53 protein-coding genes and 2 tRNA genes (1 of these 55 only partly in view) are annotated in these 56173 nt (G+C 63.1%); 35 read left to right on the top strand and 20 right to left on the bottom strand.

The features are described from left to right. Window positions 1-15: 15 nt before the first annotated feature. The 3 genes from ACU5AZ_RS07565 to ACU5AZ_RS07555 form a co-directional block, all read right to left on the bottom strand. Window positions 16-729: a thermonuclease family protein gene (locus ACU5AZ_RS07565; protein WP_446825398.1), complete on the bottom strand. Its 714-nt coding sequence runs from the start codon at window positions 727-729 to the stop codon at window positions 16-18. A gap of 2 nt (window positions 730-731) precedes the next feature. Further along, complete coding sequence (locus ACU5AZ_RS07560; protein WP_446825397.1) at window positions 732-1397, bottom strand: S24 family peptidase; 666 nt, start codon at window positions 1395-1397, stop codon at window positions 732-734. A gap of 176 nt (window positions 1398-1573) precedes the next feature. Then, window positions 1574-1984, bottom strand: coding sequence for a hypothetical protein (locus ACU5AZ_RS07555; RefSeq protein ID WP_446825396.1), 411 nt, complete (start codon window positions 1982-1984; stop codon window positions 1574-1576). A 97-nt stretch (window positions 1985-2081) separates the two neighbouring features. Between ACU5AZ_RS07555 and ACU5AZ_RS07550 the strand changes: the two genes are divergently transcribed. Both ACU5AZ_RS07550 and ACU5AZ_RS07545 read left to right on the top strand, forming a co-directional pair. Then, the gene (locus tag ACU5AZ_RS07550) at window positions 2082-2426 is read left to right on the top strand and encodes a DUF952 domain-containing protein (RefSeq protein WP_446825395.1); all 345 of its coding nucleotides are present in this window, start codon (window positions 2082-2084) and stop codon (window positions 2424-2426) included. Then, on the top strand, window positions 2423-3511 hold the full coding sequence (locus ACU5AZ_RS07545; RefSeq protein ID WP_446825394.1) for a quinone-dependent dihydroorotate dehydrogenase: 1089 nt from the start codon (window positions 2423-2425) through the stop codon (window positions 3509-3511). The genes ACU5AZ_RS07550 and ACU5AZ_RS07545 overlap by 4 nt, the downstream gene beginning before the upstream one ends. Here ACU5AZ_RS07545 and ACU5AZ_RS07540 read toward each other — a convergent pair. From ACU5AZ_RS07540 to ACU5AZ_RS07530, 3 genes are read right to left on the bottom strand one after another with little or no spacing between them, the layout of a single operon-like run. Then, window positions 3487-4842, bottom strand: coding sequence for an MATE family efflux transporter (locus ACU5AZ_RS07540; RefSeq protein ID WP_446825393.1), 1356 nt, complete (start codon window positions 4840-4842; stop codon window positions 3487-3489). The genes ACU5AZ_RS07545 and ACU5AZ_RS07540 overlap by 25 nt on opposite strands. 45 nt (window positions 4843-4887) lie before the next feature. Continuing rightward, entirely contained in the window at window positions 4888-5397 is a 510-nt protein-coding gene (locus ACU5AZ_RS07535; protein WP_446825392.1) for a CAP domain-containing protein, read from the bottom strand. Between the two features lies 1 nt (window position 5398). After that, a complete protein-coding gene (locus ACU5AZ_RS07530; protein ID WP_446825391.1) occupies window positions 5399-5665 on the bottom strand; it encodes a DUF6460 domain-containing protein in 267 nt (88 codons plus the stop codon). Window positions 5666-5818: 153 nt separating this feature from the next. Here ACU5AZ_RS07530 and ACU5AZ_RS07525 point away from each other — a divergent pair, with 153 nt between their 5' ends. The 5 genes from ACU5AZ_RS07525 (at window position 5819) to pdeM (ending at window position 11504) form a co-directional block, all read left to right on the top strand. Continuing rightward, window positions 5819-6763 (top strand): methyltransferase domain-containing protein, encoded by a 945-nt coding sequence (locus tag ACU5AZ_RS07525; protein WP_446825390.1) that lies wholly within the window; start codon window positions 5819-5821, stop codon window positions 6761-6763. Between the two features lie 109 nt (window positions 6764-6872). Continuing rightward, window positions 6873-7511 (top strand): YitT family protein, encoded by a 639-nt coding sequence (locus tag ACU5AZ_RS07520; RefSeq protein ID WP_446825389.1) that lies wholly within the window; start codon window positions 6873-6875, stop codon window positions 7509-7511. A gap of 50 nt (window positions 7512-7561) precedes the next feature. Continuing rightward, window positions 7562-8197, top strand: a complete 636-nt coding sequence (locus ACU5AZ_RS07515) for a YitT family protein (RefSeq protein WP_446825388.1) — start codon at window positions 7562-7564, stop codon at window positions 8195-8197. Window positions 8198-8239: 42 nt separating this feature from the next. Then, the gene (locus ACU5AZ_RS07510) at window positions 8240-10759 is read left to right on the top strand and encodes a ligase-associated DNA damage response DEXH box helicase (protein ID WP_446825387.1); all 2520 of its coding nucleotides are present in this window, start codon (window positions 8240-8242) and stop codon (window positions 10757-10759) included. Window positions 10760-10778: 19 nt separating this feature from the next. Then, complete coding sequence (gene pdeM / locus ACU5AZ_RS07505) at window positions 10779-11504, top strand: ligase-associated DNA damage response endonuclease PdeM (RefSeq protein ID WP_446825386.1); 726 nt, start codon at window positions 10779-10781, stop codon at window positions 11502-11504. A gap of 6 nt (window positions 11505-11510) precedes the next feature. Here the strand turns inward: pdeM and ACU5AZ_RS07500 are convergent, their stop codons facing one another. The 3 genes from ACU5AZ_RS07500 to ACU5AZ_RS07490 form a co-directional block, all read right to left on the bottom strand. Next, a complete protein-coding gene (locus ACU5AZ_RS07500; RefSeq protein WP_446825948.1) occupies window positions 11511-12281 on the bottom strand; it encodes a TIGR02186 family protein in 771 nt (256 codons plus the stop codon). A gap of 29 nt (window positions 12282-12310) precedes the next feature. Continuing rightward, complete coding sequence (locus ACU5AZ_RS07495) at window positions 12311-13231, bottom strand: sulfite exporter TauE/SafE family protein (RefSeq protein WP_446825385.1); 921 nt, start codon at window positions 13229-13231, stop codon at window positions 12311-12313. A 237-nt stretch (window positions 13232-13468) separates the two neighbouring features. After that, window positions 13469-17203 (bottom strand): peptidoglycan-binding protein, encoded by a 3735-nt coding sequence (locus tag ACU5AZ_RS07490; RefSeq protein WP_446825384.1) that lies wholly within the window; start codon window positions 17201-17203, stop codon window positions 13469-13471. A gap of 405 nt (window positions 17204-17608) precedes the next feature. Between ACU5AZ_RS07490 and ACU5AZ_RS07485 the strand changes: the two genes are divergently transcribed. The 4 genes from ACU5AZ_RS07485 (at window position 17609) to coaBC (ending at window position 24283) form a co-directional block, all read left to right on the top strand. Beyond that, entirely contained in the window at window positions 17609-19405 is a 1797-nt protein-coding gene (locus ACU5AZ_RS07485) for an acyl-CoA dehydrogenase C-terminal domain-containing protein (RefSeq protein ID WP_446825383.1), read from the top strand. Window positions 19406-19504: 99 nt separating this feature from the next. Then, on the top strand, window positions 19505-20713 hold the full coding sequence (locus tag ACU5AZ_RS07480) for an acetyl-CoA C-acetyltransferase (protein WP_446825382.1): 1209 nt from the start codon (window positions 19505-19507) through the stop codon (window positions 20711-20713). A gap of 16 nt (window positions 20714-20729) precedes the next feature. Beyond that, window positions 20730-22943, top strand: coding sequence for an FAD-dependent oxidoreductase (locus ACU5AZ_RS07475; RefSeq protein WP_446825381.1), 2214 nt, complete (start codon window positions 20730-20732; stop codon window positions 22941-22943). A gap of 134 nt (window positions 22944-23077) precedes the next feature. Beyond that, window positions 23078-24283 carry a bifunctional phosphopantothenoylcysteine decarboxylase/phosphopantothenate--cysteine ligase CoaBC gene (gene coaBC, locus ACU5AZ_RS07470; RefSeq protein ID WP_446825380.1) on the top strand — a complete coding sequence of 402 codons (1206 nt, stop codon included), beginning with the start codon at window positions 23078-23080 and terminating at the stop codon, window positions 24281-24283. Window positions 24284-24286: 3 nt separating this feature from the next. On the opposite strand, the gene ACU5AZ_RS07465 is transcribed toward coaBC, so the two are convergent. Then, on the bottom strand, window positions 24287-25105 hold the full coding sequence (locus ACU5AZ_RS07465) for a class II glutamine amidotransferase (RefSeq protein ID WP_446825379.1): 819 nt from the start codon (window positions 25103-25105) through the stop codon (window positions 24287-24289). Between the two features lie 245 nt (window positions 25106-25350). Between ACU5AZ_RS07465 and ACU5AZ_RS07460 the strand changes: the two genes are divergently transcribed. Next, on the top strand, window positions 25351-26262 hold the full coding sequence (locus ACU5AZ_RS07460; protein ID WP_446825378.1) for a pirin family protein: 912 nt from the start codon (window positions 25351-25353) through the stop codon (window positions 26260-26262). Between the two features lie 62 nt (window positions 26263-26324). Here the strand turns inward: ACU5AZ_RS07460 and ACU5AZ_RS07455 are convergent, their stop codons facing one another. Further along, the gene (locus ACU5AZ_RS07455) at window positions 26325-27302 is read right to left on the bottom strand and encodes a zinc-binding dehydrogenase (protein WP_446825377.1); all 978 of its coding nucleotides are present in this window, start codon (window positions 27300-27302) and stop codon (window positions 26325-26327) included. Window positions 27303-27560: 258 nt separating this feature from the next. Here ACU5AZ_RS07455 and mscL point away from each other — a divergent pair, with 258 nt between their 5' ends. The 6 genes from mscL to ACU5AZ_RS07425 all read left to right on the top strand — a co-directional run bounded on the left by mscL (window position 27561) and on the right by ACU5AZ_RS07425 (window position 33360). Continuing rightward, a complete protein-coding gene (gene mscL, locus ACU5AZ_RS07450; protein ID WP_446825947.1) occupies window positions 27561-27977 on the top strand; it encodes a large conductance mechanosensitive channel protein MscL in 417 nt (138 codons plus the stop codon). 132 nt (window positions 27978-28109) lie between these two features. Beyond that, window positions 28110-29276 (top strand): pyridoxal phosphate-dependent aminotransferase, encoded by a 1167-nt coding sequence (locus ACU5AZ_RS07445; RefSeq protein WP_446825376.1) that lies wholly within the window; start codon window positions 28110-28112, stop codon window positions 29274-29276. A 161-nt stretch (window positions 29277-29437) separates the two neighbouring features. Next, window positions 29438-30208 carry a glucose-1-phosphate cytidylyltransferase gene (gene rfbF / locus ACU5AZ_RS07440; RefSeq protein WP_446825375.1) on the top strand — a complete coding sequence of 257 codons (771 nt, stop codon included), beginning with the start codon at window positions 29438-29440 and terminating at the stop codon, window positions 30206-30208. A gap of 3 nt (window positions 30209-30211) precedes the next feature. Then, window positions 30212-30775: a dTDP-4-dehydrorhamnose 3,5-epimerase family protein gene (locus ACU5AZ_RS07435; RefSeq protein ID WP_446825374.1), complete on the top strand. Its 564-nt coding sequence runs from the start codon at window positions 30212-30214 to the stop codon at window positions 30773-30775. Further along, complete coding sequence (locus tag ACU5AZ_RS07430) at window positions 30772-32001, top strand: methyltransferase domain-containing protein (RefSeq protein WP_446825373.1); 1230 nt, start codon at window positions 30772-30774, stop codon at window positions 31999-32001. Before ACU5AZ_RS07435 ends, ACU5AZ_RS07430 begins: the two co-directional genes overlap by 4 nt. Before the next feature lie 108 nt (window positions 32002-32109). Beyond that, complete coding sequence (locus ACU5AZ_RS07425; RefSeq protein ID WP_446825372.1) at window positions 32110-33360, top strand: glycosyltransferase family A protein; 1251 nt, start codon at window positions 32110-32112, stop codon at window positions 33358-33360. A gap of 27 nt (window positions 33361-33387) precedes the next feature. Here the strand turns inward: ACU5AZ_RS07425 and ACU5AZ_RS07420 are convergent, their stop codons facing one another. After that, a complete protein-coding gene (locus ACU5AZ_RS07420) occupies window positions 33388-34200 on the bottom strand; it encodes a cephalosporin hydroxylase family protein (protein WP_446825371.1) in 813 nt (270 codons plus the stop codon). 107 nt (window positions 34201-34307) lie between these two features. Here ACU5AZ_RS07420 and ACU5AZ_RS07415 point away from each other — a divergent pair, with 107 nt between their 5' ends. Beyond that, complete coding sequence (locus ACU5AZ_RS07415; RefSeq protein ID WP_446825370.1) at window positions 34308-35144, top strand: NAD-dependent epimerase/dehydratase family protein; 837 nt, start codon at window positions 34308-34310, stop codon at window positions 35142-35144. A gap of 9 nt (window positions 35145-35153) precedes the next feature. On the opposite strand, the gene ACU5AZ_RS07410 is transcribed toward ACU5AZ_RS07415, so the two are convergent. From ACU5AZ_RS07410 to ACU5AZ_RS07390, 5 genes are all read right to left on the bottom strand, one after another. Beyond that, window positions 35154-36302, bottom strand: coding sequence for a hypothetical protein (locus ACU5AZ_RS07410; protein WP_446825369.1), 1149 nt, complete (start codon window positions 36300-36302; stop codon window positions 35154-35156). Between the two features lie 98 nt (window positions 36303-36400). Beyond that, complete coding sequence (locus ACU5AZ_RS07405) at window positions 36401-36739, bottom strand: TIGR01244 family sulfur transferase (RefSeq protein ID WP_446825368.1); 339 nt, start codon at window positions 36737-36739, stop codon at window positions 36401-36403. Between the two features lie 135 nt (window positions 36740-36874). Next, on the bottom strand, window positions 36875-38308 hold the full coding sequence (locus ACU5AZ_RS07400; RefSeq protein ID WP_446825367.1) for an NAD(P)(+) transhydrogenase (Re/Si-specific) subunit beta: 1434 nt from the start codon (window positions 38306-38308) through the stop codon (window positions 36875-36877). Window positions 38309-38325: 17 nt separating this feature from the next. Further along, on the bottom strand, window positions 38326-39900 hold the full coding sequence (locus ACU5AZ_RS07395) for a Re/Si-specific NAD(P)(+) transhydrogenase subunit alpha (RefSeq protein WP_446825366.1): 1575 nt from the start codon (window positions 39898-39900) through the stop codon (window positions 38326-38328). 617 nt (window positions 39901-40517) lie between these two features. Continuing rightward, window positions 40518-40889 (bottom strand): hypothetical protein, encoded by a 372-nt coding sequence (locus tag ACU5AZ_RS07390; protein ID WP_446825365.1) that lies wholly within the window; start codon window positions 40887-40889, stop codon window positions 40518-40520. Between the two features lie 67 nt (window positions 40890-40956). Here ACU5AZ_RS07390 and ACU5AZ_RS07385 point away from each other — a divergent pair, with 67 nt between their 5' ends. Beyond that, window positions 40957-42261 carry a Mur ligase family protein gene (locus tag ACU5AZ_RS07385; RefSeq protein WP_446825364.1) on the top strand — a complete coding sequence of 435 codons (1305 nt, stop codon included), beginning with the start codon at window positions 40957-40959 and terminating at the stop codon, window positions 42259-42261. A 31-nt stretch (window positions 42262-42292) separates the two neighbouring features. Next, a complete protein-coding gene (locus tag ACU5AZ_RS07380; protein WP_446825363.1) occupies window positions 42293-43009 on the top strand; it encodes a glycosyltransferase family 32 protein in 717 nt (238 codons plus the stop codon). A gap of 223 nt (window positions 43010-43232) precedes the next feature. On the opposite strand, the gene ACU5AZ_RS07375 is transcribed toward ACU5AZ_RS07380, so the two are convergent. Then, window positions 43233-43307: transfer RNA gene (locus tag ACU5AZ_RS07375), tRNA-Thr, on the bottom strand. Between the two features lie 273 nt (window positions 43308-43580). Here ACU5AZ_RS07375 and ACU5AZ_RS07370 point away from each other — a divergent pair. The 14 genes from ACU5AZ_RS07370 to ACU5AZ_RS07305 all read left to right on the top strand — a co-directional run bounded on the left by ACU5AZ_RS07370 (window position 43581) and on the right by ACU5AZ_RS07305 (window position 54063). Then, entirely contained in the window at window positions 43581-43742 is a 162-nt protein-coding gene (locus ACU5AZ_RS07370) for a hypothetical protein (protein ID WP_446825362.1), read from the top strand. A gap of 109 nt (window positions 43743-43851) precedes the next feature. Further along, window positions 43852-45144: a UDP-N-acetylglucosamine 1-carboxyvinyltransferase gene (gene murA, locus ACU5AZ_RS07365; protein WP_446825361.1), complete on the top strand. Its 1293-nt coding sequence runs from the start codon at window positions 43852-43854 to the stop codon at window positions 45142-45144. Window positions 45145-45248: 104 nt separating this feature from the next. Next, window positions 45249-45689 carry a DUF2948 family protein gene (locus tag ACU5AZ_RS07360; protein ID WP_446825360.1) on the top strand — a complete coding sequence of 147 codons (441 nt, stop codon included), beginning with the start codon at window positions 45249-45251 and terminating at the stop codon, window positions 45687-45689. 71 nt (window positions 45690-45760) lie between these two features. Continuing rightward, window positions 45761-47059 carry a histidinol dehydrogenase gene (gene hisD / locus ACU5AZ_RS07355; RefSeq protein ID WP_446825359.1) on the top strand — a complete coding sequence of 433 codons (1299 nt, stop codon included), beginning with the start codon at window positions 45761-45763 and terminating at the stop codon, window positions 47057-47059. A 3-nt stretch (window positions 47060-47062) separates the two neighbouring features. Then, a complete protein-coding gene (locus ACU5AZ_RS07350) occupies window positions 47063-47533 on the top strand; it encodes a UPF0262 family protein (protein WP_446825358.1) in 471 nt (156 codons plus the stop codon). 5 nt (window positions 47534-47538) lie between these two features. Further along, a complete protein-coding gene (locus tag ACU5AZ_RS07345) occupies window positions 47539-48012 on the top strand; it encodes an arsenate-mycothiol transferase ArsC (RefSeq protein WP_446825357.1) in 474 nt (157 codons plus the stop codon). A gap of 268 nt (window positions 48013-48280) precedes the next feature. After that, entirely contained in the window at window positions 48281-49819 is a 1539-nt protein-coding gene (locus ACU5AZ_RS07340) for a DUF4153 domain-containing protein (protein ID WP_446825356.1), read from the top strand. 4 nt (window positions 49820-49823) lie between these two features. Continuing rightward, window positions 49824-50522 carry a response regulator gene (locus tag ACU5AZ_RS07335; RefSeq protein ID WP_446825355.1) on the top strand — a complete coding sequence of 233 codons (699 nt, stop codon included), beginning with the start codon at window positions 49824-49826 and terminating at the stop codon, window positions 50520-50522. Continuing rightward, entirely contained in the window at window positions 50522-51526 is a 1005-nt protein-coding gene (locus ACU5AZ_RS07330) for a sensor histidine kinase (protein WP_446825354.1), read from the top strand. The genes ACU5AZ_RS07335 and ACU5AZ_RS07330 overlap by 1 nt, the downstream gene beginning before the upstream one ends. Before the next feature lie 151 nt (window positions 51527-51677). Next, entirely contained in the window at window positions 51678-51896 is a 219-nt protein-coding gene (infA, locus tag ACU5AZ_RS07325) for a translation initiation factor IF-1 (RefSeq protein ID WP_014327290.1), read from the top strand. A gap of 39 nt (window positions 51897-51935) precedes the next feature. Beyond that, entirely contained in the window at window positions 51936-52556 is a 621-nt protein-coding gene (locus tag ACU5AZ_RS07320; RefSeq protein ID WP_446825353.1) for a Maf-like protein, read from the top strand. Window positions 52557-52565: 9 nt separating this feature from the next. Further along, window positions 52566-52778 (top strand): DNA gyrase inhibitor YacG, encoded by a 213-nt coding sequence (gene yacG, locus ACU5AZ_RS07315; RefSeq protein WP_446825352.1) that lies wholly within the window; start codon window positions 52566-52568, stop codon window positions 52776-52778. Between the two features lie 161 nt (window positions 52779-52939). Then, window positions 52940-53015: transfer RNA gene (locus tag ACU5AZ_RS07310), tRNA-Phe, on the top strand. 151 nt (window positions 53016-53166) lie between these two features. Continuing rightward, a complete protein-coding gene (locus ACU5AZ_RS07305) occupies window positions 53167-54063 on the top strand; it encodes a LysR family transcriptional regulator (protein ID WP_446825351.1) in 897 nt (298 codons plus the stop codon). Here ACU5AZ_RS07305 and ACU5AZ_RS07300 read toward each other — a convergent pair. Together ACU5AZ_RS07300 and ACU5AZ_RS07295 are read right to left on the bottom strand one after the other, a co-directional pair. Then, window positions 54005-55240, bottom strand: a complete 1236-nt coding sequence (locus ACU5AZ_RS07300) for an aspartate aminotransferase family protein (protein ID WP_446825350.1) — start codon at window positions 55238-55240, stop codon at window positions 54005-54007. The two genes, ACU5AZ_RS07305 and ACU5AZ_RS07300, sit on opposite strands and share 59 nt — an antisense overlap. Further along, window positions 55240-56173 carry the 3' portion of a TRAP transporter large permease gene (locus tag ACU5AZ_RS07295; RefSeq protein ID WP_446825349.1) on the bottom strand. The gene runs 356 nt beyond the window's last position, so the window shows 934 of its 1290 coding nt (coding positions 357-1290); the start codon falls outside the window, past its right edge; it ends in the stop codon at window positions 55240-55242. Before ACU5AZ_RS07295 ends, ACU5AZ_RS07300 begins: the two co-directional genes overlap by 1 nt.

Here is a 56173-nt window from a genome sequence, read left to right as displayed (position 1 = left end):
AGGCAGACCCTGGCGTTACTGGCGGGCGTCGTCGCCGTAGATCCCGAGACCGGCGTCGCGGGCCGCGTCGGCGGCCGTCTTGTATGGCGAGCCGTCACTTGCTTCCGCCCAGCCGTGCTGGGCAAGCCAGGCGGCAATATCCTGCCCGGCGAGCTTGCAGCGCCTGATAGGCATGCCGTCGGCCGCGGTTTCAATCGGATCGCCGCAATCGACGGTGCGGTTGCGCATGAACATCCGCATCGCGGTTCGCGCCATCATGCCGCAAGGCCAGTCGTCCGGACCGGACCGGCAGCGGCGATCGGGGTCGGTGGGGATGATCCCCCAGAGGCGGACAGGCCCCTCAGGCGTGCCGATGATGCCGGCGGCAATGGCGTTCGGGCGGGGAATTCCATCCCCTGCCGCCGCTGTCGCCTTTTCCGGAGGAGGGGTGAGGGGAACGCGAGCCCCGATCCGCTCCAGCGTGTCGCCGGGCTTGACGGCGGCGTATCCGAACTGGTCGGGAGCGATCCGTCGGGCGGTGAGGGTTTCCGTGCCGATCACGGTCTCGTCTTGCGCAGCCGCGTCGGACATCGCCGGGGCCGCGTCGGTTTGTACGGCCCGTTCCCCTGACGGATGTGAGACAACGCCCGCCTCGATCCGCGCCGCGCCAGCGCCGAGCATCAGCACCCAGATCTCGACAGCGGCGATGGCGGCCAGCGGCAAAGTCAGCTTGCGGAGAAGAGAAAACATTCCTACTGACTGGCCCAGATGATGCGGGCGATCCATTCCACCTCTTCGGTAGCAAAGGACCGGTTGGGATGATCGGGGTTGAGCGACATCAGGTCGACGGCTTTCGATGTCTGGCGCACCAGGATCTTCGCCATGACCTCGCCTTCACGCGTCTTGACGACGACGCGGTCGCCGCGCCGGACCTGCGCGCCGGGCTCGACGATCAGCACGTCGCCGTCGCGATAAAGCGGCAGCATGCTGTCGCCTTGGACTTCGAGCGCATAGACGCCGGGCTTTTGCGCAGGCGAGGCGGGAAAGTCCACCTCGTCCCAGCCCTGACCGGCCGGAAATCCGCCGTCGTCGAAGAAGCCGCCGGCGCCGGCCTGCGCAAAACCTAGCAGTGGAATGGAGGATTGCTGCGGCGGAAAGGCTCCGCCCGGCATCGCGGTCCGCCCGTTTTCCGGTTCGATACGACTGATGAATTCGTCAAAGCGACTGCCGGTCGCATCAAGGATCTTGGCGATCGATTCCGTTGACGGCCATCGCATCCGCCCGTCCGGCGACAGGCGCTTCGACTTGTTGAAGGCGGTCGGGTCGAGGCCGGCGCGGCGGGCAAGACCCGACGGCGTCAGCTTGTTGGCTTCTGCCAATGCGTCGATCGCGCCCCAAATGGTCTGGTGAGAAAGCATTGCCCTGGCCCTGGTCCGCACATATGTTGCCGGTTTCGTTTCAAAGGCAGGAACGCCGAAATGAACTCTGCCTTTTGGGGGCATTTTGCCGGCCCCCGAGACGGCTACACCATAGAGAAGCGGCCCCGTGGAGTAAAGTGAAAAGGAATAAAATCCTCACATTCCGCTTCTATCCGTCAGGTCTTGGGAACCGGTTGCGCCTCATCTTCCGCCCGGAATTCGTCGGTCAGATCCTTGAAGCGGCGGAAGAAGCGCTCCATGAACGAAAGGGTCCGGTCGAGCTCCTCGTCGCTTGGCAGCCCGTCCTGCGCCTTGACGCCGGATTTCACCGCATGCTCAAGCGCAAGAACACGGCGCGACAGATCGTCGATTTCCTCCTGGTAGGCAGCCCGCTCATTGGCGGACGGACGGCAGGTCAGGTCGCCGCCCGCTTCGCTGCAATAGGTCATTTCGCCGGTCGCCGTGTCGAGCCGAACGAAACCCGTTTCCGAATGTTGCAGTTGATAGCGTCCGCTGGGCTCTTCTTGCGCGAACACCGACAGCGGGAAAAGTCCCGCCGTCAGCCCGATGATTAGCCATTTCCACATTGTGCCCTCCATTTTTCGTCTCCGCCCCGGTTTGTGATGTGGACATCGTCCGCCGTTTCCGGCAAATCCGGGCGGAAGATGCTATGAGAGACTAGTGATGATACGCGTCATTTATAAGATTGTTCCGAAAAGCCTTTGGGATCAGGCGAAAACCACGGGTGTTTTCGAGGGCGCGGCGATCGATCTGACCGACGGTTACATCCATTTCTCGACGGCAGGCCAGGCGAAGGAAACGGCGGCCCGGCACTTTGCCGGCCAGGACGACCTGCTTCTGGTCGCCGTCGATGCCGGGCGTCTTGGTGCGGCTCTCAAATTCGAACCGTCGCGCGGCGGCGACCTTTTCCCGCATCTCTATGCCAACCTCCACTTGGGCGCGGTGCTTTGGGAAAAGCCCCTGCCGCTCACGTCGGATGGCCACCAGTTCCCGGAGCTAGACGCATGATCGACCCGTTCAAGATGTTCGGCCGCAAGGCGCTTTTCCTGATGGATCCCGAGCAGGCGCATGGCGTTTCGATCTCCGCCTTGAAGTCCGGTCTTGTGCCCGCCTGCGGGATGAAGGCGGATCCGAAGCTCGGGCAGAAGGTGGCGGGCCTCGCTTTCGCCAACCCGCTCGGCATGGCCGCCGGCTACGACAAGAATGCCGAGGTGCCGGAAGCGCTGCTGCGCTTGGGCTTCGGCTTTACCGAAGTCGGCACGCTGACGCCGAAGGCGCAGGCCGGTAATCCGAAGCCGCGCATCTTCCGGCTGGTGAAGGACGAGGCGGTCATCAATCGCCTGGGCTTCAACAACGAAGGGCATGACGCGGCCTTCGGACGGCTGTCGGGCCGCAAGTTCAGCGGCATTCTCGGCGTCAATATCGGCGCCAACAAGGACAGCGCCGACCGGATTGCCGACTATGTGGCCGGCATCCGCCGCTTCCACGCGGTCGCCGATTATTTCACCGCCAACATCTCTTCGCCGAACACGCCGGGCCTGCGCGATCTGCAGGCGCGCGAAAGCCTCGCGGCTCTGCTGTCGGCGGTGCTTTCCACCCGTGACGATCTGTCGGCAGGTACGGGCTCGCGCGTGCCGGTGTTCCTGAAGATCGCCCCGGACCTCACCGAGGAGGGCATGGACGATATCGCGGCCGAAGTCCTCGCCCATGATCTCGACGGCCTGATCGTCTCGAACACGACGCTTCGCCGCGACGGCCTGAAGGACCAGACGCAGGCAGGTGAAGCGGGCGGGCTCTCCGGAAAGCCGCTCTTCGATCTGTCGACGACGGTGCTTGCGAAGATGCGCCGGCGCGTCGGGCCGAACCTGCCGATCATCGGCGTCGGCGGCATTCATTCCGCCGAAACGGCGCTGGAAAAGATCAAGGCCGGCGCCAACCTGGTCCAGCTCTATTCGTCCATGGTCTACGAGGGCCCCGGCCTTGCCGGCCGCATCGTCCGCGGCCTGTCGCAACTGGTCGCGGCCGAGGGCGTCGGCAACATCGCCGAGCTCGTCGGCAGCCGCGTCGACTACTGGGCCGACCGGAAGCTCTGACGGATCTGCCGCGGCGTTGCTGCCGCAAGCGTCACCCCGCGCAGGAACAGGAAGAGGTTGAGCGACAGCCAGACGCCGTGATTTCCGAGAAGCGGCGTCAGCACTTCGAGCGCGATGACGTATCCGACGAAGGACAGGATCATCATGTTGCGCATTTCCTTCGACCATGTCGCGCCGAGATAGATGCCGTCCATCTGGAAGGCCAGCGCGCCGGTGATGCCGGTCAGCGCCATCCATGGCAGGTATTCCACCGCCGCTTCGCGCACCGTCTCGGCCGTCGTCAGGAATGCGATGACGGAAGAGCCGGAAAGCAGGATTACGGCTGCCAGCATTCCAGACAGCGCGAAGGACCAGAGCGCCGTCAGGCGAATGGACTTGCGGAAAGCCATCAGGTTCTGCGCACCGATGGAGCGGCCGGCCAGCTGCTCGGCAGCGGCGGCCATGCCGTCGAGGAAGAAGGCTGCGACCATGAAGAAGTTCATCAGCACGGCATTGGCAGCCAGCACGACCGTCGAGATTTCGGCACCGGCCCGGGTGAGGAGCACGAAGGAGCCTACCAGCAGCAGCGAGCGGATGGTGATGTCGCGGTTGAGCGCGAAGAGCGCGATGAGCTTGTCGCGTTCAAGGAGACGCTTTCGCGACGGATGCTGCTGCCCCCTGAAGGCGGGCAGGACGAAGATGAAACCGGCGACGGCCGCAACGATCTCGGAGATCACCGTCGCCCAGGCGACGCCGCTGACGCCGTAGCCGAGCATCAGGCCGAGAAAGATGGATAGCCCGATATTGGTGCCGTTCAGCACGGTCTGCAGCACAAGGCCGAGCGTACCCCGACCCTTGCCGAGCGCATAGCCGAGCAGCGCGTCGTTGATGAGCCGCACCGGGCTCGACAGGATGCGGATGTAGAAATAGGTGGTGGCCACGGCCGCCGCCGCCGGTTCCGGTCCGATGACGGAGAGCCCGGCATAGAGGATGAGAGGCGACAGGATCACCAGCGCCAGCCCGCCGCCGATACCGGAGATGACGGCGCGCCAGAAGACCGCTTCCTCTTCGGTGCGGTCGTCGCGCCCGAAGGCCTGGGCCACCAGTCCGGTGGTCGAGGTTCGGATGAAGCCGATCAGCGAAAAGACGAGATCGAAGATGACGGCGGCGACGCCGAGGCCGGCGAGATCCGCCGCCCGCCCGAACTGGCCGAGCACGGCCGTGTCCGTCAGCCCCAGGAGCGGCGTCGACACATAGGCGAAGGTCATCGGCACGGCGATTGCCAGCACGATGCGATGCGTGACGTCGAACGGCTGCTGCCGGCCCTCTGATGTGACGGTGCTCGTATCCAAGCAGGTCGTCCCCGGATGAATGATCAAGGCGAGGCGGGAATCGCCTCAGCCGGACAGCACCATGGACCAATAGGGCCGGTTTCCGGAAGCGCTATTTCTGGCCACGGCGACGCCGAGCCCCTTGTAGCTGCCGAGCATGTTCTTCAGGTGCTTGGGAGAGTTGATCCAGGCGGTGACGGCATCTTCGGTGCTTCTCTGCCCTGAGGCGATGTTTTCCGCTGCCGGCAGTTGTACGTCCTGCCCCTTCATGCGCTTGCCGAAGTCGGCGCCGAAGCCGATATTGTGCTGCATCTCGCCGGCCCGCGCCATGCGCCTGGCCTGATCGAGCGCCGCGGCCTGGGCATGGCGGTCGATTGCAAGCGGCGGTAGGCCGCTTTTCGCCCGCAGCTCATTGACCAGCGGCAGGGCCTCGGCCGTCATGTCCGCCGAATTGCCGTCGTCCGTGTTCAGCACGTTCGATGTCGTGCAGGCGGACAGAAGGGACGCTGCGGCGGCCGCCGAGACGGCGAAGAACATCCGCCGTGTGGGTGCTATGGCTGTTGCTTCGTCCTGCATGTCAGCGGCGGTAGTTGAGCAGCCGCAGGATGATGAAGGCCGGGATAACGATCGTCGCGCCGAGCAACAGGTAGCGGCCGACCGATCCGAGCGCGGCAAAGCCGGTGCGCCACAGTTCGCGGAAGAAATCCTGGATCGCGTAGAAGACGTCGATCGGATACCAGTGGAAGGCGCTCATGACGAAGCCGACGATGAGCGACACCACGAGCAGCTTGACGATGGTGCGGCCGATCGTATCGCCCAAGAATCTGTTTGCCTGATCCGACATCGGATGGTCTCCTGTTTGGCGCTTCAAATAAGGCCTCTTGCGCGCGGCTGCAAGGTTTTCGCCGTCCGCAACCGCCGTCGGATAAAATTCCACTTGTATTTTTTTATGACTTCGGTCATTGCCGCGCATCCCTTACTCCTCGGAACCCATTGCATGCAGGCGCATCAGCTTTCCTCGGGCGATATCATTGCCGACCGCCGGGCGGACTACGCTCGCATGCTGGACGAGGGTGGCGAGCCCGCGAGCGCGGCCGAGCTGATGGAGCAGGCGCTGGAGATCGCGCCGGTCTGGGCGGCCGGCTGGTTTCGCCTGGCCGAATACCGGGAAAAGGCCGGCAATGGCGAAGGCGCCATCGCCGCGCTCGACCGGGTGCGCGGGCTCGACCCCGACGACATGTTCGGCGCGGCGCTGAAACTGGCGCTGCTCGGCGGCATCGCCGTTCCCGAACAGCCCCCGACCGCCTACGTCGAACGCCTGTTCGACGACTATGCCGGTCATTTCGACGAGGCGCTGGTCGAGCGGCTGGACTACAGCGTGCCGAAGAAGCTGAGCGACGTCATCCGCCGCACGCTCGGCAAGAACTGCCGCTTCGCGCTCGCTGTCGATCTCGGCTGCGGAACCGGCCTGTTCGGCGAGGAAATCCGCGACTGCGTCGAGCGCCTCGAAGGGTTTGATCTCTCCACCAACATGCTGGCCAAGGCGGAGGAAAAGCGGGTCTATGACCTGCTGGAACAGGCGGATCTGTCGGTCGGCCCGGATGATTGCGGCCTGTTCTCCGAAGATTTGTCGCGCCATCGCGCCGGTCTCGTCAGTGCTGCAGACGTGCTGATGTATCTCGGCAATCTGGAAAACTTCTTCTCGCTCGCCGCCGAGATTTCTGCGCCCGGCGCAATCGTCGCCTTCTCGGTCGAGGATGCCGGGGCGGGCGAGGGGTTCCGGCTGCTGGAATCCCTGCGATACGCCCACAGCGAGGCCTACCTGAAGTCGCTCTGCGCAGCCAACGGCCTGCAGATTCTGGCGTTGGAAAAGACCGTGATCCGCATGGATGCCGGTCAGCCGGTGCACGGAATTCTGATTGTTTCGGAAAAGCCGGTCTGACAAATTGTGTGCAATGCACAATAGGTCAACATTACTTACATATTTCGCTTGATTCAGGTCTTCTTTAGGGAGACAATCGCGACAACTTCACTCCATGGGAACTGATGTCGTGGCGCAGATCAAACGCGTGCTTGATATTTTCAATACGGAACCGTCGAAGCACTCGGTCGCCGAAGACGCCCAGGGCATCTTCTTCGGCTGCATGATGGCAGCCCTTGGCCTGTATTTCCTGAACAAGGTCGGCATTCTGATCGGCGGCACCGCCGGCGTCGCCTTTCTCATTCACTACGCCACCGGCATGAACTTCGGACTGCTGTTCTTCCTGGTGAACCTGCCGTTCTATTATCTCTCCTTCCGCCGCATCGGGCTTGCCTTCTCCGTGAAGACCTTCATCGCCATCGCGGTCACCTCGGGGCTGACCGAAATCGAATCCCGCTTCCTCGATATCAACTATCTCGATCCCATCTGGGGCGCGGTGCTGGGCGGCCTTCTCGTCGGCTTCGGACTGCTGGCGCTCTATCGCCACCGCGCCAGCCTCGGCGGCATCGGCATTCTCGCCGTCTACCTGCAGGATCACTTCGGCTGGCGCGCCGGCCTCGTGCAGATGGCGTTCGACGCGATTATCCTCGTCCTGTCCTTTCTCGTCCTCACCCCCTTCATCGTCTTCTGCTCGGTGGTCAGCGCGGTGGTGCTGAACTTCTTCGTCGCCATCAATCACCGCTCGGACCGCTACGTCGTGTTGCGATAGGCGGTAAGGGCGGATAAGCCTTCGAGAAACGTGAGCGAAGGATCAACGGCATGGGCGTGAAGCCGAATTTCAAGAGCTACATGCAGTCGACGTCCGACCGGCATTCGCTGCTGGAAGAGGCACAGGGCATTCTCGCCGGCAGCATGCTGGCGACCCTCGGCGTGATCCTGCTCGGCAAGGCAGGGCTGCTGACCGGCGGTGCCGCCGGCCTCGCATTCCTGGCCCATTACCTGACGGGCGTCAGCTTTGGCGTCGCCTTCTTTGTCATCAACCTGCCCTTCTACTATCTCGCGTTCCGGCGGCTGGGGCTTTCCTTCACGGTCAAGACCTTTACCGCGATCGCGCTGACCTCCGCTCTGACGGAAGTGGTGCCGCGCTTCATCGTCTTCTCGGACGTCAATCCGCTTGTTGGCGCTTTGTTCGGCGGGCTGGTGATCGGCTCCGGCATGCTCGCACTCTTCCGGCACCGCGCCAGCCTCGGCGGCGTCGGCATCCTGGCGCTCTACCTGCAGGACCGTTTCGGCTGGCGGGCCGGCTTCGTGCAGCTGGGGATCGACCTCTGCATCCTCAGCGCCTCGTTCTTCGTCGCCTCGCCCTTCATCATCGCCTGCTCGGTTGCCGGTGCGGTCACCCTCAACATGGTGCTGGCCATCAACCATCGCTCCGACCGCTACATTGCGATGTAGACGCCGCTTCCCGAAAGCCACCGGGCGTCCTAGTTTCGCTTTGTGAGCGTCGCTGATTCCGATACCGGCCCGAAGGCCACCGTCCTGCCGCAGCGTTTCCGCGACTGGTTCGCCGGACGCGGCTGGTCGCCGCGCGCCCATCAGTTGGAACTCCTCTCGCGGGCAGAGGCGGGGGAGAGCACGCTGCTGATCGCACCGACCGGTGCCGGCAAGACGCTTGCCGGCTTCCTGCCGTCGCTCGTCGAACTGGATGCGCGCGGGAAAGCAAAGCCCGGCGAAGCCTTTCGCGGCATCCACACGCTCTACATTTCTCCCCTGAAGGCGCTGGCCGTCGATATCGAGCGTAATCTGGCCCGTCCCGTGGCCGAGATGGGGCTGCCGGTGACGATCGAAAATCGCACCGGCGACACGCCGCAGGGCAAGCGTCAGCGCCAGAAGCTCAATCCGCCCGATATTCTGCTGACGACGCCCGAACAATTGGCGCTGCTGATCGCCGCCAAGGATGCGGCGCGCTTCTTCAAGGACCTGAAGTTCATCGTGCTCGACGAGCTGCACTCGCTGGTCACCTCCAAGCGCGGCCATCTGCTCTCGCTCGGCCTTGCGCGCGTCCGGTCTCTGGCGCCCGGCGTCCGGTCGATCGGCCTGTCGGCGACGGTCGCCGATCCGATGGATCTGCAGACATGGCTGGTCGGGCAGGAGGGGAATGATCATCATCACGCCGGCCTGGTGACCGTCGCCGGCGGCGCCAAGCCGATCATCAGCATCCTGAAGACCGAAGAGCGCATCCCCTGGTCCGGACATTCCGCCCGCTACGCCATTCCCGATGTCTACGAGGCGATCAAGCAACACGGTACGACGCTGCTTTTCGTCAACACCCGGTCGCAGGCGGAAATGCTGTTCCAGGAGCTCTGGACGATCAACGAGGACAATCTGCCGATCGCGTTGCATCACGGCTCGCTCGATGTCGGTCAGCGCCGCAAGGTCGAAGCGGCCATGGCCGAGAACCGGCTCCGCGCCGTGGTCGCCACGTCGACGCTGGATCTCGGCATCGACTGGGGCGACGTCGATCTCGTCGTCCATGTCGGCGCGCCGAAGGGCGCCAGCCGTCTGGCCCAGCGCATCGGTCGCGCCAATCACCGCATGGACGAGCCGAGCCGCGCCATCCTGGTTCCGGCCAACCGCTTCGAGGTGATGGAATGCCAGGCCGCCCTCGATGCAAACTATCTCGGAGCACAGGATACGCCGCCGGTCGGCGAGGGCGCGCTCGACGTGCTCGCCCAGCATGTCCTCGGCATGGCCTGCGCCGATCCCTTCGACGCCGACGCACTGTTTGCGGAGGTCAGGAGCGCGTCGCCCTACCGCAATCTCGACCGGGAGACCTTCGACCGCATCGTCGAGTTCGTGGCGACCGGCGGCTATGCGCTGAAGACCTACGAGCGCTACGCCCGTATCCGCAAGACCGCCGACGGGCTCTGGCGCGTCTCCAATCCGCAGGTGGCCCAGCAATACCGGCTGAACCTCGGCACGATCGTCGAGATGCCGATGCTGAACGTCCGCCTGGTCAAGCGCAACGCGCTCGGCAGTCTCGGGCGCGGCGGCATGACGCTCGGCAAGGTCGAGGAGTATTTCCTGGAATCGATGACGCAGGGCGACACATTCCTGTTCTCCGGCAAGGTGCTGCGCTTCGAAGGCATCCGCGAGAACGAGTGCCTCGTGTCGAATGCCTTCTCGCTGGACCCGAAGATCCCGGCCTATGCCGGCGGCAAGTTCCCACTTTCGACCTATCTCGCCGAGCAGGTGCGCGCCATGCTCGCCGATCCGGATCGCTGGAAGGACTTGCCCGATCAGGTGCGCGACTGGCTGTCGATCCAGAAGGACAAGTCGATCCTGCCGAAGCGCGACGAACTGCTGATCGAGACCTTTCCGCGCTCAAGCCGCTTCTACATGGTGGTCTACGCCTTCGAAGGCCGGCTGGCGCACCAGACCCTCGGCATGCTTTTGACGCGGCGCCTCGAGCGCGCCGACGCCAAGCCGCTCGGCTTCGTCGCCACGGACTATGCGCTGGCGGTCTGGGGGCTTGAGGACATGGGCATCATGATCCGCAGCGGTCGCCTCAGCCTTGCCGCACTCTTCGACGAGGACATGCTCGGCGACGATCTGGAGGCGTGGCTCTCCGAATCCTGGATGCTGAAGCGCACCTTCCGCACCTGCGCCGTCATCGCCGGCCTGATCGAGAAACGCCATCCCGGCAAGGAAAAGACCGGGCGGCAGGTGACTGTCTCGGCGGATCTGATCTATGACGTGCTACGCAGCCACGAGCCCGACCATATATTGCTCGAGGCGACCCGGCGCGATGCCGCGACGGGCCTTTTGGATATCGGCCGGCTTGGCGATATGCTGAAGCGAATCAAGGGTCACATCACCCACCGGGCGCTCGAGCACATCTCGCCGCTCGCCGTGCCGGTGATGCTGGAGATCGGCAAGGAGCCGGTCGCCGGCGAAGCGCAGGACGCCGTGCTGGCGGAAGCGGCCGACGACCTGATCCGCGAAGCCATGGAATAGACGAGGGTTGGAAACCGGAATGAACCGCCTCGCTTTGGCACAACAGACGCAAACGCTGCCGGCTCCGCTCTGCGCGGAAATCTCCGTGAACGGCGTTGCCGCGGTGTGCGATCCGCTCGGCGCGCTGTTTCTGCCCGATCTGTCGCTGCTGGTGGTCTCCGACCTGCATCTGGAAAAGGGTGCGGCCTACGCCCGTCGCGGCTCGCTTCTGCCGCCCTACGACACGCTGGCGACGCTGAAGATCCTGTCGGCCGTCATCGCCCGCTATGACCCGTCGATCGTCGTCAGTCTCGGCGACAATTTCCATGACCGCGTCGGCTCTGCCGAAATGCCGGCGATGTTCCGCGAGCTGATCGGCGCGATGGCGCGCGGGCGCGAATGGATCTGGATCAACGGCAACCACGATCCGGACGGCACGGTCGACCTGCCGGGGCGCTCGGCTGACGAAATCCTCTATGGCGGGCTGGTCTTCCGCCACGAGCCGTTGGGCTCGGAAGCGGCGGGCGAGATCGCCGGCCACCTTCATCCGGCGGCGACGGTGCGGCGTCGTGAGAAATCCGTCCGGCGCCCTTGCTTTGCCAGCGACGGCAAGCGCCTGCTGATGCCGGCCTTCGGTGTCATGTCCGGCGGACTCGATCTGAGGCACATGGCGTTTCGCGGCATTTTCGACAAGCCGGCCCTGACCGCTCACCTGCTCGGCCGCGACCGCATCTATTCGGTGCGCTACGACAAGCTGTCGGGCTGACGTCCATCAATCCTTGCGGAAGATCAGGCTGGCGAGCCATCCGGTGATCGCCGCGATCAGCACGGCAAACAGGCCGTAGAGATAGGGGCGCTGGTGCGCCGCATCCGTCAGCATCTGCTCGAGGCCGGTCTTCACCACCCGCAGCGGCACGGTCTTGTCGGCGATCAGCTCGCCGCTCTTGTAGAGATAGGCATGGACCGTATGAACGCCGTTCGGGACGTTCGCCGGTATCCGGAGCGTGGCCTTGAAGAGGCTGGAGCTAATGAAGCTGACGCCGCTCGCATCGCGCTGGTAGAGGCCATGCTGCTCCTTCAGCCGCCGCAACGCCTGGCGAAATTCGTTCAGCCGCGCGCCGTCGCCGATATAGCCGACCGGGACGAGAGGGATATGGTTGATGCCGACCGGATTGTCCGGCTGCAGGGGCGTGATCGTTTCCGCGTCGAGCGCCCGCGAGCTGGACAGCGAATAGGATTCCGGCACCTTCTCGAACGTCATCGAATAACGGTTCACCCAGATGCCGAACATCCGTTCCTTTTCGCGAACGGTCGCCTCGGTCTTCGGTCCCTCCAGCGCGACGATGATGTCGTACTGGCCGATGGCGAGCAGGAGGTTGTCGGCATTGGCGATCGCGCCGAAGATCGTCAGGTCGGCTCCGTTGAAGTCCGACGTGATGGCGATCTCGTTCGTCGAGGTGCCGATGTCGAGCGATTCCTTGACGTCCAGCGTCTGGCCGGGCAGCACCTGCGCGGTCGCTGACGTCGCGAGCGCGAAAAGCATGCACAGCGAGGCGAGGGGAGCGAGACGGGTCAACCGAAGCCTCCCTGGACAACCGAGAACAGGTCTTCCGGCTTCACCACCAGTGAAATTGCCAGGCGCAGGCCGACGGCAAGCACGAGGAGCGCCAGGAGGGCGCGCAGCTGTTCGCCGCGCAGCTTCTGCCCGACGCGCACGCCGTACTGCGCGCCGATGACGCTCGCCACCATCAGGATGGCGGCCAGCACGATGTCGACGGAATAATTGGTCGCGGCCTGGATGAAGGTCGTATAGGCCGAGACAAAGATGATCTGGAACAGCGAGGTGCCGACGACCACGTTCGTCGGAATGCGCAGGAGGTAGATCATCGCCGGCACCAGGATGAAGCCGCCGCCGATACCCATAGGCGTCAGCAGGCCGATCATGAAGCCGAGCGTGATCACCGGAATGACGCTGAGATAGATCTTCGACTTCTTGAACCGCATCTTCAGCGGCAGGCCGTGGATCCAGTTATGGTGGCCGGGACGGCGCAGCGGCACTTTCTCGCTGTTGCGAGCGCGTCTCAGAGCCCGCACGCTCTCCCACATCATCAGCGATCCGATGGTGCTGAGCAGGACGACGTAGAGCAGGGCGATGATCAGGTCGATCTGGCCGAGCTTGCGCAGGATGACAAAGATCCACACGCCGACGCTCGCTCCGGCGAGACCGCCGACCAGCAACAGACTGCCGAGCTTGAGATCGAGTGTCCCTCGCCGGAAATGCGTCATGGCCCCGGAAATGGAGGATGCGACGACCTGGTTTGCGCCCGTGGCGACCGCGACGACCGGCGGAATGTTGTAGAAGATCAGCAGAGGCGTGATCAGGAACCCGCCGCCGACGCCGAACATCCCGGACAGGAAGCCGACAGCGGCTCCCATGCCGAGGATCACGAAAATATTGACCGACAATTCCGCGATAGGCAGGTAAACTGTCACGGTCGGATCCCTAGGAACGAATGATGCCTGCAGATACAGGCTTTGGAGGCTGGTGGCGTGCCCGGCACCGGCAACTTTACTTCTCATTACGGCACAAATGTTGCCATGACGTTGACGATACCGGATTTTGTCATGCGCCCGGTGCCGGTCCGTGTCAATTGCCGACGAAAGATGTTCTGTCTTTAGGAAGAGACTGGAAAAGAAAAAGCCGGACTTTGGAGCCCGGCTTTTGAGAAGTTACTTGTTGAGCGCGAGAATTTCCCGAACGAATTCGTCAGTAATCTTGCCGGTGGGTTCCTGCCCGTGCTTGGTCTGGAAGGCCTTGATGGCGGCGACGGTCTTGCCGCCCATCTGCCCGTCGACCGGACCGGCGTCGAAGCCGTTCTTGTTGAGCAGCGCCTGGATGTTGCGGATCGCCTTGCCCATGTCGACGGTGGCGGTCTTCAGGCCCTTGCCGGCCCATTCGTCCGGAACCTCGATGGAGTTGGCGTTGTCGTCCAGCGGTTCCGGCTTCCAGAGTTCGACTTCTGCCTTGGCGGCGTCGATCTGGTCGGGGCGCATGGCATTGGCCACTTCGTCGCGCTTCTGGGCGGCGTCCTTGTCGCCGTCCTTCGCCGCGATCGTGAACCACTTGTAGGACTCCTCGAGGCTCTGCTTCACGCCGCTGCCGCGGGCATAAAGGATGGCGAGGTTGAACTGGCTGTCGGCGACGCCCATGTTGGCGGCCTTCTCGAACCAGGCCGCGGCGGCACCGAAGTCCGGCGCGCCGAAGGCGCCGGAGGCGAGCAGGACGGCGAGATTGTGCATCGAGCTGGCATTGCCGGCCTCGGCGGCCTTTTCATAATACTCGCGTGCCTTGTTCATGTCGGTGGCGACACCGCTGCCCTTCTCGTAGAGATTGGCAAGCCGGTATTCCGCCGGAGCGAAGCCGCGGTCGGCGGACAGCTTGTACCAGACGGCTGCCTGTTCCATGCTGGTCTTCACGCCGCGGCCTTCCGAATAGCGCGCACCGATTTCGAAGAGCGCCAGCGGGTCGCCGCTCTTGGCGGCTTCCACCAGCGACGGCGGCGAAATTTCGCTCGGCACGACGATTTCCGGCTGCGCGGCTGCGGCCGGAGCGGCGGAAGCCGGCTCAGCCGCGGCATCCTGCTTCATCTCAGCCATGGCCGGCTGCGCGGCGTCGTCCACAGGTCCTGCGGCAGCGTCAGACTGGTTGCCATCCTGCGGCAGCGGTGCAAGTTCCGACTTGTCGCCGGTCGGCGCCGCATCGGCCGGAGCCGTTTCCTGCATCTGGTCGGCCTGCGGCGCAGTCGCCTCGGGGGCTGCCGGTGCGTCGGCCTGCGGAGCGTCCATGGTTGCGGTCGCAGGTGCCCCTGCCGGAGCGATGGCCTGTTCCTCGATCTGCGGCGCCTTGGCCCCGTTCAGAAGCGTGTTGACCAGCGGCATGGCCATGACGACCAGCAGCACGGCGCCTGCGGCAAGCAGGACCGGGCGGCGGTATTTCGCCATGAGCGACGTGCCGTCGGAAGACTTCGCAGCCTTGACGGTCTTCTCGGCCTTCACCTTTTCCGGCGCGGCCGCCTTCGTCTTGCCCTTCTTCACCTTCGGCGAGCGGGGCTTTTCCTGTTCATCCCGTGCGGCCTCAACCTCCATGGCGGCAGCCTGGGCGGCGCGGCGGGCGGCGGCGATATAGTCCGGCGTGCCGGGTTCGATGTCGTGACCGGCCGGCCGGTCCTTCTTCTGGCTGGCGCGCACGCGGGCCATGATCTTCTTGACGTCGGGCGCGCCGGAGCCGGGCTCCAAAAGCAGGTTGCCTTCGTCCGAATCGATCAGCTCGTCGCCGGGATCGATCGATGGCGACGGGTCGATCGGGGTACGTTCTTCCTTCCGCGACGGCATGAGGCGCTTGCCGATGCCGGAAAGCAGGCTCGCCTTCTGCGCCGGCTCCTCGAGCGTCGCGACATCGGCGGCCATGCTGCGGTCGGCGACGACGTCCTCGTCGTGGCGGCGGCCGAAATGCCGCGGCTCCTCCGGCACATCGTCGAAGGCGGCCTCGGGCTCGGCGGCAAACTGCGGCGCGGCTTCCGTCTGGTAGTCGCGGGCGGCCGGAGCACGGACCTGCCCGCCCTGGCGGATGCCGGCGTCGAGGTGATCCAGCCGCTCGGCGATCTGAATCAGCGTCTCGTGAAGGGCGCCGAAGGTCTGCTGCGTGCGCTCTTCCGAATTGCGGCTGAGGGATTCGAGGTTCTTCAGGTCCTGCGTCAGGCCGACCAGCGCCGACATGTCGGCGCCGCCCGGCTGTCCGCCGCTGCGGGCATAGGCTTCGAGAACGGATTCGGCGGCCTGGCGCGCGGCTTCGATGATATATTCGTCGTTGGTGGTGATGTAGTCCTCGATCGCGGCCATGCGCTGGTCGAAGTCGCTCGGCAGGCCACTGCCGCCAGCCGGCTGCAGGTCCTGCATGAGGGCCGAAAGATTGGCGATCTGCTCTTCGAGCGTTTCCAGTCCGGCGGCGGCCGCGGTCGGCCGTGCGGACTGCTCGTCGAGACGCTTGGCAATGCCGGCAAGCCGGTCTTCGAGCCGCTGGATGGCGGCGCCGTCGAAGCCGGCGTCGGATACGGCCGGCATCTGCAGTTCGTCGATCTGGCGGGCAAGGGCGTCGAGCCGTGCGGTGATCGCATCGCTCAGCTCACCGCCTCCAATGGCGTCGATCTTGGTGGAGATCTCGGTCAGATAATCACCGATACCGTCGGCAATCCCGAATGCCTGGGACTGCTCGATGAGCTGCGCCAGATGGTCGAGGCGCTCCTCGAGCCGTGCAGCGGCTTCGATGTTGGCGAGATCCTCGATGCGCTCGGCCATCGCCTCGATGCGGGCGGCGAGGACGTCGGTTTCGCCGGGACGGCTGTCGAGCGAGCGGCTGATGCCGTCGATCTGCGAGGCGAGACCGGCAATCCGGTCGTCCAGCCGCTCGATCATCCTGCTGTCTTCCGGGTGGCGTGCCGTCTGCGGCCCGTCAATGAGTGCCGCCGCGATGTCTTCCATGCGGCTGTTGAGCGCGGCGAACTGCTCATCGATCGAATGATCGGGGCGCATGTGGTTGCCGAGCTGCTCGACCGCGCTGGCGATCACCATGAGCTTGTCTTCGAGCGCATGGACCGCCGGCGAGGAATTCAGGCTGGAGATCTGCATCTTGATGTCGTCGATGCGGTAGGCGAGCGCCATGATGTCGTCTTTGACATTGATGCCGTCGAGGGCCTGCATCCGGTTCTCGAACAAAGCGAGATGGTCCTGCATGCGATTGACGTCGTCCTGGCGTGCCATACTGTCGAGAGCGGTGCGCAGCCCCTGGAACTCGGCCCGCAGTTCTTCGGCCTGGCGCGGCGCGGCCTGGGCGGAGAGGCGGTCGACTCGGTCGGCGAGATGGGCGAGCTCGCTGCGGATTTCGGATGCATAGCGCGGATCGGAGGCGTCGGCCTTCAGTGCCCTCAGGTCGTTGCGCATGGCCGTCATTTCGCGGGCGACGCCATCGGCGATGTCGCGCTTCAACTCGTGACGCAGCGCCTGAAGCGTGTCGGTGATGTCCGGCTGGGCCGCATGGGCGGCAGCCGGCATTGGCGCGGACGCCCGGGTCGGTTCGACGGCGGGACGCCGGTTGCCAAGCGGCGGCCGCGGCGAGGGTGCGGCAACCGGGCCGCGTCCGGCCTCCAGCGAACGCTGGCGCTCGATAATTTCGTCGACCGGATTGAAGCGTCGGGCGGAGGGAAAAGCCTGGCGGACGTCGGCTGCGTCGCGCGGCCAGTCGGCGGCCTCGGTCCTTGTGGCGCGGGAAGCCCCCTTGGCCGGATCCTTACGGCCGGCTGCTCCCATGAGCCCCTCGATGCGCGCTTCCAGCCCTTCAATCGTCTTGCTGAGCGCGTCGAGCGGCGATTGCTCGCCGTGGCGTGTGGAAGTCAATCGCGATCCGGTCATATGTCTGCTCGCTTCGAGTTCTGGCGGTTGCCCCGGCCGCCCTGCCGCATCTTGGCATGGAGGCTTGTTGGTGATGCAGCTGATCCTCGCCGGAACAATCATGCTCCTTCGCGGCTTCCCGAAAAACGCAAGACAGGGAAAGGGCGCGGTACGCCACATCGTTTCGCGTAGCATTCGCCAAACGTGGTAAATAAGCCGTTAACCCAGGTCGAAATTTTTTAACCTTTAACAGCCCATGCGTGCGGCATCGGGATATGCGACACTGCTGTCCTGGCTACCTGCGTCATGCTCCTCGAACAAATTTTTGACGCAGGCGATTATTTGACGTTTACGCAAACGTCAAAATTTTGTAATAGCCAGTGTGAGGAAACGAGTCCGGGTCAGCCCGGTGGAGGACTATAGGCGATGCCGATCTACAAAGCTCCCGTCGAGGATACGCTTTTCATTCTTAACAACGTGCTCGGTCTGGAGCGTTACAACAACCTGCCGGGCTTCGCCGATGCGACGCCCGATATGCTGGAAGCCATCACCGGCGAGGCAGCGAGGCTCGCGGAAGAAGAGCTTTTCCCTCTGAACCTGTCCGGCGACCAGGAAGGCTGCACGCGCCACGATGACGCGACCGTCTCGACGCCGAAGGGTTTCAAGCAGGCCTACGACCTCTACTGTCAGGGCGGCTGGATGGGGCTCGCATCCCCCGAAGAATTCGGCGGTCAGGGGCTTCCCTACACGCTGCACGTCGCAGTCGGCGAATATCTCTCCTCTGCTAACCTGTCGCTGATGATGTATCCGGGCCTCACCCAGGGTGCCGTCGCGGCCATCCTCGTGCATGGCTCGGACGAGCAGAAGCAGACCTATGTGCCGAAGATGCTGGAAGGCACCTGGACCGGCACGATGAACCTGACGGAGCCGCATTGCGGCACCGATCTCGGCCTGCTGCGCACCAAGGCGGTGCCGCAGGGCGATGGCAGCTACAAGATTTCCGGTCAGAAGATCTTCATCTCGGCCGGCGAACACGACATGGCGGACAATATCGTCCATCTGGTGCTGGCCCGCATCGAGGGCGCGCCGGAAGGCACCAAGGGCATCTCGCTCTTTATCGTGCCGAAATTCATGGTCAAGGAAGACGGTTCGCTCGGCGAGCGCAACGGCGTCACCTGCGGCGCGATCGAGCACAAGATGGGCATCCACGGCAACGCCACCTGCGTCATGAACTATGACGAGGCGACCGGCTACCTGATCGGCGCGGAGAACAAGGGCCTTGCGGCCATGTTCGTGATGATGAACGAGGCGCGCCTCGGCGTTGCCCTGCAGGGCCTCTGCGTCTCCGAAATCGCCTACCAGAATGCCGCGAACTATGCCCGCGAACGCATTCAGGGTCGGGCGCTGACGGGTCCGAAGGATCCGGACAAGAAGGCCGATCCGATCATCGTCCATCCCGACATCCGTCGCACGCTTCTGACCATCCGCGCCTTCAACGAAGGCGAGCGCGCCTTCGTGCTGTGGAGCGCGCTGAAGTCCGACATCGCCCATCGCTCGGGCGATGCCGCCGAACGCCAGGCAGCGGAAGACGTCCTCGGGCTGATGACGCCGATCCTCAAGGGCATGATGACGGACAAAGGCTTCGATCATGCGGTCCAGGCCCAGCAGGTCTTCGGCGGTCACGGCTACATCGAGGAACACGGCATGAGCCAGTATGTCCGCGATGCCCGCATCACCATGATCTACGAAGGCGCCAACGGCATCCAGGCGCTCGACCTCGTCGGCCGCAAGCTCGGCCTGAACGGCGGTCGCGCCGTCATGGCGATGTTCAAGGAGATTGGCGATTTTTGCGAGGAAAATCGCGACGACGAGGCGCTGGGCTTCTACACCAAGCACCTGAAGAAGGGCCTGAACGACCTGCAGGCGGCCACCATGTGGTTCATGCAGAACGCCATGGCCAAGCCCGACAATGCCGGTGCCGGCTCGACCGACTACATGCATCTCTTCGGTCTGGTCATGCTCGGCTACATGTGGGCGCAGATGGCCAAGGCCGCCAAGGAAGGGCTTGCCTCGGGCGACGCCGACAAGGCGGACTTCTACAACAACAAGCTTCTGACCGCCCGCTTCTACATGGAGCGCATCATGCCGGAAACCGTGCTGCGCAAGACCCGCATCGAAACCGGTGCCGACACCATGATGGCGATGGCGGCCGACGCATTTTGAGGGTTAGGGGTTGCCGCAGGTGCGCGGCGACCCCACCCTTCTATCCAAGAATTCGAGGCCGCGGTGATGACCGCCGCTGAACGGCCAGGGAGATGAAACATGACCGACGTATTTATCTACGACCACGTGCGCACGCCGCGCGGACGCGGCAAGAAGGACGGCTCGCTGCACGAAGTGCCGACGCCGCGCCTGGCCGGCAAGACGCTGGAAGCGCTGCGTGACCGCAACGGCCTCGACACCGAAACCGTCGACGACATCATTTTCGGCTGCGTCGATCCGGTCTTCGAAGCCGGCGCCGTCATCCCTAAGGCAGCCGCCTTCGAGGCCGGTTATTCCAACAAGGCGCCCGGCATGCAGATCTCGCGCTTCTGCGCTTCCGGTCTCGATGCCATCAACTTCGGCGCCGGCAAGATCGCGCAAGGCGCGGACGACATCGTCATTGCCGGTGGCGTGGAAAGCATGTCGCGCATCGGTCTCGGCATGTCCGGCGGCGCCTGGTACATGGACCCGTCGGTCAACTTCCCGGCCTACTTCATGCCGCAGGGCGTTTCCGCCGACCTGATCGCCACCAAATACGGCTTCTCCCGCGATGACGTCGACGCCTATGCGGTCGAGAGCCAGAAGCGCGCCGCCCATGCGTGGGAAAAGGGCTACTTCAAGAACTCGGTCATTCCGGTCAACGATCAGAACGGCCTCACCATCTTGGCGCATGACGAACACATGCGTCCGGGCACCGACATGCAGGGACTGGCGAGCCTCAACCCCTCCTTCCAGATGCCGGGTGAAATGGGCGGCTTCGAAGCCGTCGCCATCCAGGCCCATCCGGAAATCGAGAAGATCAACTACGTTCACCACGCCGGCAATTCATCGGGCATCGTCGATGGCGCCGCCGCCGTGCTGATCGGCTCGAAGGCGGGCGGCGAGAGCATGGGGATCAAGCCCCGCGCCCGCATCCGCGCGTTTGCCAATATCGGCTCCGATCCGGCCCTCATGCTGACCGGCCCGGTCGACGTCACCGAAAAGCTCCTGAAGCGTTCGGGCATGACGATGGCCGATATCGACCTGTTCGAGCTCAACGAGGCATTCGCCGCCGTCGTGCTGCGCTTCATGCAGCACTTCGATGTCTCGCACGACAAGATGAACGTCAACGGCGGCGCGATCGCCATGGGCCATCCGCTCGGCGCGACCGGTGCGATGATCCTCGGCACGGTGCTCGACGAACTCGAGCGCCGCGACCTGAACACCGCGCTCGTCACCCTTTGCATCGGCGCCGGCATGGGCACCGCGACCGTCATCGAACGCGTCTGATTTCGGGAGGAAACCGATGACCTATACGAATTTCAAAGTCGAAACCGACGCCGACGGCATTGCTCTCGTCACCTGGGACATGCCGGATAAGTCCATGAACGTCTTCACCGTCGAGGTGATGGACGAGATCGAGGCGATCATCGATCAGGTGGTTGCCGACAGCGCCGTCAAGGGCGTGGTCTTCACCTCCGGCAAGTCGACCTTCTCCGGCGGCGCCGACCTGACCATGCTCAAGGGCATGTTCTCGATGATCGAGGAGGAGCGCGCCAAGGATCCGGCCAACGCTACGCAGAAGCTGTTTGAGGCGGCCGGCCGGATGACCTGGCTGTGGCGCAAGCTCGAGACCTGCGGCAAGCCGTGGGTATCGGCGATCAACGGCACCTGCATGGGCGGCGCGCTCGAACTGTCGCTCGCCTGCCATGGTCGCGTTGCCGCCAATTCCAACGCCGTCAAGATCGCGCTTCCCGAAGTCAAGGTCGGCATTTTCCCCGGCGCTGGCGGTACGCAGCGCGTGTCCCGCCTGACGGACGCCCAGTCGGCGCTGCAGATGATGACCACCGGCCAGACGCTGACCGCCTCGCGCGCCAAGGCGATGGGCCTTGTCCATCAGGTCGTCGAACCGGGCGAACTGATCAACGCCGCCAAGCAGATGATCAAGGACGGTCTGAAGCCCGTCGCTCCGTGGGACGAGAAGGGCTTCAAGGTTCCGGGCGGCGGTATCTGGACTCCGGCCGCTGCCCAGCTTTGGCCGGCCGCCACCGCCATCCTGCGCCGCGAGACGCAGGGCAATTATCCGGGCGCGCTCGCCATCCTGAAATGCGTCTATGAGGGCCTGCAGGTTCCCTTCGATACGGCATTGAAGATCGAGCAGCGCTACTTCACGCAGATCCTGCAGACGACAGAAGCCTTCTCGATGATCCGCTCGCTGTTCGTCTCCATGCAGGAGCTCGGCAAGGGCGCACGTCGCCCGGCCGGCGTGCCGAAGACCGAGTTCAAGAAGGTCGGCGTCGTCGGTGCCGGTTTCATGGGCGCGGGCATCGCCTATGTCACCGCCAAGGCCGGCATTCCCGTGGTCCTCATCGACCGCGACCAGGAAGCCGCCGACAAGGGCAAGGCGCATTCGGAAGGTCTGGTGAAGGCCGCCATCTCCAAGGGCCGGATGACCAAGGAAGACGCCGAGGCGCTTCTCGCTCTCATCACCGCGACGCCGGACTATAACCAGCTTGCCGACGCCGATCTCGTCGTCGAGGCTGTGTTCGAGGACCGCAACGTCAAGAAGGCCGTCACCGAAGCGGTCGAGGCCGTGCTGCCGGAAGGCTCCGTCTTCGCGTCCAACACCTCGACGCTGCCGATCACCGGTCTTGCCGAGAACTCGAAGCGTCCCGAACAGTTCATCGGCGTGCATTTCTTCTCGCCGGTCGACAAGATGATGCTGACGGAAGTCATCCTCGGCGAAAAGACCGGCGACAAGGCGATTGCCGTGGCGCTCGACTATGTCGCCGCCATCAAGAAGACGCCGATCGTCGTCAACGATACGCGCGGGTTCTACGTCAACCGCTGCGTCTTCCGCTACATCAACGAAGCCTATGACATGCTGATCGAAGGCGTGCCGGCGACGATGATCGAAAATGCCGCCAAGATGGCCGGCATGCCGGTCGGTCCGCTGTCCTTGAATGACGAGGTCGCCGTCGATCTTTCCTACAAGATCATGAAGGCCTCGATCGCCGACCTCGGTCCGGCCTCCGTCAAGCCGGAGCACATGGCGCTCGTTGAAAAGATGGTCGACGTGCTCGGCCGTCTCGGCCGCAAGAGCAAGGCGGGCTTCTACGAGTATCCGGAAAAGCCGGCCAAGAAGTTCCTCTGGCCGGGTCTTAAGGAGCTTTATCCGCAGAAGGCTGCAAGTGACGTTGATGTCAACGTATTGAAGCAGCGCCTGCTGGCGACCATCGCTCTGGAAGCCGCCCGTACCATGGAAGAGGGCATCGTCACCGACCCGCGCGAAGCCGATGTCGGCTCGATCCTCGGTTTCGGTTTCGCGCCCTACACCGGCGGCACGCTGTCCTACATCGACGGCATGGGCGTGAAGAATTTCGTCGCGCTCTGCGAGAAGCTCGCCGCCGAATATGGCGACCACTTCCGTCCGACACCGTTGCTTCTCGAAATGGCGGAAAAGGGCGAGACCTTCTACGGCCGCTTCAATCCCTATGGGGACGAGGCAAAGGCGGCCTGAGGGGGGCCAATCCGGACACAGCTTCGAAAGGGCCGCCACGTGCGGCCCTTTCTGCGTTGGGGGACCAATTGCATCTTTGGCGTCAAACCCTTAGTTTGCGCGGGATGAGTAACGGCGAGTATCAAGGGCCGGGCATGACATTGAAAGACAAGCGCATTCTCCTGATCATCTCCGGCGGCATCGCGGCCTACAAGAGCCTCGACCTGATCCGCCGGCTGCGCGAGCGCGGCGCGTCCGTCCGTCCGGTGATGACCAAGGGGGCGGAGGAATTCGTGACGCCGCTTGCGGTCGGGGCGCTTTCCGGTGGCAAGGTCTTCACCGAACTCTTTTCGCGCGAGGAAGAGCAGGACGTCGGCCATATCCGGCTGGCGCGCGAATGCGACCTGATCCTCGTCGCCCCCGCCACCGCCGACCTGATGGCGAAGATGGCGAACGGGCTTGCAAATGATCTTGCCTCCGCCGTGCTGCTGGCCGCCGATCGCCCGGTTCTCGTGGCGCCCGCCATGAATCCGAAGATGTGGGCGAACAAGGCGACCGCGCGCAATGTCGAGACGCTGAAAGGCGACGGCATCCGCTTCATCGGTCCGATGAAGGGCGAGATGGCCGAAAGCGGCGAGGCGGGACTTGGCCGCATGGCCGAACCGCTGGAGATCGTCGCCGCGGTCGAGGCGCTGCTCGACGGTGCACCGAAGCCGCTGGCCGGCAAGACGGCCATCGTCACCTCCGGGCCGACCCATGAACCGATCGATCCGGTGCGCTACATCGCCAACCGCTCCTCAGGACGTCAGGGCCATGCAATCGCCGCTGCTCTTGCGGCGCTGGGAGCTGAGGTGACGCTCGTGTCGGGACCGGTGACCATACCCGATCCGGCCGGCGTCAAGACGCAGCATGTGGAAACGGCACGCGAGATGCTTGAGGTCGTCGAGGCGTCGCTTCCCGCCGACATCGCCGTGATGGTCGCTGCCGTCGCCGACTGGCGGGTTGCCGCCTCGGCGGACGAGAAGATCAAGAAGAAGCCGGGTGACGCTCCGCCGGCCCTGCAGCTCACCGAAAATCCGGATATCCTGAAGACCGTTGGCCATCACGCCAGAAGGCCGGCGGTCGTCATCGGCTTTGCCGCGGAAACGCAGGACGTCGAGACGAATGGCCGGGCGAAGCTGGAGCGCAAGGGCGCGGATTTCATCGTCGCCAACGACGTCTCGCCTGAAACCGGCATCATGGGCGGCACGCGCAACAGCGTGAAGATCATATCGGCGGGCGGCGTGGATGCCTGGCCGGATCTTTCCAAGGAAGAGGTGGCGGCACGTCTTGCCGCCATGATTGCCGATCGGCTTAGCTAAAGCCTATTGCTTCATCGCCACTGCCGGCATGACGGCCTGCGGGATGCCGGCCGGCTCGAACACCGCGACGTCGATGCCGTGCTCATTGACGATGACCGCACTGCCGCCGGGAATTTCCATCCAGGTGTCGGCTTCGTCGTTCAGCGGTTCCGACACGAGGCAATAGCCCTTGCCGCCGGCCATCGGCGCGGCATAGAGCGTCGGCGCCTTCTGGTCGGTCGCATAGCGCACTGCATAGAGGCTCTTGCCATCCGAAAACGCTGCGGTGAACCGCACGAGCGCCTCGCCGATCAGTGCCATCGACTGCTGCTCGACAAGCGTGATAGCATCGCTTATGGCCGCCAGCGGATCGTTCTGCAGGCCGAACTGCATCGCCAGCAGGAACAGGAGTTCCGAATCGGTGGAGCCGGCGCGGGCACAGTAGAGTTCGTCGTCCAGTGCGGTCTCGAGCTTGCGGCGCAGGCGATCGAACCCGCCGATCTGGCCGTTGTGCATGAACGACCAGCGTCCGTTGACGAATGGATGGCAATTGACGCGCTGCGTGCCGCCGGTCGTAGAGGCCCGGACATGGGCGAGAAAAAGCGGCGAGCGGATCTGCCGGGCAATGCTTTTCAGGTTGCAGTCGGACCAGGCCGGAAGGATGTCGCGGAAGCGGCCGGGCTCGGGATGGTCGCCGTACCAGGCAACGCCGAAGCCGTCGCCATTGGTCGCCGTCTTCGCCTGTGTCGCGTGGTGGGACTGTTCGATCAGCGAATGCGCGGGCGAGGAAACGATTTCTTCCAGATAGAGGGGTTCCCCCCGATAGGCTGCCCAGCGACACATGAATTGATGTCTCCAAATAAGATGGCGAATATGGCCTGTTCTGAAACGATAGCGCGAAAATGATTAAGGGCGATTCAATGCCCCAAGCTTGCGTAGGCGCGCATTGTGGCGCGATTGCGGGTGAAAATGGCCCGCAATCCTTTCCCGCATGAATTGTGAACAGTCCGTCCTTGGTGACCCTCCTGCGCTGGAGACCAATCGTCGCTATATTGGCGTCAACTTGGAAAACAGCGAGGAGATGAGATATGTCTATCCGCCCCGTAAAGCATGAAAGCGTCGCCGTGCCCGCCATGGAAGGCGCCGGCGTCAAACTGCACCGCGTCTTCGGCTTCGGCGATCCGTCGATGACCGACCCTTTCCTGATGATGGACGACTTCCGCAACGACCGTCCGGAGGATTTCATCCGCGGTTTCCCGTGGCATCCGCATCGCGGCATCGAGACGATCACCTATGTGCTGGCCGGCACCGTCGAGCATGGCGACAGCCTCGGCAACACCGGCACGCTCGGCGCCGGCGATGTCCAGTGGATGACGGCGGGTTCCGGCATCATGCACCAGGAAATGCCGAAGGGCGATTTTGCCGGCAAGATGCACGGCTTCCAGCTGTGGGCCAACCTGCCGTCGTCCCTGAAGATGACCGCGCCGCGCTATCAGGACATCAAGGGCGCCGAGATCCCCGTCGTTATCGATGATGATGGCACGGCCGTCCGGGTGATCACCGGCGATTTCTGGGGCAAGAAGGGACCTGTCGACGGCATCGCCGCCGAACCCGTCTACCTCGACATCTCCGTGCCGCCGGGCAAGCGCAAGACCTTCCCGATCGATACCTATCGCTCGGCCTTCGCCTACATCTTTGCCGGTTCAGGCACCTTCCGCGATGCCTCGAAGCCGTTCGGCGTCAAGGTGGAGAAGGAGTTCCAGGGCGAGGAGCTGAATATCCGCGACATGTCCGGAAACCGCACCCTGGTCGTGTTCGACACCGGTGACGAAGTCACGGTCCAGGCCGGCGAAAAGGGCATCCGCTTCCTGCTGGTGTCCGGCAAGCCGATCCAGGAACCGGTCGCCTGGCACGGGCCCATCGTCATGAACACGCGCGAGGAACTGATGCAGGCCATGCGCGAACTGCAGAACGGTACGTTCATCAAGCCCGCGCACTGAGATAGCTCACGGATCGACAAAGAATGGCTCCGGCGTTAACGCCGGAGCCATCGTGTCTTCAGTCAGCCTTTGAACACGACCTTGCCCTTGCGGCCGGGAACCATGCTCGCCTTGGCGGCGGCCGCGCCTTGCGTCAGGTCGAAGGTTTCCTCGACCGGCAGCTTCAACTCGCCCCTGGCCGCCAGCGTCAGAAGCTCGCCGACCATTGCAGCAAACTCCTCCGGCTTGGTACGGGCGCTGCGCTTTGCCGCCCAGAAGCCGGTCACCGTCGCCTGCTTGAAGATGACGTCGCCGGAACCGATCTCCATGGCGCCGCCGCTCATCGTGCCGAAGGTCATCAGCGTGCCGCCTTCGCCGAGAAGCTTCATCAGCTGTCCGCTTTCCTTGCCGCCGACCGAGTCGATTGCCGCCTTGATCGAGGCCTCGCCGGCAATCGCGCGCACCTGATCCATCCAGTCGGCGTCGCTGGTCGACACGGTCTTGTCGATGCCGAGTTCCGCCAGTTCGGCGATGCCTTCCTTGCGGCGCACGATGTTGATCACGTTGATGCCGCGCGACTGGCAGATCATCGCCACCGTCTTGCCGACGGCGCCGGTCGCCGCGTTCTGGATCAGCCAGTCTCCCTTCTCGAGATGAAGGTCCTCGATCGCCATCACCGAGCTGATCGGCATGGCGACGAGCTGGCAGCCGATCTCGTCGCTGACCGAATCCGGCAGCGGCACCGCGCGGGCGGCAGGCATGACGAAATACTCGGCCCAGCTTTCGGTGAGCCCGGCACCCATGACCCTCTGGCCGACCTTCAGTTGGGTCACGCCTTCGCCAAGGGCATCGACGATACCCATCGCCTCCGTGCCGCCGACCGCTGGCAGTTCCGGCTTGACGCCATATTCGCCGCGAACGGTCCACAGATCATGATTGTGGATCGGCGAGAGCCGCATCTTCACCCGGATTTCTCCGGCCGCAGGTTCGGGCATAGGGCGCTCGCCGGCCGTCAGAACCTCGGAAGGGTTGCCATAGGTTTTGTATTCAACGACTCGCATCTTGAGGCCTTCCTCTTTTGTTTTTTCATCGTTGGGGTCAACTTAGGCGGCTTCCCGTGAAAGGAAAGCCACCGCCGGTATTTGTTCGACCCTTCCGTAACTGTTTGAGATTGAAGATTCTCTCTGCCGCCACATTGACCTTCCCCGTTCTTCCAATATCTTCGGTTGAACGAATTGCGCATGGCGCTGATCTCGACCGGCTGGACGACCCGCTGTCCCGCCGGTGCGACGGGTGGGGACAAGCGGGCAGGAGGCAGCATGCTCGACGAATTCAAATCATTCATTGCCCGCGGCAATGTCATGGATCTCGCCGTCGGCGTCATCATCGGCGGCGCATTCGGCAAGATCGTATCTTCGCTTGTCGACGATATCATCATGCCGATCATCGGTGCCATCACGGGCGGCATCGACTTTTCGAACTATTTCTTGCCGTTGAGCGCCAACGTCAATGCGACGACGCTGACCGCCGCCAGGGAACAGGGAGCGGTTTTCGCCTACGGCAACTTCATCACGGTCGTCCTCAACTTCATCATTCTTGCCTGGATCATCTTCCTGATGGTCAAGTTCGTGAACCGGATCCGCATCAAGGAAGAACAGAAGCCGGCCCCGGCCGCGCCGCCGCCGGCAGACGTTCAGTTGCTGACGGAAATCCGCGATCTGCTCAAGAAGGACTGATGCGGCCGGCGCGCTTTGGCGCATCACCGGAATCGATTGGTGCCTCAAACAATGGAATGGGATTTCCCCTTCCTGCTCGGATAAAAGGGCGTTCACACTGACCTGGACGCCCTTTGCTATTGTGGTGAATGCATGACCTTTCTTGAAAGCCTCAGCCCTCGCTCCCTTGCTGCTCCGCAGAGCGGCATCGTCGAAGTGGTCAATTATGCCCGCGGCCGCGATGGCCTCATCCCCCTCTGGGTTGGCGAGGGCGATCTGCCGACGCCGGACTTCATTTCGGATGCAGCTGCCGCAGCCCTGAAAGCCGGCGAAACCTTCTACACCTGGCAACGCGGCATCCCCGAACTGCGCCAGGCGCTCGCCGATTATTACGGCCGCCATTTCGGCACCAACCTCGGCCCTGAGCATTTCTTCGCAACCGGCTCCGGCATGCAGGCCATCAAGCTCTGCGTCGAGGCGTTGACCTCGCCGGGCGACGAAATGCTGTATTTCACACCGGCATGGCCCAACATCGCCGCCGCACTCACGGTCTCCGGCGCCAAGGCGGTCGGCGTGCCCCTGCATTTCGGCGACGGCCGCTGGTCCGTCGATCTCGCCCAGGTCGAGGCAGCGATCACGCCGCGCACCCGCGCCATCTTCGTCAATACGCCGTCGAACCCGACCGGCTGGGCGGCGAGCGAAGAAGACCTGCGCAACATTCTGGCGCTGGCCCGCAAGCATGGCCTCTGGATCATGGCGGACGAAATCTACGCGCTGTTCTTCTACGCCGGCGGCCGAGCGCCGTCCTTCCTCGATGTGATGGATCCGGAAGACCGGATCGTCTTCGTCAATTCTTTCTCCAAGAACTGGTGCATGACCGGCTGGCGTGTTGGCTGGATCGTCGCACCGCCGGAAATCGGCCAGGTGCTGGAAAACCTGATCCAGTATTCCACCTCGGGCGTCGCGCCCTTCATGCAGCGTGGCGCTGTCGCGGCCCTGAATGAGGGCGACGACTTCATCCGCTCCAATATCGAGCGGGCGACGGTCTGCCGCGATCTTCTCTGCGATACGCTGATTGCCACAAACCGGGTGCAGACGCTGAAGCCCGAGGGCGCCTTCTATGCCTTCCTCAAGTTCGATGGCATCAAGGACGTGCGCGCCGCCGCCATCGATATCGTCGACAAGACGGGCGTCGGCCTGGCACCGGGCACGGCGTTTGGCGCCGGCGGTGAAAGCTTCCTGCGCGCCTGCTTCCTGCGTAATCCGGATCATATCCGCGAAGCCGGCGCACGGCTGGCGGACTACATCTCAAAGCTCTGACGGGGGTGCCGGACCGGCATCCAGTTTGACAACAGCTTCATTGCTTAAGGTCGATACCGGAAAACTGTATCGACCGGGCGATGGGGCATGTCTGCGTTGGAAATTGCAAGACGAATTGACGGGCTGATGCCGGCATGCGGCGTCCGGTCCGGGAGCAGGGCATGAAGGCGGTCATTCTCGCCGGCGGGCTCGGCACACGCATCTCCGAAGAAACGCATCTGCGCCCGAAGCCCATGGTCGAGATCGGCGGCCGGCCGATCCTCTGGCACATCATGAAGCTCTACCATGGCTATGGCATCAGCGATTTCATCATCTGCTGCGGCTTTCGCGGCTATGTGATCAAGGAATACTTCGCCAATTACGGCCTGCACATGTCGGACATCACCTTCGACCTGGAGCGCAACCAGCTGCAGTTCCACCGTAAATATGCGGAGAACTGGCGGGTGACCCTGGTCAATACCGGCGAGGAAACCATGACGGGCGGCCGCCTGAAGCGCGTCGCCTCCTATCTGGAAGGCGAGGACGCCTTCTGCTTCACCTATGGCGACGGCGTCAGCGACGTCGACATCGCCGAGACGATCCGTTTCCACAAGAGCCACGGCCGGCTGGCAACGGTGACCGCCGTGCGCCCGCCCGCCCGCTACGGCGCGCTGAAGCTTGATGGCGACAGCGTCGACGGCTTTGTCGAAAAGCCGGAAGGCGAGGGCGGCTTCATCAATGGCGGATTCTTCGTCCTCTCGCCCAAGGTCATCGACCGCATCGAGGGTGATCATCAGCCGTGGGAATCCGAGCCGCTGATGAGCCTCGCCAGCGACGGCGAGCTGAAGGCCTTCTTCCATCATGGTTTCTGGCAGCCGATGGACACGCTGCGCGACAAGAACCAGTTGGAAGCCATGTGGGCAAGCGGCAAAGCGCCCTGGAAGAACTGGTAGGCGATGGCAGGCCGGTTCGCAGTCACCAAGACGCCGCTGGAGGGACTGCTTGTGCTGGAGCGCAAGCGGCTCGGCGACGATCGCGGCTATCTGACCCGGCTCTTCTGCGCCGATGAACTGGCCGAGTGCGGCTGGGATGGCCCGGTGGCTCAGGTCAACGAGACCGGCACCGCGGAGGCCGGCACGGTGCGCGGCATGCACTATCAGAACCCGCCACATGCGGAGATCAAGCTGGTCACCTGTACGCGCGGCGCGGTCCTCGATGTCGTCGTCGACATCCGATGCGGCTCGCCGACGTTTCTGAAACACCATGCGGTCGAACTGTCCGAGGACAGCGCCCGATCGCTGATGATCCCGCGCGGCTTTGCCCATGGGTTCCAGACGCTGAGAGATGACGTGCGCATGGTCTACCTGCATTCCGCCGCCTACAGCGCGGAAGCCGAAGGCGGTCTCGACTGCCGGGACGCGGCACTTGGCATCGACTGGCCGCTGCCGATCCGCAATCTGTCGCCGCGCGATGCGGGCCATCCGCCGCTCGGGCCCGAGTTTCAGGGAGTGATCGTATGAAGTGCCGCCATTGCGGGTCTGAGAGCCTGTCGCCATTCCTGGATCTCGGCACGGCCCCGCCGTCGAATTCTTATGTGACCAAGGCGAGACTCGGAGAACCTGAGTCCTGGTATCCGCTGGTCATCCGCGTCTGCGAGGCATGCCTCCTCGTCCAGACCGAGGATTTCGCCGGCCGCGAGGTCTTCTTCTCGGAAAACTACGCCTATTTCTCCTCTTTCTCCACGTCCTGGCTGGCGCACGCCAAATCCTATGTCGAGGCCATGGCGTCGCGCTTCGATCTGGGGCCGCAGTCGAGGGTCGTCGAGGTTGCCGCCAACGACGGCTACCTCCTGCAATATGTGAAGGAAAAGGGCATCGCCTGCCTGGGCGTCGAGCCGACATCGAGCACGGCTGCCGCCGCCCGCAAGAAAGGCATCGAGATCGTCGAGGAATTCTTCGGCGTGCCTCTGGCCGAAAAGCTTGCGGCCGACGGCTGGCAGGCCGACTTGACGGCCGCCAACAATGTGCTGGCGCATGTCCCGGATATCAATGACTTCGTCTCCGGCTTCGCCCGCATCCTGAAACCCGCCGGCGTCTCCACTTTCGAATTCCCGCATCTCCTCAACATGGTCGCCGAGAGCCAGTTCGATACGGCTTATCACGAACACTATTCCTACCTCTCGCTGACGGCGGTTGTCGGTCTCTTCGAGAAGAACGGCCTGACCGTCTTCGACGTCGAGACCACACCCTGGCACGGCGGAAGCCTGCGGGTCTTCGCCTGCCGGTCCGACGGTATTGCCCGACCGGTCTCTCCGAATGTCGCGGCCATGCTGGCGGCGGAAGAAAAGGCCGGCATGCGCGACATCGGCTACTATGCCGGCTTCCAGGAACAGGCCCAGCGCGTGCGCAACGACTTCCTGTCCTTCCTGATCGACTGCCAGCGCCAGGGCGTGACGGTTGCCGCCTACGGCGCTGCCGCCAAGGGCAACACGCTGATGAATTTCGCAGGCATCAAGCCGGACTTGCTGCCGTTCGTCGTCGATCGCAATCCCGCCAAGCAGGACATGTTCATGCCCGGCAGCCGGATTCCGATCGTCTCCGAAGATGTGCTCAAGGCACGCAAACCTGAAAGGGTGGTCATCCTGCCATGGAATCTCAAGACCGAAATCGAGAACCAGCTTTCGTATATCAAAGACTGGGGTGGGAGGTTTGTGACGGCGGTGCCGGAGCTGACGGTGCATGGGTGAAGCGACCTGAATTGGACTCCACCAAAGTAGGAGCGGACGATCGCGTGAAAGCACCGGCCAAGGCCCGTTCGCGCAACAAGACATGAGAAACATAGAGGAAAACAGACGATGACGACGCCGAGATATTCGATCTGTGTTCCCTCGCGGAACCGCCAGTTCTATTTCCAGAACCTGATTGCCGCGCTGGCGAAGAGCGAGCGCACCGACGTGCAGTTCGTCCTGGCCGACAATTCGGACGAGCCGGAGATCATGAACACGTTCATGCAGGCCTATGCCGGCGACCCCCGCATCGTTTATCTGCCATCGGAAGACCGGACGCTGGCGATGGTCGACAATTGGGAGCGGACCATGGAGGCGGCCACCGGCGACTGGATCACCTTCATCGGCGACGACGACTATGCCGACCCGGACTTCGCCGAGCTGGCCGCAAAGCTTGCAGAGAACGATCCGACCATCGACGCTCTCTGCTGGAGCTCCACCGCCTATATGTGGCCGTCGGAAAGCCGTGGGAAGATCGGTGTCTTCGTGCCGGCAGAGGCCTATGTCGTCAAATATCCGCGCGACGAGCTGCAGCGGCGCATGTTCGGCTGGAACGGCGCGACGCACACGCCATCCGCCGGCTTTTCCGTCTATCATTCGGCGATTTCGCGCAGGCTCATGGACCGGATCAAGGCCACCTTTGGCGGCCGCTATTTCGAGCATCCGGTGGTCGACTACGACAATGCCTTCAAGGTGATCGCGATTGCCGACAACTTTGCCTTCAGCCGGCGTCCGTTCTCGGTCATGGGCAGTTGCCCGAAGAGCAATTCCAACGGCTGCGTCGACTTCTCGGACTTCAGGAAAAAGACGGAGGTCTTCATCGCGGAGGCCGGACGGGACTATCTGACCACCGACGGGTTGGGCGGTTTTCCGTTCAAGAGCATGCTCGGAACCTCGGCGACCATTCTCGAGACGCAGCACTGGTTCAAGGAAACCTACAAGCGCCCGCATGACGGCTGGGAGATCAACTTCGCCAAGGCGGCTGCCAAGGATGTTGAAAAGTACCAGGATCGCGAGATGTTCGATCTGGCGGTGAGCGCCTACGCGGCTGCGTTCAAGGCCTGGAAGGGCGGCAAATATGCCGCGCACTTCGCGCCGAAATTCAAGCCGCAGGTCAGCCCGGAATTCGTCGTGACGTCGGGCTTTACCGAGAATGGTTTCTACATCGACCAGGACATTGCCGGTACGGATTCCGCCGCCGGAATATTCGACGTCATCCGCGCTCTGGTGCGCCCGGCTGACCAGATGGAAGTTCCGGAGGGTGGTCTGAAGTTCTTCTGGGATGCACTCACGCAGGAGCAGCGCGCCCGCCGCGCCTGACGCTGTATCGGCCGGGAAGCGGGTCGGTCAGACCCGCTTCAGGAAGCCGTCCGGCCCGGCGGAGAAGACGATCTTGTGCTCGATCGTCTTGTCGATCTCGAAGGTAAGTGGGCTGCCGTCGGCGGCTGTCCGGCCTTCGTTTGCAACGCGCTTCATGTATTCCCAGACGGCAGTCTTTGGATTGTCGCCCTTGCCCCAGGGCCGGTTCGGCGACAACTCGTCGGGATAGTCCTCGACCACCGTATCCCACACGACGCAATAGGAGCCCTTGGTGGTCAGCGGCGCGTAGTGCTCCAGCTCTTCCAGCACGTGGTCGTGCGTGTGGTTGGAATCGAGGAAGACCATCACCCGTTCGTAGCCTTCGGCCGCCGCCTTCACCTGGTCGACGATCTCCTGAGCGATGGACGAGCCTTGGAACATCTGGATCTTGTGGCTCAGCGGATGCGCCTCGATTGCCTTGCGGTTATGGGCGCGGATGTCGATGTCGACGCCAATGACCTTGCGCTTCGATGCCTTCGGATCGAGCGTCGTGCCCTGTTCGACGGCGTCGCAGTAGTCGAGCATGGCGAGCATGGAAGCGCTCATGATCAGCGAACCGCCATGGGCGATACCGGTCTCGATGATGAGATCCGGACGGCAGGCCCAGACGAGTTCCTGGGTGGCGTAGAGATCCTGCGGGATCTGGATCACCGGACGGCCGAGCCAGGAGAAGTTGTAGGGATAGCGATGACGGACAGATTCGCGCATCCAGATGTTGGAGAGACCAAGGAAGTCCCGGTCGTTCCCGATCTCCTCGATGCTCTTGGCAACCGACTGGCGGAATTCTTCGATCGGATCCATGTTTCCCTCGGCGTCCTGATTCCCTTGCCGACACTCTATGCGAAGCGGGTTTCCTTTGGCGAGCGCTGCGGTTAGTTTTCCCACGAACTAATCCATCGGGAGCATTCATGGGGCGCATTCTGTTGACGGGCGGATCGGGTTTTGTCGGACGGCAGGTCGCAGCCGCGCTCCAGGCTCAAGGCCACGAGCTGGTCCTCGTCCTGCGGCCCGGCAGCAGTGCCCGCATCGCCGGGATCGCGGCGTCAGCCCGTGTGGTCGAGACCGCGGATCTCTTTGCCGAAAGCCTGGAGTGGTGGCGAAAAGCCTGTGATGGCGTCGAAGTCGTCGTTCATGCCGCCTGGCATGTGGTGCCCGGGCAGTTCTATTCCTCGCCGGTCAACTTCGATTGCGTTTCCGGCAGCCTGACGCTCGCGCAGGGCGCAGTGGCCGCGGGCGTGAGGCATTTCGTGGGCATCGGCACCTGCATGGAATATCGGCTGCCCTCGGCGCATCTGGAGGTGGCGGCGCCGCTGGAGCCGTCCAATGTCTATTCGGCGGCCAAGCTCGGTCTTTTTCATATGCTCCAGCACTATTTCGCCGCGACCGGGACAGCCTTCTCGTGGTGCCGCCTGTTTCATCTCTATGGCGAGCACGAGAGTCCGGGTCGACTGGTGCCCTACCTGCGGGCGCAGCTGGAGGCCGGCGAGGTCGCGAAGCTTTCGGCCGGAACGCAGATCCGGGACTTCCTCGATGTTGCGGAGGCGGGTCGCATGATCGCCCGCGTGGTCGAGAGCGGCCAGCCCGGACCTGTCAACATCTGTTCCGGTCGTCCGGTGACGATCCGGCAGATGGCGGAACGCATTGCCGACGAATACGGCCGACGCGACCTGCTGGAGTTCGGTACGGCGCCGCCGCATCCCGCCGATCCGCCGGCAATCGTCGGTGTTCCCAATCTGCAGATTTGATGAGGACTTTCAGCCGACGTCGAGAAACGCCTGTTCCTCGCGCGGCGTAAGTGCCTTGCCGGTGACCACCTTGATCGCCGAGAGAACGCCGTTGGCCGCCGCATAGAATTCCTGCGCGGTGACGGCATTGCCGAGGAAGCGGTCGGCGAGCAGAACCTGTCCCTGCACGCCCCGTCGCCTGTCTGGCCTCGGCATGGGGTTGTATTCGGGCGCGAAGGCCTGGGCGAAACGCCCGTCGCCACAACGGGCGAGAGCCTCGCGATACGCCGCCACCTTCACGTCGAACGCGGCCCGGTCATGGGTCTTCATGCAGTCGATCAGGCAGGCGCGGATGAAGTCCTCGCCGAAGCCATTCCAGGGGCTGCCGAGATCGGTGAGCAGCCGCGCCTGGATGTCGGCGATCGCCGCCGTCACGCCGATGCCGGCATTGAAGGGAAAGCCTTCGAGCGGCGAGGGTATGGCCAGCGGCTGATAGGGTCTGAAGTCGATAGCCGAAAGCGGCCGGTAGCTGAGCGCCATCTGCTCGGAGAACATCAGCACACGGGCAGACCATTCATATTGCGGAAGCGGAGTGAGCCAGCTCAATGGTCCCGAATTGGCGAGAATGGTCTCGAGCAGTGTCCGTTTGATCGCGCCGTGGAACAGGCCGAAGGGCATGGTGGGCGTATCATGCGCGCCGGCCCACAGGAAGAACGCCTGCAGCATCGGCGTTTTGTCCATCGCCGTAATATGGTGCTGACGGGGGATGGCGATCGATGCCGCCACATCGCGCGGGTGGCTGGCGTCGATCTGGAAACTGTTCCAGCCAAGCGCGTCGGTTCCGGGAAGCGCCCGATCGAGATAGGCAAGCACATCGGCGAGATCCGGCTCGATCATGTCGCCGGGCCTGACCAGTGTCAGCCATTCGCCGGTGACCGCCGCCACCGTCCCAATCCACAGATTGGCGGCCGAGATGTTCTCCGGTGCGCTCGGCAGGATGACGAGGCGCGGGTCGCGGGCGGCTATGTCGTACAGTTCGGTTGCCGCGCTGCAGGTATCCATATAGGGCGCGACGATAATCTGGAGGTCGGCGTCACGCTTTGCAAGCAGGCTCTGGACAAGGTGAAGCGGCGGAGAATAACCCGGTTCGACGGGTATGCAGATCGAAAGCTTCGGCATGGCTCATCATCGCCGTCCGGACACGGCGCCCCAGTTCATCACGTCCTGTCTAGAAAACCAAACTTGACCGAACCTGTGCTGCGGGGCTGTCAGGCGGCTCAGCCGCCTGCCTGCTGGGCCAGCTGATAGACCATGGTGCAGCGGTTGCCGGAGGCGCAATAGGCCAGCACCGGTCCTTCGGCCTCGCGGAGAATCTGTTTCAACTGCTTCGCCGCGTCGACCGGCATCGAGCCCGGCACGACCGGCAGATAATGGGCCTTCAGGTTGCGGGCTTCTGCGGCGGCCCGGATCTCGTCGAAGGCCGGCTGGAAGAAACCTTCGCGGTCGGGACGCATGCAGACGATGGCGACGTAGCCTGCATCGGCGATGGCGGGAATATCGGCCTGCTTGATCTGGCCCGTGACGGCAAAACTGTTATCGATCGACCGGATGCTCATGGGGTCTTTCCTTTGGTCTGGGAGCGGAACTGAATATACATATGAAAAACAATATGTAAAAATCAAGGCGCAAAACGAAAGCGCCCCGGTCACGAGGACCGGGGCGCCGAAAATTACCTGCAGTTGGTGGGCTTATCAGTCGATCAGATTGACCAGCTTGCTGATCGAATCCCGGGCATCACCGTAGAACATGCGGGTGTTGTCCTTGTAGAACAGCGGGTTTTCGATGCCGGAATAGCCGGTGCCCTGGCCGCGCTTCGAGACAAACACCTGCTTGGCCTTCCACACTTCCAGAACCGGCATGCCGGCGATCGGCGAATTCGGGTCTTCCTGTGCGGCCGGATTGACGATGTCGTTCGAGCCGATGACGATGACGACGTCGGTCTGCGGGAAGTCCTCGTTGATCTCGTCCATTTCCATAACGATGTCGTAGGGGACCTTGGCTTCCGCCAGCAGCACGTTCATGTGGCCGGGCAGGCGTCCGGCGACCGGGTGGATCGCGAAGCGAACCTCCTTGCCGCTCGCGCGCAGCTTGCGGGTGAGGTCGGAGACCGCGCCCTGGGCCTGGGCGACGGCCATGCCGTAGCCCGGAACGATGATGATGCTGTCGGCATCGTTGAGCGCTGCTGCGACCCCTTCGGCATCGATGGCGATCTGCTCGCCCTCGACTTCCATCGCCGGACCCTTCGAGCCGCCGAAGCCGCCGAGGATGACCGAGATGAAGGAGCGGTTCATGGCCTTGCACATGATGTAGGACAGGATGGCGCCCGACGAGCCGACCAACGCGCCGACGACGATCAACAGGTCGTTCGACAGCGAGAAGCCGATGGCCGCCGCCGCCCAGCCCGAATACGAGTTCAGCATCGAGACGACGACCGGCATGTCTGCGCCGCCGATACCCATGATCAGGTGGTAGCCGATGAACAGGGCGGCGAGCGTCACGATGACGATCGCCAGCGTCGAGCCGGACGAGAGATAGACGAACAGCATGACGAGCGAGAGGATCGCCGCGGCCGCATTCAGGGCATGGCCGCCCGGCAGCTTCTTCGCCTTGCCATCCACCTTGCCGGCAAGCTTGCCGAAGGCGATGACCGAGCCGGTGAAGGTCACGGCGCCGATGAAGATACCGAGGAAGGTCTCGACGCGCAGGATGTTGATTTCGACCGGGCTCTTGTGCGCGATGACGGCGGCAAAGCCGGTGAGCGCCTGGCGGGCCGTCTCATCCATGCCGGCAAGGCGGATGAGCTCGATATGCGTGTTGAAGCCGATCAGCACCGCCGCAAGGCCGACCAGCGAATGCATGGCGGCGACGAGCTGCGGCATTTCGGTCATCTGCACGCGCTGGGCGACGACCCAGCCGATCGCGCCGCCGATGACGATCATGATCAGCGACAGCAGCCAGTTGCCGGCGCCCGGGCCGTAAAGCGTCGCGAGAACCGCGAGGCCCATGCCGACAATGCCGTACCAGACCGCGCGCTTGGCGCTTTCCTGTCCCGAAAGTCCGCCCAGCGACTGGATGAAGAGGACGGCTGCGACCACATAGGCCGCCGTGGTAAATCCGTATTCCATGGCTCAAGCCCTCCCCATCACGACTTCTGGAACATGGCGAGCATGCGCCTGGTGACCATGAAGCCACCGAAAATATTGATCCCCGCCATGAAGACGGAGAGCGCGCCGAGCACCGCCACCAGCACGCTTCCCGAGCCGATCTGCATCAGCGCGCCGAGGATGATGATGGAGGAGATGGCGTTCGTGACTGCCATCAGCGGCGTGTGCAGCGAATGCGACACGTTCCAGATCACCTGGAAGCCGACGAAGCAGGAGAGCACGAAGACGATGAAGTGCGACATGAAGCTTGCCGGCGCGAAATAACCGGCGAGAAGGATCAGCGCACCACCGACGACCAGCAGGCTCACCTGCTGGCGCGTTGCCTTCTTGAAGGCGGCGGTTTCGGCCGCACGCTTTTCCTCGGGCGTCAGCTCCTTGGCCTTCTCCTTCGGCTTCTGCGCGGCGATCGCCTGGATCTTCGGCGGCGGCGGCGGGAAGGTGATCTCACCCTGGTAGGCGACCGTCGCTCCACGGATGACGTCGTCTTCCATGTTGTGGACGAGCTTGCCGTCCTTGGCCGGCGTCAGGTCCGTCATCATGTGGCGGATATTGGTGGAATAGAGCGTCGACGACTGCGCGGCCATGCGGCTCGGGAAATCCGTGTAGCCGATGACGGTAACGCCGTTCTCGGAAACCACCTTCTGGTCGGCGACCGTGAGATCGCAATTGCCGCCGCGTTCGGCGGCAAGGTCGACGACGACCGAACCGGGCTTCATGGCGGCGACCATGTCGGCCAGCCAGAGCTTCGGCGCGTCGCGGCCGGGGATCAGCGCCGTGGTGATGACGATATCGATCTCGGGCGCGATCTCGCGGAACTTCTTCAGCTGCGCTTCGCGGAATTCCGGTGAGGAGGGGGCTGCATAGCCGCCCGTCGCCGCGCCGTCCTGGGCCGGGCCTTCGAAATCAAGGAAGACGAACTGGGCGCCCATGGATTCGATCTGCTCGGCGACTTCCGGGCGAACGTCGAAGGCATAGGTGATGGCGCCGAGCGAAACGCTGGTGCCGACGGCGGCAAGACCGGCGACGCCGGCGCCGATGACCAGCACCTTGGCCGGCGGGATCTTGCCGGCGGCCGTTACCTGGCCGGTGAAGAAGCGACCGAAATTGTTGCCGGCCTCGATCACGGCGCGGTAGCCGGCGATATTGGCCATCGAGGACAGCGCGTCCATCTTCTGGGCGCGCGAGATGCGCGGCACCATGTCCATGGCGATCACGTTCGCGCCGGTTGCGGAGGCGGCGTCCAGGAGATCCTTGTTCTGTGCCGGGTAGAAGAAGGAAATCAATGTCTTGCCGGCAGAAAGGCGGGCGACCTCATTCGTCTCCGGCGGCCGCACCTTGGCGATGACGTCCGCCTTCGCGTAAAGCGCTTCGGCGTTCTCGACGACGGTCACGCCGGCATTGGCGTAGGTCTCGTCGGAAAAGCCGGCGGCTTTGCCAGCGCAGGTCTCGATCACGCACTCATAGCCGAGCTTCTGCAGCTGCCTGGCACTGTCCGGTGTCATCGCGACGCGCGACTCCCCGGCAAAGGTCTCCTTGGGTGAGCCTATGTACATTGATTGTTGTCCTCCAAACCCTCTCGAAAAGCGGCTGACCGCTCCTGACGTCACCGCAGCCGAGCCGCGGATATCGTCGCCATGTCTTAGGGGCGAACCGCACGGTACGCAAGCTGTCGCATTCCAACAATTGGCCGGTTTTCGATCAAGTTTTGCCCAAATGCGACAAATTCCGGTTTGCAGGCGCCCCGCGCCGATCAGCGTGGCATGTCCCGATGGGGCATTCGCCCTCCGCCCGGTCAAATCCTCGACTTTCTGACCGTGTCAGATGCATTTCGTTAATCAGCCATTAAAGAATCTATGCGAGAACTGGCCATCGAATAAGCAAAGGCACGGGGCCGCCAATGCTTGTTCCGGGCCGCCGCGGAGCAATCCGCGCGGCCCTTTTTCGTTTGTGGCGATGAGCGGCAGTCCACCGATGCGGCGGGAGCCGTTCAAGGTCTACGGGCCACGACTTGGTGCTATTGTTGTGATTTTATGGAAGCTTGTCAGCAAAAATGGTGCTGCTAGAGAGATTTGAAATCTGATATTTTGTGAAATAACTATTGATTATATTGTAGTAATTTTCAGCTCTTGTAAAGAGTTGTGTGCAGCCTTCGTGTCAAGGAAGGCGCTTGCTAGCTGTCTCTGACATCATCTTCCAAGTTCACAGTTTCAATACATTCCTTTCTCGCGATTGCCTCGTCCTTGCGATCCTCAGACGAGAAGGTGCCGACCTTGAGCCGACTGCGACCTCCAGCCACACCTTTCCAATCTTCCCTTAGCTTCTTTATTTGCTCTGCCAACATCACCACGGGATTTCGGGCGCCCAGGTAGGATAACCCTGCGCAGTCATCGCGCACTAAGCCGATGTGAAACTCTGGTTCCGAAGGGAACGCGCCCAATTGTTCCGGAGATCGCGGACCGGATATCCCAGTGTCAAGAGCAAGGTCACTCCGGGCAGAAATGGAAAATTGCGACTTCGGAAAATCGCGTATCGAATTGATCATGTAGTGGCTTCGTGCCAAGAAATAGACGCCTTTGATAATTTTGGACTTAGGGCGTTTCAGAGCTAATATGTTTTCAAAGCAAGGATTTTTTCGAACGAAAACGCGCCCTTGGCGACGGTCGCTGGTCAAGCGCTCTTCGGATGGGTTCTTCTGGGCTGTCGCGAAGGTACGGCGTGATCTTGCAACGGGCCGGATCGTCGCGGTGACAGGAAGTTCCGGAAAGACGACGACGACACGATTGATCAGCCGCGCCCTTTCGAAAAAGTACCGTGTAAGCGGGTCGGATATATATAATACGTTTCCCGACATTATCAGGAGGTTGTCCCGTCTTCGTCGTCATGCCGAAATTGCGGTCTTCGAAGCGGGAGCAACGGTCCCCGGCAGTATTCGGAGTATCGCAGCTGTGATCAGGCCGGATGTTGCCGTTGTCACCATGGTCGCGCGTGAACATCATTCTGCATTCAGGACTTTGGAGGCAATAGCGGCGGAAAAAAGCGACTTGGTGGCGGCGCTGCCTGCTGACGGGTTGGCAATTCTCAACGGCGACGATCCACGTGTCGCAGCCATGGCGGGACGAACCGATGCGCGCACGGTCTTGTTCGGCGCGAACGGGGCGTTTGACTACAGGATCGCTGAGGTTTCGTTCACTTTCCCAAATCCTCTTGTCGTTGTCGTGGAGTGCTCTCATGGTCGGTTCCCTATACGGTCAAGCTTGGCGGGCAGGCATTTTGCCCACGACATCGCGGCAGCCTTTGCGGCCGCGGTGGAATTGGGCGTCCCTCCGTCTGAAGCAGCCGAGCGTATTGGCGAGGTTCCCACTGTTCACAACCGCTGCGAGATTGTGCAGATCCCCGGCGGGCCGATGTTTATTTTGGACATCAAGGGATCCTATCATTCAATCCCGATAGCCCTTGATCTTCTGGCGGAGGCGCGCGCTCCCCGAAAGCGTGCTGTTATCGGCCATCTCTCGGACTACAGTTTTCGTTCCAGAAAGGCTTACAGTTCAGTCTATGCCTTGGCGGCAGCAGTCGCCGACGAGGTCATTTTTGTCGGCGAAAACGCTCATCGATCCGGGGCAAGTAGGGACGATCGCGAGGCCGGACGGTTTAAAGCATTTGATGATGTCCTCGCCGCACGGGAATACATCCGTGCAACCGCGATTCCTGGCGAAGCCATACTCGTCAAGGGGGCGAGTGCTTTCCATCTGGAACGAATTGGGATGTCTTTCCGGGAAGAGGTGCGCTGCTGGGAATATCGTTGTGGATATACGATTGGCTGTGCCGATTGCGGACTGTATAACTTTCCGTTGCAGGAACATTCGCGCGTTCGCCGTGCCAGGAAGCGTGCAGGAATTCCACTCAAGATGGATTGATCGTGGTTGGCTGTTTGCCAGAAGGAGAGCGATGAAAATCCCGAAGCGTCTCGGTCATATCTGGATAGGCCCTAAACGGGCTCCCATGGAATGGATGCAAAGCTGGACAGAAAAACACCCCGGCTGGGAATACGCATTTTATGACGATGACTGGGTTCGTCAGGCGGGATTGGAGACGCAACCGCAAATCGATGAATACATGAAGCGGGGTTGGTATGCGGGCGCGGCCGATCTTATCCGTTACGAAATTCTCTTCCGCAACGGTGGATATATCGCCGGTGCGGACTCAATATGCATCCACCCGATTGACGAACTTTTCCATGATGACGGGGAGCTCTATACGGTCTACGAGAACGAATTTCTGCGGGGTCAGCTTGTCGCTCCAATCGTCGCCGCCGCATCTGGTCACCCCTTTCTGCGCTTGATCATAGATACGTTGAAGGCTCGCGACCCCCTATACCTCGACCATCCGTGGCGGGAGACCGGAAACCTTTTTGTTGCAGAGATGATCGAAAAACATCAGCCAGACATAGTCATCTGGCCGTCACATGTTTTGATTCCGGAGCATTTTACAGGGCGCGCCTATCGTGGCGACGGCAAGGTCTACGCGCGTCAGATGTTCGGTGAAACGGTGGGTGCTTACGAATCGGCGACACTATGGTCCAAGCTTGTCGCTAAGCGTGCTGCCGTCTACGCCTCGCTGGCGCGCAAACGCCTTAGGCGAGCAGGCAAATTCAAGAAACTTTAGGGAGAAGCTCGACCGTTGCGGACAAGTCAAACATTGTCGGCGGCAACGCATTTGTGTTGGTTTCTACGGAGCACTGCCTCGGCGAAGAGACCTATTCTAACTGGCTGTCATGCCGTGATTTGGACCAGCCCGATGGCGGATTTGCTTTCATCACGCGCCGCCTTCGTGCCTTAACTGCCGCAAGTGCAAACGCAAGAAGAATAATAAATTCAAGGGGAAATAATGGTGCTGCTAGAGAGATTTGAACTCTCGGCCTCTCCCTTACCAAGGGAGTGCTCTACCCCTGAGCTATAGCAGCTGATTGTGAAGCAGGTTGCTTCGTTCCTTGCGGTCGGGGCGGCTATTGCCACAGGTTTGGGGCGAGCGCAAGCTGCAAATTGCGCAACGGTGGACAATTTTGCTTCAGGTCGCCACTTTTGGCAATTGCTGTAGGGCGGCTTTTGCACGGGCGAATATTTCGCTAGAACGTCGCCAGGATAGGCGGTCCGGCCCAGGCGGCGCGGGCCGTGAGATTGGCAATTGAGGACGAAGCTCTGTGTCTTCGAAAAATGCAAAAGACGGTGGAAAGACTGTGAAAACCGCGGCCGAGCGGGCGGCGGAGCAGCGCAAGGCGCGTGCGGCGGCAAAGCTGCGGGAAAACCTGATGCGCCGCAAGACGCAGGCGCGTTCGCGCCGGGCCGGCGATGCCGACGAGACGGACGGGCTTCCCGCCGTAAAATCGGACGAATCGTGACGGACAACCGTGCCGCTTTCAATTGAATGCGCGGACTTAATCATCTAAAGACCCATCCCAATCTTTATGAATAGGAAAGGCGGGCGCGAAAATCGGCCCGTAGGTTTACATGGATCGCATCAGGATCATCGGCGGCAATCCGCTTAACGGTATAATCCCGATCTCGGGCGCCAAGAACGCTGCGCTGCCGCTGATGATCGCCTCGCTCCTGACCAGCGATACGCTGACGCTCGAGAACGTCCCGCATCTGGCCGACGTCGAGCAGCTGATGCGCATCCTCGGCAATCACGGCGTAGACATCGCCGTCAACGGCCGCCGCGAAAGCCAGGGCGAGAGTTATTCCCGCACCATCCATTTCACCTGCCGCACCGTCGTCGATACGACCGCACCCTACGATCTCGTGTCCAAGATGCGCGCCAGCTTCTGGGTGATCGGCCCGCTGCTCGCCCGCGAAGGCCAGGCCCGCGTCTCTCTTCCGGGCGGCTGCGCCATCGGCACGCGGCCGGTCGACCTCTTCATCGAGGGCTTGACGGCACTCGGTGCCGAAATGGAAATCGATAGCGGCTATATCAATGCCAAGGCGCCGAAGGGCGGCCTGGTCGGCACCCGCTACACCTTCCCGAAGGTGTCGGTCGGCGCCACCCATGTGATGATGATGGCCGCGTCGCTGGCCCGCGGCACGACGGTGATCGGCAATGCGGCCCGCGAGCCGGAAGTCGTCGATCTCGCCAACTGCCTGAATGCCATGGGCGCCAAGATCACCGGGCAGGGCACCTCGACGATCACGATCGAAGGCGTCACCTCGCTGTCCGGCGCGCGCCATCGCGTCCTGCCGGACCGCATCGAGACGGGCACCTACGCCATGGCCGTCGCCATGACGGGCGGCGATGTCACGCTCGAAGGCACCAATGCGCATCTCCTCGATACCGCGCTCGAAGCGATCCGCCGCGCCGGCGCCGAAGTCACCGAGACGGCATCGGGCATCCGCGTGGTGCGCAATGGCGGCGGCATCAAGCCGGTCGACGTGGTCACCGATCCGTATCCGGGCTTCCCGACCGACCTGCAGGCACAGTTCATGGGGCTGATGACGCGGTCGTCCGGCGTCTCGCACATCACCGAGACCATTTTCGAAAACCGCTTCATGCATGTGCAGGAGCTGGCCCGCCTCGGCGCGCGGATCTCGCTCTCCGGCCAGACCGCGAAGATCGAGGGCGTCCAGAAGCTGCGCGGCGCGCCGGTCATGGCGACCGATCTTCGCGCTTCGGTGTCGCTGGTCATCGCCGGCCTTGCCGCCGAAGGCGAGACCACCGTCAGCCGTGTCTATCACCTCGATCGCGGTTTCGAGCGGCTGGAAGAAAAGCTCACCAATTGCGGTGCCACCGTCGAGCGGGTCAGCGACTGATCCGCCGCCACATTTCCGCGTCCGGCCGCCTCGTGCTGTTGCGGTTTGCGCCGCAGCATCCTATGTGCTTCGCTAACGGTAAGTGACACGATGGAAACCTTGCAATGAGCGAATTGAAGCTTCTGGCACTGGATGAGGACGACCTGAAGGTCATCTCCGCCTGCATGCAGGACGCGGTGTTCAAGATCGGCGACATGTCCTTCGAGGCGAAGGCCGGCCAGTTTATGCTGGCTGCCAACCGTTTCGTCTGGGAAGAAGAGACGAAGCGGCGCAAGACGCACGAACGCCGCCGCGCCGCCATCGTCTTCAAGCGGGTCAAGGCCGTCCGGTCGATCGGCTTCGACCGCAAGGACAGGGACGGCGTTCTGTCGCTGCTCGCCATCCGCTACGAACGGGACGGCGAGGGGCCGGAAGGCTGGGTCGAGCTGACGCTTGCCGGCGGCGGATCGATCATGCTTCAGGTCGAGGTATTGGAGGCCCAGCTCGCCGATATCGGCGGTGCCTGGGAAACCGCGCGCAAGCCCTTCCATCCGGAAGCCGGCTGAGGCACGGTTCCCCTTGAGGGGGGCTATTGGGGGATTGGCCGCCTTGCGGCCGGACATGAAAGGAAGACGACGTGGCAATCTGGCTTGAGAGCTCGGCGGCGGATTTCGAGGCGCGGTTCGCAGCCTTCCTGACGACCAAGCGCGAAGTCTCGCAGGACGTCAATGCTGTCGTGGCCCGCATCATCGCGGACGTGCAGGAGCGCGGCGACGAAGCTCTTGCGGTCTACACGTCCCGTTTTGACGGCATAGACGTGAGGACCGCCGGTCTGGCCGTCACCGCCGCCGAAATCGACAAGGCTTACGGTGAAGTCGAGCCGGCCGTCATCGAGGCCTTGAAGCTTGCGGCCGAACGCATCGAAAAGCACCACAGCCGGCAATTGCCGAAGGACGATATCTACGAGGACGCGCTGGGCGTCGGCCTCGGTTCGCGCTGGACGGCGATCGAGGCGGTCGGCCTTTATGTCCCGGGCGGTACGGCGAGCTATCCGAGCTCGGTGCTGATGAACGCCATCCCGGCCAAGGTCGCCGGCGTCGAGCGCATCGTCATGGTCGTGCCGGCCAATGGCGGCAAGCTCAATCCCGCGGTTCTCGCCGCCGCCCGCATCGCCGGCGTATCGGAAATCTACCGCATCGGTGGCGCACAGGCCGTCGCAGCACTGGCCTATGGTACCAAGACCATCGCGCCGGTCGCGAAGATCACCGGCCCCGGCAACGCCTATGTGGCGGCTGCCAAGCGCCAGGTGTTCGGCACGGTTGGCATAGACATGATCGCCGGCCCGTCGGAAGTCCTGGTGATTGCAGACCGCAACAATGATCCCGACTGGATCGCCGCCGACCTGCTGGCCCAGGCCGAGCACGATGCCGGCGCCCAGTCTATCCTGATGACGGATGACGCCGAATTCGGAAAGGCGGTCGAGGCTGCCGTCGAGCGGCAGTTGAAGACCCTGCCGCGCGGCGAGACGGCGGCCGCCAGCTGGCGCGATTTCGGCGCCATCATCGTCGTCGAGACGCTCGACCAGTCGCTGCCGCTTGCCAACCGTATTGCCGCCGAACACCTGGAACTCGCCGTTGATGATCCGGACCGGCTGCTGGAAGGCATCCGCAATGCCGGCGCGATCTTCGTCGGCCGCCATACGCCGGAGGTGATCGGCGATTATGTCGGCGGCTCCAACCACGTCCTGCCGACCGCCCGCTCGGCCCGCTTCTCGTCCGGCCTTTCGGTGCTCGACTACATGAAGCGCACGTCGATTCTGCGTTTGGGACCGGAGCAGCTTCGCGCGCTCGGGCCCGCCGCCATCACGCTTGCCGAATGCGAGGGGCTCGGCGCGCACGCCCGCTCGGTCGGCATTCGCCTCAATCTGGAGAGTTAGGCGATGGCGGGGGAGAAAAGGCTCTGCGATGTCACGCTGGACGAAAGCATCGGCCGCTCCACCCCCGATGTCGAGCATGAACGCGCCGTCGCCATCTTCGATCTGATCGAGGAAAACAGCTTCCATCCTGTCGGCCACGAGGGCGGCCCCTACAAGCTCAACCTGTCTCTGGTCGACGCCAAGCTGGTCTTCGACATCAAGACGGACGGCGGCGCCCATGTGGCGACCCACATCCTGTCGCTGACGCCCTTTCGGCGGATCGTGAAGGATTATTTCATGATCTGCGAAAGCTACTACGAGGCGATCCGCTCCTCGACGCCGAGCCAGATCGAGGCGATCGACATGGGGCGCCGCGGCATCCACAATGACGGATCTCAGACCCTGATGGACCGGCTGAAAGGCAAGATCGAGATCGATTTCGATACGGCCCGCCGGCTCTTCACCCTCGTCTGCGTGCTCTATTGGCGGGGATGACGGGCATGACGGACCCGTCCGACGGCAAGGAGAACAGCCGGGCGCCGGGCGCGATCCTCTTCATGTGCGGCATGAATTCGATCCGCTCGCCGATGGCCGAAGCGATCGCCCGTTCGCTGCTGCCGCGCGGCACCTATATTGCTTCGGCCGGGGTGCGCACCGGCAAGCGCGACCCCTTCGTCGACGCCGTGCTCGACGAGATCGGCCTCACGCTCGGCCGTCGCCAGCCGCAGACGCTGGAAGAGCTTGAGGACGACTATTTCGATCTGGTCATCACGCTCGCGCCTGAAGCCCACCACGCCGCGCTCGAACTGACGCGCGCCAACGCGGTCGACGTCATGTACTGGCCGACGCCGGACCCGACGGTTGCCACCGGCACCCGCGAGCAGATCCTGTCGGCATACCGTGACGTCCGCGACCACCTGACCCGGCAGATCAAGGCCCATCTTTCCACGGGCCGCGCGGCAGACCTCGGCTGAAAGCCGGACTGACCCACTAAGCACCCCGCAATACGATCTTCCTGAAAAGCTCCTCGGCTTCTGCACAGGTTCTGCAAACGCAGCCTGCACAGTCTCGCCATGAGCAACATCATCGATTTCCACAAACCGCACTCCATCGCTCTCCCCCGCCGCCTGATCAGGGACGGCTGGTGGCTCGAAGACCGTTTCGAGCGGGACCGCTTCCACGGCCCTGCCTGCCTTCCCCATTCCCCCATTGCCGAAAGCACCCAGAATGAAAATGACGCCCATGAACCTTGTCCTCACATCGTCCCGCTCCGCATTCTTCCCGTATCGCAGTAAGAAGCTGCTCCTGCTGCCGGCGCTGGTCGGCGCCGCTGATTTTCTCCTTTTCGGCCACCGCCTCGGCTTCAATCTCTTTCTCTTCGTTATCGTTATCGCCGCCGGCATCGCGCTGTCCGGAAAGGGAAGGCATCGCGTGCTGAGGGCGGGCCTCGGCATGGCTGCGACAAGCATCGCCGGCATTCCGCTTGTTCTAGAACCGACTTTGGCGGCGATCGTCGTGTCCCTTTCGGTGCTGGTCCTCATGTCGCTCTTCATGTTCCGGCTGTTGCCGAGCCGGCCCGAGGCCGTCGCGTCGGTCTTCCTGAGGTTCCTGGCTCAAGCCCCGCTCGGCCTCCGCCGGCTCGCCCGCAAGCGCCGTCCGCCGTCGCAAGACGGATCGCAACGACTGCGCACGACCTCCGGGGCGTTGAGGCTCTGGATCATGCCCCTTGCGCTGACTGCACTCTTCGTCGGCCTGTTTGCAATCGCCAATCCGCTGGTCGCGCTCGCGCTCGGCAATATCGATCTCTGGCGTCTTCTCGACCTGTTCGATGTCTGGCGCATTCTCTTCTGGCTTGCCGCTGCGGCCTGCATCTGGCTGCTTCTGCATCCGCGCCTGAAACGCCGGAACGCGCGACAGGCCGCGACCGCGGAGCCGGTGGAATGGGACAGCAGCCTCTTCGGCGAGGCCTCCCTGATCCGGGCATTGGCTCTCTTCAACGCGGTCTTTGCAGTCGAGACGCTGCTGGACATGATCTATCTCTGGGGAGGCGCTGGCCTGCCTGCTGGCGTCAGCCATGCAGAATATGCCCATCGCGGCGCGTATCCGCTGGTGGCAACGGCGCTGCTGGCCGCGGCCTTCGTCCTCGTCGCCATGCGGCGCGGCGGGCCGGGCGAGCGAAGCCCGCTGGTTCGAAAGCTGGTCTATCTATGGATCGCGCAGAACGTCCTGCTCTGCTTCTCGGCGATCCTCCGGCTGGACCTTTATGTGGAAGTCTATTCGCTCACATGGCTGCGGGTTGCCGCCGGAATATGGATGGGTCTGGTCGCCATCGGCCTTGGCCTTATCCTCCTCAGGATCTGGTTGCGCCGCTCCAACGCCTGGCTTGTCGCCATGAATCTCCTCTCGCTGCTCCTGGTGCTTTACGTGTCCGCCTTCATCAATTTTCCGGCGCTGATTGCCCGGTTCAACGTGGACCACAGCCTTGAAGTCAGCGGCGAGGGGAGGCCTCTCGACTTTCGCTACCTGGCCCGTCTCGGGCCGGAAGCCATTCCCGCAATGGATAACTATATCGCGGCGCCTCAAAACCATCAGGTCGATAGTCGTCGCGTCGTTGAAAACACTCGGCGTGACCTGCAGTGGCAGTTCGAGAACCGCCCGCGCGGCTGGCGTAGCTGGACCTATCGGCAAAGCCGGCTTGCAGACTACCTTTCCGCGCCGCAGTCCGTTGCAAATTCGGACGGGAACGATAACAACACCTCATTGAATAAAGTGCAGGAGTGATCGCTTGCCGCGAATCCTTGTCGTTGATGACGAACCCCATATCCGCGACGTCATCTGTTTCGCCCTGGAGCGGGCGGGCATGGCGCCGGTCGTCGCCCGCAATGGCACCGAAGCGATGATGGCGTTCCGCAAGGGCGGCCTCGATCTGGCGATCCTGGACATTGGCTTGCCCGACATGGACGGCCTGGAGGTCTGCCGGCAGATCCGTCGGACATCCCAACTGCCGATCCTCTTCCTGTCGGCGCGTGACGAAGAGATCGATCGTATCCTCGGGCTGGAGATCGGCGGTGACGACTATGTCACCAAGCCCTTCAGCCCGCGCGAACTGGTGGCGCGGACCCGCACAATCCTGAAGCGGACCGCTGGCACCGCCGGATCCACAACCGATGCCGTGTTAAGTTCGGGTGATCTCACCCTTGACCGGGCCGGCCGGGCGGCAAGCTTTTCAGGCAAGCCGCTGCAGTTGACGGTGCTGGAATTTTCCATTCTGGAAACCCTGATCGGGCGCCCGGCCATGGTGTTCAGCCGTGAACAACTCATGCAGGCCGCCTATGGAGTCGGGACGTATGTCGCCGAGCGCACCATCGACAGCCACATCCGAAACCTCAGGGCAAAGCTTGCCGCGGCAGGCGCGTCCGGTGTTATCGCGACGGTCCACGGCGTCGGCTTCAAGCTCTCCACAAAGGACGAGGGAACCGCTTGATGGCCGCCCCCCGCGTCCGGATAAAATGGCGTCCGCCGCTGGCCCTGATCGTTTTCGCCGTCCTGCTCGCGGTCATGAGCATGCCGGTTGCGATCGTGCTGTGGTTCCGTGTCTCGGATGCGGGAAACGAGGTGATGGAGACCGCCGAAGTGGTCGCGCTTGCCGTTGCAGCGGCACTCACCCTGATGATCGCTTACGTGCTGACCCGCACGATCACCACGCCGATCGGTGCCCTCATCGAGCGCACCAGGGAGATCGCCAGCGGTGGCAAGGCGGCGATCGTTCCGCTGTCGAGCTACGGCACGCGGGAGATCGCGGTCCTGTCGCAGGGCTTTTTCGATCTGGCGACCAAGCTCGTCGACAGGACGGAATATGTGCGCGGCTTCGCAGCCCACGTCTCGCATGAGCTGAAGTCGCCGCTGACGGCCATTCGCGGCGCCGCGGAACTCCTGGGCGATGATGAGCCGATGGCGCCGGAGGATCGTCGCCGCTTTCTGAAGAACATTATCGACGACGTGGATCGTCTCGATGCGCTTCTCGTGAGGCTCAGGGAGCTTGCCTATGCCGAGGCGCCTCTGGCGGAAGGCCATGTCACGGCAGGCGACGTCGTCGACCTTCTGCGCAAACGACTTCCGCAATTGCAGGTGATCGGCGAGGGGGAAATGTCCCGCCGCATGGCGCTGTCGATCGAGGCCGCCGCGATCGTCTTCGGCAATCTGGCCGACAATGCCCGCCAGCATGGCGCGACGCGCCTGACGCTTTCGGCGGTCGGGGAGTCGGGCACGATTGCGGTGCGTGTCACCGACAATGGCAACGGAATTGCCGAAGGCATCCGCAACCGGATCTTCGATCCGTTCTTCTCGACCCGTGCCCAGGAGGGTGGCACGGGCATCGGCCTCGATATTGTTCGCAACATGCTGAACACCTGTCAGGGGACGGTCTCTCTCGTCCAGACGGGTCCGTCCGGCACGACATTCGAGGTCGTGGTTCCGAGCGCGCGCTAGCCGGCAAAGACCTTCGCTTGGCGCCCGATATAAAGTTCCCTGTTTATTCCATCAAAATGGTTCACAAATGAACGGCGAGGGTGTAGTTTCCGCCGCAATTTCCGGAGGCTGCCGCTTCCGGTTCTTTTCAAGACAGGAAGAATACCACTAGATGGCTAAAGAAGAAGTCCTCGAATTTCCCGGTGTCGTCACCGAACTTCTGCCGAACGCGACCTTCCGCGTGAAGCTGGAGAATGACCACGAAATCATCGCCCACACGGCGGGCCGCATGCGCAAGAACCGTATCCGCGTTCTGGCTGGCGACAAGGTGCTGGTCGAAATGACGCCTTACGATCTGACCAAGGGCCGGATCACCTACCGCTTCAAGTAACCGGTTTCCGGTCTCCCTCCTTCCGAAAAAAGGGGCTCCATGGCGCTCAGGGAAAAGCTCATTCTGGCCTCCGGCTCGCCGCGTCGCGTCGACCTGCTTGCGCAGGTTGGGGTCACGCCCGATCGCCTGCTGCCGATGAACATCGACGAGACGCCGGAGAAGGGCGAGCATCCCCGCTCGCTTGCCAAGCGGCTGGCCGCCGAGAAGGCGTCGGCTGCCCACAAGGCGGTGAAGGGCGATCCGGAGCTGCAGGGAAGCTACATCCTCTCGGCCGACACGGTGGTCGCCGTTGGTCGCCGCATCCTCCCGAAGGCGGAGACAGCGGGCGAAGCGACGAGCTGCCTGCATTTGCTGTCGGGCCGGGCGCATTGGGTGTTTACCGGCATCTGCCTGGTCACTCCCGGCAATGCCAGCCGGATCAAGGTCGTCGAGACGAAAGTGCGCTTCAAACGCCTCTCGACGCGCGAGATCGACGCCTACCTGGCTTCCGGCCAGTGGCGGGGCAAGGCGGGCGGCTATGCGATCCAGGGAATTGCCGGCAGCTTCGTCCAGAAGCTCGTGGGCTCCTATTCCAGCGTCGTCGGCCTGCCGCTCCTCGAAACGGTGCAGCTCTTGTCCGGCGAGGGCTACGACGTGCAGCACACATGGTTGAACGGATAGACTGAACTCATGCCGCAGGACGAAATAAAGGTGGGCGCCAAGGTGGAACCCCTGAGAAAGACACGACCGTGCCCGGAATGCGGGCGGTCGTCGTCCCGCGAAAACTATCCCTTCTGCTCGGACCGCTGCCGCAACATCGACCTCAATCGCTGGCTGAGCGGCTCCTATGCCATCCCGGTCGCCGAAGATGAGTCAAAGGCGGGCGAGGGCGACGAGGAGTGACCGGATTTCCGGTGTTTTTTCGTTTGAATTCAGTTATTTGAAATTCTTGTCAAAAAAGTCTTGTTTGGTGCTGGACATGGCCGAGCAAGATGCTATAACCCCGCTCGCTTCCGGGGCACACCAACTGCCCGATACGCCGAAGGGCAGGAAGCGACAAGGTTGCCCAGGTAGCTCAGTTGGTAGAGCAGCGGATTGAAAATCCGCGTGTCACTGGTTCGATTCCGGTCCTGGGCACCACTTCATGTCATCCTGCGACTTCGCCATCCTTCTTTTCTGCCTGGATAAATTCGCGTCAGGCCAGTGAAAAGCCTCCGGTGCGGGGATTGCGTCGGCATCCGGCAAATCGCATATTGTTCCGCCTTTGAAATCCGCGTCTCATGAGTACGCCGTGCAGCACTTCGATCTCGATACACTTGCAACATTCCTGGCGATCGTCGACACGGGAAGTTTCACCATGGCCGGCGAGCGCGTCGGCAAGAGCCAGGCGGCGGTCTCGACGTCCATCGCCAGGCTGGAGGAGAGGCTGGGCGTCCGCCTGCTCAATCGCACCGCCAGAACCGTCTCGCTGACGCCCGAGGGCGACAGGCTCTGCAGCCGGGCGAGAGAGCTGCTGGCGCTGGAACAGCAGGTGTTGGAGGAGCTCGGCAGCCTTGGCGACCGCAAGCATGTGCGGCTCGGCATGCCGGACGACTATATCGGCCTCTTCGGCGCCTGTGTCATGGAGAAGTTCTCGACGCGGTTCCGCGATATCTCCGTGGAAGTCGTTTGCGAGTTCTCCCATGACCTGGAACCGCTGGTCGCGAGAGGCGACATCGACCTGGCGATCGTCACGCGCCGCGACGGCGATACCCAAGGCGAGCTGCTGAAGCGCGAAAAGCAGATCTGGTGTGCTTCCGTCAATGCACAGCCGGAAAAGGCCGAGGAGCTTCCCCTGGCCCTGTTTCCGGAGAACTGTCGGGCGCGACCCCACATCCTGCGGGTGCTGCAGGAGGTCAACAGGCCCTGGCGCATCGTCTGGGTGTCGTCGCACATGCAGTCGATTCAGTCGGCCGTGATGATGGGCTTCGGTGTGACGGCGCTTCCCCAGTCGGCATTGACTTTCGAACATCGCGTCCTGTCGGAGACCGATGGCCTGCCGCCGCTACCCGAGCTCGAGCTGGCCCTGATCATGGCACCCGGCGTCAGCCTCGCCGGGCGCAAGCTGGCTTCTTTCCTGCGCTCGGAGTTCAGTCCTCTCGAAGAGCTGTCGCCGCCTGCCGGATCGCGCCTTCCATCTGCTCGATGACGTCGTCGTTGTGGGCGAAGCTCAGATAGAGCCGGCCGTAGCCCTGCGGCATCGTCATGACGCCCTGTTCTCTGAGCGCATAATGCAGTGCAAGCGACTTGTCCGGGCGGATGGTGGCCGCCGCTGTCTCGTAGGAGTGCGGCGCCTCATTGGCGAACCAGGGCGTGAAGACCATGCCGAGGCCTGAGGTCGAGACCTTCTGGGACTGCTCGGCAAAGGCGCTCGAGAAGCAGGCCCGCAGCCGTTCGCCTCTGGCCGCAAGCGTCTCATAGTCGGCTTTCGCCAGTTGCTCCATCGTTGCCACGACGGCAGCGGTCGCCACCGGATTGCCGCTATAGGTGCCCGCGCGTACCGCCCTGCCGTCGGCAGCGGCCGCCATGACCTCCGGCTGGCCGAGGACGGCCGCGACGGCAAAGCCGTTGCCGATCGCCTTGCCCACGGTTGCCATGTCGGGGTTCAGTTTCATTCCATGGCTGGCGAGCCCGAAGCGCGACCGGAAGCCCATCAGCACCTCGTCGGCAATCAGCAATGCGCCGTACCGGCGCGCGGTCGTCTGCAGCGTTTCCAGATAGCCGGGTTCGGCCACCACGCAGCCGGCATTGGCGAGCAGGGGCTCATAGATGACGGCGGCGATGTCGTCGTTTTCCTGGAACAGCCTCTCGATGTCCGCGATGTCGTTGTAGCGCAGCAGCGTGACGCCGCTTCGAACCGGCCTCGGGCCGTTGCCGAGCAGGGCTTCCTGAGAGCCGGCATTGCCGAGCGCGACGGGATCAAACCAGCCGTCGAAGCCCGCGGCGATCTTGGCGATCGTCCCGCGGCCGGTGACGGCACGCGCGATGCGGCAGGCCATATGCACCGCCTCGCTGCCGGAATTGGTGAACATGGCGGAGGCGAGCGGACCGCAGGCCGCCGTCAACAGCTCGGCCGCCTGTTCCTCTGCGCGATGGGCGAATGCCGGCATCGATCCGCGCTCGATGGCGGCGCAGACTGCGGCATTGACCACGGGATCGGCATGGCCGAGCAGGATCGCGCCGAAGCCCAGCGCGGTATCCACATAACGCCGGCCGTCATCGCCGACGATGTAGGGGCCGTAAGCATGATCGACCCGGAATGCCCGGTCGTTCAGCGCCGGAAGAGCCCGCCCGGCGCTTGAAATGCCACCAACAAGATGCTGCATCAGGAATTCCCAAAAATGCCCGGCAGCCATTCGCTGAGACCGGGGAATGCGACCAGAAGAACGAGGACCACGAGGCTCGCGATCCAGAAGGGCACGAGCTGCCGGGTAACGGCACCGATGCTCACGCGGCCGACATTGCAGACGACGAAGAGGTTGGTGCCGACCGGCGGGGTATAAAGTCCGACACCGAGCGCGACGGTGAACAGCACGCCAATCTGCAGCGGCGGCAGTCCGGCCTTGGCCAGGAGCGGAGCGAGGATGGGGGCGAGGATCACGATCGCCGGCCCGAGATCCAGCCATGTGCCAACGAACAGCAGCACGCCGAGGACGAGCGCGATCGTGCCGATCGGTCCGGCGCCGGTATGCTGGATGAAGTCGGTTGCCATTTGCGGGATCTGCTCGACGGTCAGGATCCAGGCGAAGGGCGTCGCGACAGCCACGATCAGCATCACCGATCCGGTGCCGGAGACGGTCTCGACCAGCGCCGATCCGATCTCCTTCCAAGTCAGTTCGCGGTAGATGAAACCGCCGACGAACACCGCATAGACGACCGAGAGCGCGGCAGCTTCCGTGGCCGTTGCCAGACCCGACAGGATGGTGCCGAGAATGAAGATCGGCATGGCGAGCGCCGGCAAGGCCTTGACGAGGTCTGCGAGGAAGGCCCGCATCGACAGCTGCGACTTGTGACCGCCATAGCCGGCGCGCTTGGCGACGATCCAGGAGGTGACCATGAAGGCAACCGCGATCAACGTTCCCGGTAGCACGCCGGCGAGGAACAGGCCGCCGATAGAGGTGTTTGTGAGCACGCCGTAGAGGATGAAGATCACACTCGGCGGGACGATGATGCCGAGCGTTCCGGATGCCGCCGTGATGGCCGCGGCGTAGCTCCTCGGATAGCCCTGGCTTTCCATCGCCGGGATCATCAGCTTGGCG

It is taken from the genome of Rhizobium sp. PAMB 3182 (genome assembly GCF_052908355.1).
Note: the sequence above shows the minus strand (reverse complement) of the source record. Positions and strands in the feature narration are given on the sequence as shown.

Bases quoted from the DNA above. Each gene is read 5' to 3' on its own strand.
- yacG (WP_446825352.1), top strand. From the start codon at position 52,566: ATGCCGCAGGACGAAATAAAGGTGGGCGCCAAGGTGGAACCCCTGAGA.
- ACU5AZ_RS07545 (WP_446825394.1), top strand. From the start codon at position 2,423: ATGATCGACCCGTTCAAGATGTTCGGCCGCAAGGCGCTTTTCCTGATG.
- ACU5AZ_RS07390 (WP_446825365.1), bottom strand. From the start codon at position 40,889: ATGATCAATTCGATACGCGATTTTCCGAAGTCGCAATTTTCCATTTCT.
- ACU5AZ_RS07345 (WP_446825357.1), top strand. From the start codon at position 47,539: ATGACGGACCCGTCCGACGGCAAGGAGAACAGCCGGGCGCCGGGCGCG.
- ACU5AZ_RS07500 (WP_446825948.1), bottom strand. From the start codon at position 12,281: ATGCTTTTCGCGCTCGCGACGTCAGCGACCGCGCAGGTGCTGCCCGGC.
- ACU5AZ_RS07560 (WP_446825397.1), bottom strand. From the start codon at position 1,397: ATGCTTTCTCACCAGACCATTTGGGGCGCGATCGACGCATTGGCAGAA.
- ACU5AZ_RS07340 (WP_446825356.1), top strand. From the start codon at position 48,281: ATGAACCTTGTCCTCACATCGTCCCGCTCCGCATTCTTCCCGTATCGC.
- ACU5AZ_RS07330 (WP_446825354.1), top strand. From the start codon at position 50,522: ATGGCCGCCCCCCGCGTCCGGATAAAATGGCGTCCGCCGCTGGCCCTG.
- ACU5AZ_RS07350 (WP_446825358.1), top strand. From the start codon at position 47,063: ATGGCGGGGGAGAAAAGGCTCTGCGATGTCACGCTGGACGAAAGCATC.
- ACU5AZ_RS07475 (WP_446825381.1), top strand. From the start codon at position 20,730: ATGACCTATACGAATTTCAAAGTCGAAACCGACGCCGACGGCATTGCT.
- ACU5AZ_RS07420 (WP_446825371.1), bottom strand. From the start codon at position 34,200: ATGGATCCGATCGAAGAATTCCGCCAGTCGGTTGCCAAGAGCATCGAG.
- ACU5AZ_RS07360 (WP_446825360.1), top strand. From the start codon at position 45,249: ATGAGCGAATTGAAGCTTCTGGCACTGGATGAGGACGACCTGAAGGTC.
- ACU5AZ_RS07455 (WP_446825377.1), bottom strand. From the start codon at position 27,302: ATGCGAGTCGTTGAATACAAAACCTATGGCAACCCTTCCGAGGTTCTG.
- ACU5AZ_RS07445 (WP_446825376.1), top strand. From the start codon at position 28,110: ATGACCTTTCTTGAAAGCCTCAGCCCTCGCTCCCTTGCTGCTCCGCAG.
- ACU5AZ_RS07480 (WP_446825382.1), top strand. From the start codon at position 19,505: ATGACCGACGTATTTATCTACGACCACGTGCGCACGCCGCGCGGACGC.
- ACU5AZ_RS07435 (WP_446825374.1), top strand. From the start codon at position 30,212: ATGGCAGGCCGGTTCGCAGTCACCAAGACGCCGCTGGAGGGACTGCTT.
- ACU5AZ_RS07425 (WP_446825372.1), top strand. From the start codon at position 32,110: ATGACGACGCCGAGATATTCGATCTGTGTTCCCTCGCGGAACCGCCAG.
- ACU5AZ_RS07410 (WP_446825369.1), bottom strand. From the start codon at position 36,302: ATGCCGAAGCTTTCGATCTGCATACCCGTCGAACCGGGTTATTCTCCG.
- ACU5AZ_RS07395 (WP_446825366.1), bottom strand. From the start codon at position 39,900: ATGTACATAGGCTCACCCAAGGAGACCTTTGCCGGGGAGTCGCGCGTC.
- ACU5AZ_RS07300 (WP_446825350.1), bottom strand. From the start codon at position 55,240: ATGCAGCATCTTGTTGGTGGCATTTCAAGCGCCGGGCGGGCTCTTCCG.
- ACU5AZ_RS07515 (WP_446825388.1), top strand. From the start codon at position 7,562: ATGGGCGTGAAGCCGAATTTCAAGAGCTACATGCAGTCGACGTCCGAC.
- ACU5AZ_RS07565 (WP_446825398.1), bottom strand. From the start codon at position 729: ATGTTTTCTCTTCTCCGCAAGCTGACTTTGCCGCTGGCCGCCATCGCC.
- mscL (WP_446825947.1), top strand. From the start codon at position 27,561: ATGCTCGACGAATTCAAATCATTCATTGCCCGCGGCAATGTCATGGAT.
- ACU5AZ_RS07555 (WP_446825396.1), bottom strand. From the start codon at position 1,984: ATGTGGAAATGGCTAATCATCGGGCTGACGGCGGGACTTTTCCCGCTG.
- infA (WP_014327290.1), top strand. From the start codon at position 51,678: ATGGCTAAAGAAGAAGTCCTCGAATTTCCCGGTGTCGTCACCGAACTT.
- ACU5AZ_RS07485 (WP_446825383.1), top strand. From the start codon at position 17,609: ATGCCGATCTACAAAGCTCCCGTCGAGGATACGCTTTTCATTCTTAAC.
- coaBC (WP_446825380.1), top strand. From the start codon at position 23,078: ATGACATTGAAAGACAAGCGCATTCTCCTGATCATCTCCGGCGGCATC.
- ACU5AZ_RS07385 (WP_446825364.1), top strand. From the start codon at position 40,957: ATGTTTTCAAAGCAAGGATTTTTTCGAACGAAAACGCGCCCTTGGCGA.
- ACU5AZ_RS07320 (WP_446825353.1), top strand. From the start codon at position 51,936: ATGGCGCTCAGGGAAAAGCTCATTCTGGCCTCCGGCTCGCCGCGTCGC.
- pdeM (WP_446825386.1), top strand. From the start codon at position 10,779: ATGAACCGCCTCGCTTTGGCACAACAGACGCAAACGCTGCCGGCTCCG.
- ACU5AZ_RS07415 (WP_446825370.1), top strand. From the start codon at position 34,308: ATGGGGCGCATTCTGTTGACGGGCGGATCGGGTTTTGTCGGACGGCAG.
- ACU5AZ_RS07405 (WP_446825368.1), bottom strand. From the start codon at position 36,739: ATGAGCATCCGGTCGATCGATAACAGTTTTGCCGTCACGGGCCAGATC.
- rfbF (WP_446825375.1), top strand. From the start codon at position 29,438: ATGAAGGCGGTCATTCTCGCCGGCGGGCTCGGCACACGCATCTCCGAA.
- ACU5AZ_RS07460 (WP_446825378.1), top strand. From the start codon at position 25,351: ATGTCTATCCGCCCCGTAAAGCATGAAAGCGTCGCCGTGCCCGCCATG.
- ACU5AZ_RS07550 (WP_446825395.1), top strand. From the start codon at position 2,082: ATGATACGCGTCATTTATAAGATTGTTCCGAAAAGCCTTTGGGATCAG.
- ACU5AZ_RS07535 (WP_446825392.1), bottom strand. From the start codon at position 5,397: ATGCAGGACGAAGCAACAGCCATAGCACCCACACGGCGGATGTTCTTC.
- ACU5AZ_RS07490 (WP_446825384.1), bottom strand. From the start codon at position 17,203: ATGACCGGATCGCGATTGACTTCCACACGCCACGGCGAGCAATCGCCG.
- murA (WP_446825361.1), top strand. From the start codon at position 43,852: ATGGATCGCATCAGGATCATCGGCGGCAATCCGCTTAACGGTATAATC.
- ACU5AZ_RS07400 (WP_446825367.1), bottom strand. From the start codon at position 38,308: ATGGAATACGGATTTACCACGGCGGCCTATGTGGTCGCAGCCGTCCTC.
- ACU5AZ_RS07530 (WP_446825391.1), bottom strand. From the start codon at position 5,665: ATGTCGGATCAGGCAAACAGATTCTTGGGCGATACGATCGGCCGCACC.
- ACU5AZ_RS07380 (WP_446825363.1), top strand. From the start codon at position 42,293: ATGAAAATCCCGAAGCGTCTCGGTCATATCTGGATAGGCCCTAAACGG.
- ACU5AZ_RS07525 (WP_446825390.1), top strand. From the start codon at position 5,819: ATGCAGGCGCATCAGCTTTCCTCGGGCGATATCATTGCCGACCGCCGG.
- ACU5AZ_RS07465 (WP_446825379.1), bottom strand. From the start codon at position 25,105: ATGTGTCGCTGGGCAGCCTATCGGGGGGAACCCCTCTATCTGGAAGAA.
- ACU5AZ_RS07430 (WP_446825373.1), top strand. From the start codon at position 30,772: ATGAAGTGCCGCCATTGCGGGTCTGAGAGCCTGTCGCCATTCCTGGAT.